The organism is Pseudoalteromonas sp. BSi20495 (genome assembly GCF_000241185.1).
Classification (GTDB): Bacteria; Pseudomonadota; Gammaproteobacteria; order Enterobacterales; family Alteromonadaceae; genus Pseudoalteromonas; species Pseudoalteromonas fuliginea.
The window spans coordinates 1-42,407 of the sequence record NZ_BADY01000176.1; the positions used below are offsets into that span (position 1 = coordinate 1).

The window sequence follows — 42,407 nt, forward strand, 5'->3', positions numbered from 1 at the left end:
TTATTATTTTTTATATTTATTACAAAACAAATGAATATAAAGTAACGTTCTTTAAAATATAGGTTGCAAGTATATTAATTTTAAAATACTCTCGAAATCACACCCATGGTTAATTGTTAACAATATATAATTTAGCACAACCCCTTACTTTATTCTCTACATAAGTAACACACAATAACAACAAAGTTGGATTGAAGTATGAATGGTAGTAAACGTAATGTGTTTTTCTTTGCATTTATTGTCGCCTTTGGTGGCTTTATATTTGGATTAGACGCTGCTCTTATTTCAGGTACGGTTCGTTTTGTATCGGCAGAATTCAATTTATCAGACATTCAAATTGGCACAGTCGTGAGTGCGCCTGGTTTTGGTGTGCTATTTGCTTTAGTCATTACCGGTTACATATGCAATATGTTTGGCCGAAAAAATACTTTAATAGGCATTGCGTTTATATACATACTGTCGGCAATTGCATCGGTTTTAGCGCCAAGTTACGAGCTATTAGTTGCTGCTCGTTTTATAGGTGGATTAGCATTCACATCTTTATCGGTCGCTGCTATGTATATAGGTGAAGTTGCACCGTCTAAGTACCGTGGTAAATTAGTGTCTATGATTCAAATAAATATTGTTGTTGGATTATCCGCAGCGTATTTTGCTAACTATTTACTTGTTGATTTAGCTCACAGTAATTTTGAGTGGGTAACACAGTGGAATGTGCAAGATAATTTATGGCGCTGGATGCTAGGCGTTGAGATTGTTCCTGCTGTTTTATGGTTTTTATTATTATTTACTATTCCTCAAAGCCCGCGTTGGTTAGTTATGAAAGGCAACGAAACACGCGCTATAACTATCTTGCATCGTTTAAATAAAAATACTGAATTGGCCCAAGAGCAACTTAAGAGTATTAAAGAGAGCTTGGTTGATTACAGCGAAACAGGTGGGTATTTTTCTTCATTTAAACAACTACTCGAAAGTCGTGTTCGCGCCGCTGTCATTATTGCTTTTACTATTGCTATTGTGCAGCAAGTGACGGGGATTAACGCCATAATGTTTTATGCTCCAACGGTGTTTGAACAACTGGGAGTCGGCACTGATGCGGCTTTTTTTAACGCTGTTTTAATTGGTTTAGTCAGTATTGTATTTACTGTGGTAGCTATTGCTTTGATAGATAAGTTAGGGCGCAGACCCCTTGTTATTTGGGGATTAGCAGCTGCAACACTTAGTTTGTTTTTTAGTATCGTCACTTGATATTGCTGCAACCTCAGTTGCACTAGCGGGTGCTGATAATAAGAAATTAGATGGTGTTAATTTACTGCCATTTTTACAAGGCACTAGACAAGGCAGCCCACATCAGGCGTTATTTTGGCGCTTAGAAGAGGCACCAAATATTTATGCTGTACGTACCGCTGATTATAAATATATGAACCAACCACTACCGAATGTAGGCCGTAGTTTTTTTGATATGAAAGCGGATCCGTATGAGCAACATAACTTGGTTGATACATTACCCGCTGAACAAGCGAAATTAGCCAAGCTGTGGAATGAGTGGAATAAGCACAATACAAATAATGTATTGCAGCAATCATGGGAATACAAAGCACAAATAGATAAGTTTTTTGAGCAGTTAAATAAGCAGAATATTGAACAGGCAAAACAAATCCCAAATTACATTATCAAGTAAATATAATAAGCCCCCTGTCGTTATTCGCTTAATTAAGGGGGCATGAGAGTTGCGGCTATAGATCAGTTATTTAAGTTACCAACACTTATCAATTGATCTGTAGGTTGTTTATTTAAATGCTCAGAGCTGCCATCTCGCCATGTAACAATAACTGATGAGATTGAATCTGCCTGTGCTAATCCAAAATGTACAATATTAAGTAAGCTTTGCGAGTGGGTAGCACTTTGTGAACCAATAACTTGATATTGGCTCGCAGTTGCTGTTTTAATTTGTACTTTTGCACCATATGGATCAACCCCACTTTTTGAGTACCCAACTCGAATAAGGGTGAAGTGGGCGTGACTTAACTCTGTGGTATTTTTATATAAATGCCATTGGCCGTTATCTTCATCTCCGCTTAGTAGGTCGAGTTTTCCGTCTAGGTTGAAGTCAAATGCGGCTCCCATATCGCCGTGTGAGTCTAAGCCACGTTCGGTATCGGCGTTATGAGTGATTGTTGCTTTAAAGTTGTAATCACCTTGGTTAATGAGTAAAACATCGGCAACTCGTTCTTTTAGTTTACCAAAGCGATAGACCATAAAGTCTATTTTTGTGTCGTTATTAAAATCGCCAGGTACAACTCCCCAGTTATTACTGTTTGTTAATGCTGGTAATTTAGATGAAATATCAACTAGCTTACCATTATCGTTACGTAGTAATACATCAGGAAGGGCGAGATTTTGTGGTTGCCAATCGCTTTGATAGCCTTTTACATTTTTGAATGATGCGCGTACATCCCATGCAAGGTTATCGGTAAGTACCCATTCTACTCGCCATCTATTATTCCCTAAATACCCAATGTACCAGCCAGTTTTATCAAGCTTAGTTGGAAACCCGCGCGCTCTTTTCTGGCTAATGGTTGTGTTTTTATTGGGTGTATTTATTAATTCTTTTTTCTCGCCTATGTATACATCCATATGGCTTAATAGCTTGGCACGCGGGAAGTGATAAAAGTCACTTAGTATAAGGCTTCCTGAGTTTGTGTTGTCGGTAATGAGTGTTATGCCATCGTGACTTTTATTACCTTCATCACGCAGGTCTAGTCGTTTGCTGCCTTTATTAAACGATAGACTGTTATTAGCGATAGTGTAGCTTAGCTTTCCGCGAGCAAGGTAGTAGTCCATATCGCCGTCGTTATCTATATCAGCTTGCGCAACTGCGAGCGTGCCTTTGTAGGCTTCACTATTTGCACCTAATAGATCTTGAGTCGTATTGGCGAAGGTAAAGTCGTTATTACCTTGATAAATAGCTAAATTGTTGTATCCATCAAAAGCAAAAATATCGAGTATGTCATCGTTATTGTAATCGGTTAATAATACACGCTCGGCTTTTATATTTTCAAAAGTAGCTGATGGGTGATAAGTAAATTTTCCATTGCCGATATTTTCAAAAATGATATTACGAGGGGAGTTTTCGTGAATTAATTTTTCGGCGTTTACTTGGATAAAATCAAGATCACCATCGCTATCTATATCAACCCAGCGCACAGAACGCCCGCGAGCCCCCATTTTAGATAAGCCAGCTTCAACGGTTTTATCTTCAAATTTACCATTATTGTTTTTAAGTAGTCGCTGGGGTTGAGGTGTAGTGCCATTTCCACCACCTAGTGCAATAAGTACATCGAGATCACCATCGTTGTCGTAATCACCGGCCGACATACCGTGTAGATCTGCTCGTGGAAAAATATCGTTTTGTAGTGTGTATGTGCCATCTCCATTTGCCATAAATAAACGAATAGGAGTGGTGTCGTGATTTGTTAGCAGCAGGTCATAATGACCATCACTGTTTATATCGGCAATGGTAGGGCCGCCATATTTCCAGTTTTTTTGTGTTATTAAGCCAGCTTGTTCAGACACATCAGAAAATACAACGTTGTTACTTGTTTGGCTACTGGGCGTTTGTGTGGTTTGACTGCATCCCGCTAAGTTCATAGCGCTAATTATCACTAAGCTAAAAATTGATTTTTTGTTTTTAATCACTATTGTGCCTCCTTACATTGTGTTAATTGTTGACAATATAGATTGAAAGTAAAACATACAAGTAAATTTTATTACCCAAGCCTTAATGTTTTTAACTGACTCGCTTTACTGCTCTGAAGTTATATTAAATATTAAGAGTGGCTTTACAAATTACATACCTAGGTGTAAATTGTTAACAATAAACCATATCAAAGATGTGATAGTTCACTTTGATATTCCTCGTATCGGCATTGTTTTAATGATGCATTACTTGGTCACTATTTAATTAAACATTCTTGAAGGTATAAAAATATGCAAGCTGCACAATATATAGGTAACAAGTCATTTAACATTGTTGAAGGCACATCTATTAAACCTAAAGCGGGTGAGATTAGATTGAGTGTTGGATACGTTGGGATTTGTGGTACTGATATGCTCATATACCATGGTGTGATGGATCAACGAGTGTCTATTCCGCAAACAATTGGCCATGAAATATCAGGTGTTGTTGCAGAAATAGGTGAAGGCGTTGAAGGCTTTGCTGTCGGCGAAAACGTGGTAGTACGTCCACTAGATTGGTGTGGCGATTGTCCTACATGTAATGCAGGGCATACGCATATTTGTCAGAACTTAAAGTTTATGGGAATAGATACGCCAGGTGCTTTTCAGTCAAGCTGGACAGTTAAAGCGCGTACTTTGCATAAATTACCAGCAGGCGTTGATTTAAAACAAGGCGCATTAATAGAGCCGTTATCGGTTGCGTGCCATGATGTACGACGCTCGCGCTTACAAGCGGGTGAGAAAGTTGTTGTGCTTGGTGGCGGGCCAATTGGGCAATTAGTTGCTGCGGTTGCTAAAAGTGTTGGCGCAGAAGTACTCGTGTCTGAGCCTAACGAAAGCCGCCGTGCTTTTGCCGATGAGCTAGGTGTTAAATCGGTTAATCCCATTGAAGAAGATTTAGCTGCCTATGTAGATAGCTGGACGCAAACAAAAGGTGCTGATGTTGTATTTGAAGTATCAGGCGTAAAACCCGCAATAGAGGCTATGACTGAAATAGCAGGGCGCCGGGGTCGTATAGTCATGGTGGCTATTCACAGTGTTAAACCTGAAATCGATTTATTTCAATTCTTTTGGAAAGAGTTGGAGTTATTAGGTGCACGTGTATACGAAGCGGCCGACTTTGATTGGGCTATCGAATTAATTTCATCGGGCCAAATAGATCTTAAACCTTTTATTAGTTCGGTTAGTTCGTTAACTGATATTGGTAGTGCATTTGCGAGTATGGATGGAAATCCAGAAGGCATGAAAGCGCTTGTTGAATGTAACCCACAATAATAAAAATTATAAAGGTATGAAAATGAATAATATGTTAGAAAAATTTAGTTTAGAGGGCAAAGTAGCCCTTGTTACAGGTTGTAAGCGCGGTATTGGTAAAGGTATTGCTCTAGGTTTAGCACAGGCTGGCGCTGATATTATTGGTGTATCTGCAAGCTTAGAGCTTGAAGGCTCTGAAGTAGAAAAAGAAGTTAAAGCCCTTGGCCGAAATTTTAAAGCCTACCAATGTGATTTTGGTGATCGTGATGCGCTTTATTCGTTTATTAATGATGTAAAAAGTGATTTTCCAAAAATTGATATTTTAGTCAATAATGCAGGTACAATCCTTCGTGCTCCTGCGGCTGAGCATGGCGATGATTTATGGGATAAAGTGATTGAAGTTAACTTAAATGCTCAATTTATTTTAAGCCGCGAAATAGGCAAACAAATGATAGAGCATGGCGAGGGTAAAGTTATTTTCACGGCTTCTTTGCTCACTTTTCAAGGTGGTATTACAGTACCAGGTTACGCAGCTAGTAAAGGTGCTATTGGGCAATTGGTTATGGCGCTTTCTAATGAATGGGCTGGCAAAGGCATTAATGTAAATGCGATTGCGCCAGGTTACATTGATACCGATAACACTGAGGCATTACGCAATGACAAAGAGCGTAATGCAGCCATCTTAGCGCGTATTCCACAAGGTCGATGGGGAAATCCTGAAGACTTTAAAGGGCCTGCTGTGTTCTTGGCTTCTGAGGCTGCTAGTTACGTAAACGGCGCTATTTTATTGGTTGATGGCGGATGGATGGGGAGATAGTTCAATGAACTTTCATAATAATGTGAATTTTATAAATGGCGAATATGTTGCTTCTAAAGCAAGTGGCACGATTGAAATATTAAGCCCATCTACAGGTAAAAAAATTGGTGAAATACCAAAAGGCTGTATAGAAGATGCGCAGTATGCACTTGAATCAGCGAATGTAGGGCAGAAAAAGTGGGCTAAATTGACAGCTCGCACACGTCAAAATATATTGCGTGTGTTTGCTAATAAAATTCGTGAAAATAAAGATATTCTTGCGCCAATGCTTGTTGCAGAGCAAGGTAAATTACTATCAGTTGCACAAATGGAAGTCGACGTAACAGCGACTTTTATTGACTATGCATGCGACCATGCACTTACTATTGAAGGCGATATTTTACCTTCAGATAACGATGATGAAAAAATATACATTCATAAAGTGCCACGAGGCGTAGTTGTTGGTATTACTGCGTGGAATTTTCCGTTGGCATTGGCTGGTCGTAAAATTGGACCTGCGTTAATCACAGGTAACTCTATTGTATTAAAACCTACTCAAGAAACACCTTTAGCAACCACCGAGCTAGGTCGTTTAGCAAACGAAGCGGGTATTCCTGCTGGCGTGCTAAACGTTATTAATGGATCAGGTTCTGTTGTTGGCCAAGCATTGTGTGAAAGCCCAATTACTAAAATGATCACCATGACAGGCTCTACTGCTGCAGGTAAGCAAATCTACAAAACTAGCGCAGAATACATGACGCCTGTAATGCTTGAACTTGGCGGTAAAGCGCCAATGGTTGTTATGGCCGATGCCGACCTTGATGAGGCTGTTGAAGGTGCGCTTTGGGGTCGTTTTGCTAACTGCGGGCAAGTATGCACCTGTGTTGAGCGTTTATATGTTCAAGAGTCTGTGTACGATGCGTTTATGGCTAAATTTATACCAGCTGTAAAAGCACTTCGTGTTGGAGATCCTATGAACCCAGATACGCAAATGGGTCCTAAATGTAATCAACGCGAAATAGACAACATTGATCACATAGTTCAACAAAGTATTCAACAAGGCGCTTCTGTCGCCACTGGTGGTAAAGTTGCTTCTGTTGAGGGTTTTGAAGGCGGTTGTTGGTACGAACCCACGTTACTTGTAGACGTTAAGCAAGATAACATTGCAGTGCACGAAGAAACTTTTGGCCCAGTACTCCCTATTGTTAAAGTTAAAGATATGGAGCAAGCGATTGAATACTGTAACGACAGTATTTATGGCTTAAGCGCTTATATATTTACGCAAAACTTTTTCGATATTAATAAAGCCATTAACGAATTAGAAGTGGGTGAAGTTTATATTAACCGTGGTATGGGTGAGCAGCACCAAGGTTTTCATAATGGCTGGAAACAGAGCGGCTTTGGCGGCGAAGATGGTAAATTTGGTCTAGAGCAATATCTAGAGAAGAAAACCGTTTATTTGAAAGAAAAATAATATTCCAAAATTTAGCCGTAATGCAGCTTAAGCAAAAAGCCAATAATGTTTTCATTATTGGCTTTTTATTTGTCAGCAGATTACTTTAAATTAATACTTATATCGCCATTGGGTTTACAGCAGCACAACAATATTTCGCCTTCTCGCACAAACGCAAGTGGCTCTTCGTTATACTCAACACTGCCAGACACTAAAGTAGCTCTGCAAGCTCCACAGTAGCCTTCACGGCATTGGAATGCGACGTCTATTTTCATGGATTCTAAGCAGTGTAAAAGAGAAGGGCAGCCAGTATTAAATTCTATACACTGGCTGTTTTCTGCAAGCGTTATGCTTGCAGTAGACTTGTCACTCATTATAAATCAAAATCACCAAATTCTGATGCATCAACTTGAGAGTCTATTTGACCAACAAGGTATGAGCTTATTTCTGCTTCTTGTGGTGCTACTTGTACATTATCAGACACGAGCCATGAGTTGATCCATGGAATAGGGTTACTGTTGTTTTCAAACTGTGCAGGTAAGCCAATCGCAGTCATACGGGCGTTGGTGATGTATTCAACGTACTGACATAAAATATGTTTATTTAAACCAATCATTGAGCCATCTTTAAACAGGTATTCTGCCCATTCTTTTTCTTGCTCTGCGGCTTCAACAAACATTTTAATTGCTTCGTCTCGGCACTGAGCGGCAACAATCGCCATTTCTGGGTCGTCTTTACCGTCTTGCATAATATTTAAAATATGCTGAGTACCCGAAAGATGCAGTGCTTCATCGCGCGCAATAAGCTTGATGATTTTAGCGTTACCTTCCATCAGTTCACGCTCAGCAAACGCAAACGAACATGCAAAGCTTACGTAAAAACGAATCGCCTCTAAAATATTTACCGACATCATTGCAAGGTAAAGTTTCTTTTTAAGCTCAAATAAATTCACGATAACGGTTTTACCGTTAATTTCGTGTTTTCCTTCACCGTATAAATTGTAAAGTGATACAGAGTTAATTAGGTCATCGTAATATTTTGTTACCGCATCAGCACGTTCGCTAATTTTATCGTTGCTAACAATGTCATCAAAAATAAGCTCAGGTGCTTGTGTTACGTTACGGATAATATGTGTGTATGAGCGGCTGTGAATTGTTTCACTAAACGCCCATGTTTCTATCCATGTTTCAAGTTCTGGTAGCGATACGATAGGCAGTAGGGCTACGTTTGGTGAACGCCCTTGCACACTATCAAGTAATGTTTGGTATTTTAAGTTACTTAAAAATATGTGCTTTTCGTGATCTGGTAATGCCTGAAAGTCTAAACGGTCTTTACTTACGTCCACTTCCTCAGGACGCCAAAAGAAAGACAATTGTTTTTCGATTAGCTTTTCAAAGATAGGGTACTTTTGTTGGTCGTAACGAGATACGTTAACTGTTTGGCCAAAAAACATTGGCTCTTGCATTTGGTTATTATGGTTTCGGCTAAAAGTAGTATAAGACATGTTTATCACTCAAAAAAACTATCAGAAAAAGCGGGCTAAATGCCCGCTTAAAATAAAAATTAGTAACTATATTTTACACGCGCCGCCTTCACAATCATCATCTTCCACTTCTGGAGTGTCTTCTTGTGAATCTGATGCGCCATCACGGGTGTTGTGATAGTACAACGTTTTAACGCCCAGTTTGTATGCACTAAGTAAGTCTTTTAATAAGACTTGCATAGGTACTTTACCGCCTTCGAACTTGTTTGGATCATAATTTGTGTTTGCTGAGATTGTTTGGTCAACAAATTTTTGCATTATGCCTACAAGCTGTAAGTAACCATCGTTTGATGGGATATCCCATAATAACTCATAGTTATTTTTTAAGCGTTCATACTCAGGAACTACTTGTTTTAAAATACCATCTTTGCTTGCTTTAACACTAATATGACCACGTGGAGGCTCAATACCGTTTGTAGCGTTAGAGATTTGCGACGATGTTTCTGATGGCATTAACGCACTTAATGTTGAGTTACGCATGCCGTGCTCTTTAATGTTTGCACGTAATGTATCCCAATCAAGATGAAGTGGTTCATCACAAATCTTATCTAAATCACGTTTGTACGTATCAGTTGGCATAATGCCTTGAGAGTACGTTGTTTCGTTAAACTTAGGACATGCACCACGCTCTTTAGCAAGCTCGTTAGATGCTTTCATCAAGTAGTATTGAATCGCTTCAAATGTTTTGTGAGTCAGGGCGTTCGCGCTGCCATCTGAATAACGTTTACCGTTTTTAGCTAGGTAGTATGCGTAGTTAATTACACCTATTCCTAACGTACGGCGTCCCATAGTTGCATTTTTAGCAGCCGGTACAGGGTAGTCTTGGAAATCAAGTAAGTTATCAAGTGCACGTACAGCAAGCTCAGCTAATTCTTCAAGCTCATCAAGTGATTCTATTGCACCTAAGTTAAATGCAGAAAGTGTACAAAGGGCAATTTCGCCTTCTTCGTCATTTACGTTATTAAGTGGCTTAGTTGGCAATGCAATTTCTAAACATAAGTTAGATTGGCGAATAGGCGCAACTTTAGCAATGAACGGGCTGTGTGTATTACAGTGATCCACATTTTGTAAGTAAATACGACCAGTACTTGCACGTTCTTGGGCAAACATAGAGAAAAGCTCAATGGCTTTGATACGCTTTTTACGGATAGACTCGTCTTGTTCGTATTTGACGTAAAGCGCATCAAATTCTGCTTGGTCTTCAAAAAATGCATCATAAAGGCCAGGCACATCTGATGGGCTAAATAACGTAATGTAATCGTCTTTAATTAAACGAGAATACATTAATTTATTAAATTGTACGCCGTAATCTAGGTGACGAACACGGTTGTCCTCTACACCACGATTATTTTTAAGTACCAGTAGGTTTTCTACTTCTAGGTGCCAAAGCGGGTAGAACAATGTCGCAGCGCCGCCACGTACACCACCTTGCGAACAACTTTTAACCGCTGTTTGAAAGTGCTTATAAAAAGGAATACAACCAGTGTGATACGCTTCGCCATTACGAATATGGCTACCTAGCGCACGAATTCGACCTGCGTTAATACCAATACCCGCACGTTGTGAAACGTACTTAACAATAGCTGATGATGTTGCATTGATTGAATCGAGGCTGTCGCCACATTCAATTAATACACATGAGCTAAATTGACGAGTAGGGGTACGAACACCAGCCATTATTGGTGTAGGCAATGAAATCTTAAATAACGATACCGCATCATAAAAACGTTTAATGTAATTAGTACGCGTTTCACGTGGGTAGTCAGCAAATAAACTTGCCGCTACTAAAATATATAAAAACTGTGCGCTTTCGTAAATTTCACCTGTTACACGGTTTTGAACGAGGTACTTACCTTCAAGCTGTTTTACAGCAGCGTAGCTGAAGTTAAGATCGCGAGAATGATCAAGGTACGCATCAAGCTCATCTAATTCTTGCTCTGTATAATCTACTAATAAGTGAGCATCATAGCGTTTGTCTTCAACCATTTTAGTTACATGATCAAATAAACGTGGTGGCTCAAATTGGCCATAGGCTTTTTTACGTAGGTGGAATACAGCTAAACGCGCTGATAAATACTGGTAATCTGGCGATTCTTTTGAAATCTGATCTGCAGCTGCTTTAATAATGGTTTCGTGAATATCTTTGGTACGAATACCATCGTAAAATTGAATGTGTGATTTTAATTCAACTTGCGAAACCGAAACGTTATTTAAACCTTCGGCGGCCCATTCAATAACGCGATGGATCTTATCAAGATCAAGCGGCTCTTTACGCCCGTCACGTTTGCTTACAGATAACTGTTGGTTCATAGCTTTGCCTGTATTCCTTGGGGATTATGTATTTTGACCAATGTTTACACCTCAAATTAGCAAGGTGTAGTGCTCATTTATTATAGGTTTCACCAAATTAGTGAATTTAATTGAATAACATTTGGCCACAATATCTGGTGTTGTTCAATTTAGAGATCACAAGATAGTGTGGTCTGCATTGTTTTGCAAGGGACATAATTGCCCCTGTTTGTGGATAACTTTGGGATAACGCATTTGTGTTAGTAGACACTCACCTTCGAACAATCATTTAAGTTGAAATATGCAAAAATCAACTAATGATCTGCTAAATTTACGCATTTTAAAAATAAATTTTGACTGCTTTTTTTATCAGCAAGCTTTGCATAAAAACTAACACAATCACAATATATAGTGTTTATTAATTAACATAGCACTATATATGGTTAAAACCATCAATTGGACTTAGCCAGTTTAAATTGGCTTTCCAGCTTAATGCCTCATCTTCACTGGGAATGTAACCCCAAAGTGCAGTCGCGGTATGCATACCTGCTGCTTTGCCTGCTTGTATGTCACGCTGTGCATCACCAATGTATAAACAACGCTTTGGCTGTACTTGCATAAGCTTTGCACAATGTAGCAGTGGTAAAGGTGATGGCTTGGCCTCTGCTAAAGTGTCACCACTTATTACTACACTGGCATTTTTTAAAGCAGGAATAGCTGCAACTAAAGGATCGGTTAAAAACCCTGGTTTGTTAGTCATGATCCCCCATTTGATCTTTTTCTGATCTAGGGCGATAAGTAACGATTCAACTCCGCTGAAGCAGCGTGTGTGATTTGCTATGTTTGCAGCGTACTCGTCAACTAATTGCTTTATAAGCTCGCTTTGGGGTTGTTTGTCCCATAACGCTTTAAAACCAGCCTCTAATAATGCGCCAGCGCCGTTAGATGCCGCAGGACGGTATATATCACTACTAACAGGCTCTATTTTATTGCTAATAAGCACTGCATTTAAAGCGGCACCTAAATCATCCGCAGTGTCGAGTAGGGTGCCGTCTAAATCAAATAAAAATGCATCGTACTCAATAAGGGGATGGGGGGCTTGAGAGTTAGCCATTAAGCTAACTTCTCAAAATAAAGTATGTAATTTACGCTAACGTCGTTATTAAGCGTATATTGCTTTGATAGTGGGTTATAAGAAAGGCCTGTACTTGCACGAACTTTTAAACCCGCTTGCTCTGCCCATGCAATGAGCTGTGCAGGTTTTATAAACTTTTTATGGTCGTGTGTACCTTCAGGCACCATTTTTAAAAGCTTTTCAGCACCAACAATAGCGTATAAGTATGCTTTAGGTGTTTTGTTCAGGGTTGAAAAAAACACGTCTGCGCCTGGTTTGGCTAATGCGGCTACGGCATGAATGATAGATGCTGGGTCGGGAACGTGCTCAAGCATTTCCATACAGGTTATTACATCAAAGCGCTCTGGATTTTGTGAAGCAAACTCTTCTGCAGGCACTTTTATATAATCTACATTTACGCCAGTTTCTAAACTGTGCAACTTAGCAACAGTTAAAGGCTCTTGCCCCATGTCGATGCCAGTTACTTTTGCGCCCATGCGCGCCATGCTTTGGCTTAAAATACCGCCACCACAGCCAACGTCGAGTGTTTCTTTATCGAATAAGCCTTGCGTTTTGTTTGCTATAAAGTCTAAACGTAACGGGTTAATTTCGTGAAGAGGTTTGAATTCTCCGTCTAGGTCCCACCAACGCTCGGCGATGGCTTCAAATTTTGCTATTTCTGCGTGATCTACATTTTGATGTTCGGTCATAAAATACTTCCTCGTCAATCTGAGGCCATTATATAGGGCTAAATTGATAAATCGCAAAGTTTTGCGCCTGTAAATTAAAATTAATTGTGATAGCATGACTGTTAGAAATAATAACAATACTCTTAATCCCCAATACCGGGTCGTTGAGAGCTGATACTGAAGGAATGTGATATCAAATGACTGATCTCGCCAATGAAATTCTGCCAGTCAATATTGAAGACGAGTTAAAAAACTCCTACTTAGATTACGCGATGAGCGTAATTGTAGGACGTGCATTACCAGACGTACGTGACGGCTTAAAACCTGTTCATCGCCGCGTTTTGTTTGCAATGAACGAGCTTAGTAATGACTGGAACAAGCCTTACAAAAAATCGGCCCGTGTGGTCGGTGACGTAATCGGTAAATACCACCCACACGGCGACAGTGCAGTTTATGACACGATAGTTCGTATGGCTCAGCCATTCTCACTACGTTATATGCTTGTAGATGGCCAAGGTAACTTCGGTTCGGTTGATGGCGATTCAGCTGCGGCAATGCGTTATACTGAAGTACGTATGGCAAAAATGTCGCATGAGCTATTAGCTGATCTTGAAAAAGAAACGGTTGATTTCGTTCCTAACTACGACGGCACAGAACAAATCCCTGACGTTTTACCAACAAAGGTCCCTAACTTATTAGTTAACGGATCATCAGGTATTGCGGTAGGTATGGCTACAAATATCCCACCACATAACTTAACAGAAGTTATTAATGGTTGTTTAGCGCTTATAATCAATCCTGAATTAACTATAACTGAGTTAATGGATTATATTCCGGGCCCAGATTTTCCAACCGCTGCAATTATCAACGGTAAGAAAGGTATTGAACAAGCATACCAAACTGGCCGTGGTAAAGTGTACATGCGTGCACGTGCTGAGATTGAAACGGATGAAAAAACAGGCCGTGAAACAATTATCGTTCACGAAATTCCTTATCAAGTTAACAAAGCACGCTTAATTGAAAAAATTGCTGAGCTTGTTAAAGATAAAAAAATTGAAGGCATTAGTGCACTACGTGATGAATCAGACAAAGACGGTATGCGTATCGTTATTGAGATCAAACGTGGTGACGTAGGCGAGGTTATTTTAAACAACTTGTATGCGCAGACTCAGTTACAAACTGTGTTTGGTATGAATATGGTTGCGTTAATTAACAACCAGCCTAAGTGTTTCAACTTAAAAGAAATGCTAGAAGAGTTTATTATTCACCGTCGTGAAGTAGTAACTCGTCGTACAGTATTTGATTTACGCAAAGCCCGCGATCGTGCACATATGCTAGAGGGTTTAGCTATTGCGCTTGCAAACATTGACCCTATTATCGAACTTATTCGTAAATCCCCTACACCTGCTGAAGCTAAAGTTGCTTTAACGGCACGTTCGTGGGAATTAGGTAATGTAAAATCAATGCTTGAAAAAGCAGGCGAAGATAATGTTGCACGTCCAGATTGGCTAGCTGCTGATTTAGGTATTCGCGACGGTCAGTATTTTATTTCAGAGCAACAAGCCCAAGCAATCCTAGATTTACGCTTACACAAGCTAACAGGTCTTGAGCATGAAAAAATCCTGAGTGAATATCAAACACTATTAGATTTAATTGCTGAGCTTTTACATATTTTGGCAACGCCAGAGCGTTTAATGGAAGTTATTCGTGATGAGTTAGTTGAAATTAAAGCACAATACGGCGATGAACGTCGTACTGAAATTAATGCAGCGGCTCACGATATTAGCTTAGAAGATTTAATTACCGAAGAAGACGTTGTAGTAACGCTTTCTCACGAAGGTTATGTGAAATATCAGGCATTGTCTGATTACGAAGCACAACGCCGTGGTGGTAAAGGTAAATCAGCAACGAAGATGAAAGATGAAGATTTCATTGAACGTCTACTCGTTGCAAATACGCACGATACTATTTTATGTTTCTCTACGGCCGGGCGTTTATATTGGCTTAAAGTATATCAGTTACCACTGGCAAGTCGTGCAGCGCGCGGTAAGCCAATTGTTAACTTGTTACCACTTGAAGCTGATGAACGAATTACTGCTATATTGCCAGTACGCGAGTACGCAGAAGATAAATACATCTTTATGGCAACAGCATTTGGTACAGTTAAGAAAACACCATTAACGGCTTACAGTCGTCAACGTGCAAGCGGTATTATTGCTGTTAACTTAAATGAAGGCGATAGCCTGATTGGGGTTGATATTACCGATGGTAGCAACGAAATTATGTTGTTCACTGATGCAGGTAAAGTTGTACGTTTTAAAGAAGCTGAAGAAACAACGGTTGTTGATGAAAACGGTAATCCAGTATTAGACGAAGAAGGTAACCCTGAGATTCGCTTCAAAGGTGTTCGCCCTATGGGTCGTACTGCTACAGGTGTTCGTGGTATTAAAATGCCAGATGAGCAACGCGTAGTATCGTTAATTGTACCAAAAACTGACGGTGCTATTCTGACGGTAACTGAAAACGGTTACGGTAAGCGTACGCAACTTGAAGATTACCCATCGAAGAGTCGTGCAACACAGGGTGTTGTATCAATTAAGGTGAGTGAACGTAACGGTGCTGTTGTTGGTGCTGTGCAAGTTGACGACAACGATGAAATAATGATTATTTCAAATCGTGGTACCTTAGTACGAACTCGTGTTAATGAAGTTTCTACGGTTGGACGTAACACTCAAGGTGTTATTTTGATCAGAACTATTGACGAAGAGCAAGTAGTTGGTTTACAACGTATAGAAGAGATTGAAGTTACTCAAAGTGACTTGATTGATATTGAAGACGTTGAAACTGTAGATACGGTTATTGATGAAGTAGCGGATGATAATCCTCCTTCAGAATAATTGATATTGAAAAAGCGGCCTTGGCCGCTTTTTTTAATGTTGTTGAAAAAAATTAATAGAGTGTGAAATTATATTCATTCATTAAAATCGTAAGGTTGAGTGGATGGGGATTATACGTTCATGCTTAGTAGTTAAATTACTGGAATGAGGCAAAGGTAATGAGTAAATATAATTTTTGTGCGGGACCGGCTATGCTTCCGCAAGCGGTTATGAAAAAAGCGCAAAAAGAGTTTCTAGATTGGCAAGACTTGGGTGTTTCTGTAATGGAAATGAGCCATCGCAGCAAAGAGTTTTTAGCATTAACTGCAAAGTGTGAAGCGAGTCTTCGCCGCTTAATGAATATCAGTGATGAATTTGAAGTGTTGTTTATGCACGGTGGCGGTCGTGGCCAATTTAGTGCTGTTCCTTTAAATTTGCACCAAGAAGGCAAAACAGCGTTTTATTGCGAGAATGGCGTATGGTCGAAAAGCGCCAGAGATGAAGCGAATAAGTTCACTCAAACGTCTTTTACGGATGTACGTAATGATGCTGATGGTGAATTTTCAATTAAAGACGTTGCTGACTGGGAATTACCAGAAGATGCGGCGTACATTCATTATTGCCCTAACGAAACGGTAGATGGACTCGAGATTTTTGATGTACCGAGTCACCCAACTGCGCCGATTGTTGCTGATATGTCATCGACTATTTTGTCTCGCGAAATAGACGTGAACAAATTTGATTTAATTTACGCTGGTGCGCAAAAAAATATCGGTCCATCGGGTATTTCAATCGTTATTGTTCGTAAAACACTACTTGAGCGTGAAGGGCTAGCAAAGCCTGGTATTTTAGATTACGCCCTTGAAGCAAAACAGGGCAGCATGTTTAACACGCCACCTACTTTTGCATGGTATTTAGCTGCTGAAGTCTTCGAATGGTTAGAGAGAAATGGCGGCGTAAAAGCCATGGAAACACAAAATATTGCAAAAGCTGAGCTACTGTATAATTTTATTGATAATTCTGACTTTTACTCAAATATAGTCGCTAAGCATTGTCGTTCACGTATGAATGTTCCTTTTTGGCTAAACGATGAAAGCTTAAATGAGCAGTTTGTAACTCAATCCAATGATGCGGGTTTACTTGCACTTGAAGGGCACCGAATTGTAGGAGGCATGCGCGCAAGTATTTACAACGCTATGCCACTTGAAGGTGTTCAAGCCCTCGTAGACTTTATGGCTGCCTTTGCTAAGGAGCACAGTTAATGGAACAGCTTCGTTTAGAACCAATTACAAAAGTAAATGGCACGGTAACCCTACCAGGCTCAAAGAGCTTATCGAATAGGATTTTGCTCTTAGCAGCACTGGCAAGCGGTACTACCGTTGTTGAAAATTTGCTTGATAGCGATGATATACGCCATATGTTAGGTGCTTTAAAATTATTAGGTGTGCATGTAACTTTAAATGATGAGCGAACAGTCGCGACAGTAAACGGCGTTGGTGGCGTATTTAAAACGCCTAGCGAGCCATTGTTTTTAGGGAATGCCGGCACTGCTTACAGACCTTTAACGGCTGTACTTGCTGCTGTTACTGGTGAATATGAGTTAGTAGGCGAGCCGCGCATGGAAGAGCGTCCAATAGGGCATTTAGTTGATGCTCTTCAAGCATTGGGTGGTGATGTTACTTATACTAAACACAAAGACTATCCACCACTTAAGATTATGGGTGGGCAAATTAAGGGCGGCTCAGTTGAAATTGACGGTAGTATTTCAAGTCAATTTTTAACTGCATTACTAATGGCTGCACCTTTGTTTAGTGGTGATACAAATATAACCATTAAAGGTACCTTGGTTTCTAAACCATATATTGATATTACGCTTGATGTAATGGCACGTTTTGGTGTTAATGTTGAACACAGTAATTATGCAACTTTTAAAGTTAAAGGTGGTCAACAGTATCAATCTCTCGATCGAATTATGGTTGAAGGGGATGCGTCTTCTGCTTCTTACTTTGTTGCTGCAGCTGCGATAGCGGGTGGTGAAATTGAGATTAAAGGTGTAGGTGCTAAATCGGTTCAAGGTGATATAGGCTTTGCCAAAGTAATGGAGCAAGTAGGCGCGAAAATCGATTGGTATGATGAGCGTTTAGTTGTTCGCAAAGGCGAATTAAAAGGCGTAGATATTGACGCTAATGCAATTCCTGATGCAGCTATGACACTCGCAACAGTTGCTCTTTTTGCTAAAGGTCCAACTGCCATTCGTAACATTTATAACTGGCGAGTAAAAGAAACAGACCGTTTATATGCAATGGCAACTGAGCTTAGAAAAGTAGGTGCAGAAGTTGTAGAAGGGCATGATTTTATAGAAATTACACCACCTGAACATTTCAATGATGTAGCAATAGATACCTACGACGATCACCGTATAGCCATGTGCTTTGCCATGGTTGCTGTTGGCGGGAAACCTATAACGATTAATGATCCAAAGTGTACTTATAAGACATTTCCTACATTTTTCAATGTTTTAGCGTCAGTCAGTGAATAGGGCTTTTATAACTAATTATAAAAAGTTACACACTAATAGCAGATATATTTTTATAACTGGCGTATAATGTGGCGGTTTATTTAGGTGTGCATTGCAGGAGGTTTAAATGCAGGCGTTATTAATGCCCGTGATCACCGTTGATGGCCCAAGTGGTTCAGGTAAAGGAACTGTTTGTCGCTTGTTAGCCGACAAGTTAGGGTGGGATGTATTAGATAGCGGTGCGATTTATCGCGTTTTATCTTTAGCTGCACTTCATCACCAAATTGCATTAGACAATGAAGAAGGGCTTGTCCCTCTTGCTGCAAATTTAGATGTGCAGTTTTTGGTAGATAGCCAAACTAATGCAGGAAAAGTTATTTTAGAAGGCGAAGATGTAACGACTACTATTCGTAATGAAGAAGTAGGCGCTGCGGCATCAAAGGTTGCAGCATTACCTCGCGTTCGTGAAGCATTATTACGTCGCCAGCGAGCGTTTCGTACTGAAAGTGGCTTAATTGCCGATGGTCGCGATATGGGGACTGTGGTTTTTCAAGATGCGCCGTTAAAAATTTATTTAACAGCAAGTGCAGAAGAGCGTGCTCGTAGGCGTTTTGTTGAGTTGAATACGCGCGGCCTTGATGTTACACTGAGTGGTCTATTACAGGACATTCAAGCTCGTGACGAGCGCGATATGAATCGTGCCGTTGCTCCGCTTGTGCCGGCAGACGATGCTATTGAACTCGATACTAGCGAACTCAATGCTCAGCAAGTGTTTGATAAAGTTATGACTTTATTAGATGTTGCAATATCTGAAGGTAAGCTTCCTAAACGAAGCTAAACACATTTTATGCACCAGCAGGATGCCCGTGCTATTTTAACAACCCCATGCAGCATGGTTGCTTATTGGTATTAATATATGAGACGTATATTCGTATGTCAGAAAATTTTGCGCAGTTATTTGAAGAAAGCTTAAAGGGTTTTGAAGCAGAGCAAGGCTCTATTGTTAAAGGTACAGTAATCTCTATCGAGAATAACATTGTACTTGTAGATGCTGGTCTTAAATCAGAAAGTGCTATCCCTGCAGAGCAGTTCAAAAATGCTGCTGGTGAACTTGAAGTTGCTGTTGGCGACGAAGTAGATGTTGCACTAGATGCAATTGAAGACGGTTTCGGTGAAACTATCCTTTCTCGTGAGAAAGCGAAGCGTCACGAAGCGTGGATCCGTCTTGAGAAAGCATGTGAAGAGCAAGAAACTGTTACCGGTGTTATCAACGGTAAAGTTAAAGGCGGTTTCACAGTTGAAGTTGATTCAATCCGTGCTTTCCTACCTGGTTCACTTGTTGATGTTCGTCCAGTACGTGACACAACTCACCTTGAAGGCAAAGAGCTTGAATTTAAAGTAATCAAGCTTGATCAAAAACGTAACAACGTTGTTGTTTCACGTCGTGCAGTTATCGAATCTGAAAACTCACAAGAACGTGAAGAGCTTCTTGCTAACCTTGTTGAAGGTCAAGAAGTTAAAGGTATCGTTAAGAACCTTACAGACTACGGTGCATTCGTTGACCTTGGTGGTGTTGATGGTCTACTACACATTACTGATATGGCTTGGAAGCGTGTTAAACACCCTTCAGAAATCGTTAATGTTGGCGACGAAATCGCAGTTAAAGTTCTAAAATTCGACAAAGATAAAACTCGTGTATCTCTAGGCCTTAAACAGCTTGGTGAAGATCCATGGGCAGCTATCGCTGGTCGTTACCCAGAAGGTTCTAAACTGTCTGGTCGTGTTACTAACCTTACAGATTACGGCTGTTTCGTGGAAATCGAAGAAGGCGTTGAAGGCTTAGTACACGTTTCTGAAATGGATTGGACTAACAAGAACATCCATCCTTCAAAAGTTGTAAGCCTTGGCGACACTGTTGAAGTTATGGTTTTAGAAATTGACGAAGAACGTCGTCGTATTTCTCTTGGTCTTAAGCAATGTATTGCTAATCCTTGGCAGGAATTTGCTCGTCTACAGAACAAAGGCGATCAAGTTACTGGTAAGATCAAATCAATCACTGACTTCGGTATCTTTATCGGCCTTGACGGTGGTATTGACGGTCTTGTACACCTTTCAGATATTTCTTGGAATACACCTGGCGAAGAAGCTGTACGTGAATTCAAGAAAGGCGACGAAATCACTGCTATCGTATTGCAAGTTGACCCAGAGCGTGAACGTATCTCTCTAGGTGTTAAGCAAATCGAAGCTGACCCATTCAATAACTACCTTGATGCAAACAAAAAAGGTGCTATTGTTAAAGGTAAAGTGACTGAAGTTGATGCGAAAGGCGCAACTGTTGAACTTATCGAAGGCGTTGAAGGTTACATCCGTGTAGCTGATATCGCTCAAGAACGCGTTGAAGATGCAACTACTGTTGTTTCTGTAGGCGACGAAATTGAAGTTAAATACGTTGGTGTTGATCGTAAGAACCGCACTTTAAGCTTATCTGTAAAAGCTCTTTTCGAAGCAGAAGAGAAAGAAGTACTAGAGAAGCTTAAGAAAGAAGAGCCAGTGTTTGAAAACGCAATGGCAGCTGCTTTCGCAAATGCACAAAAAGACTAATATATAATTAGTTTTAGTTGGAAGGGCATTTTTTGCCCTTCCTATATTTCTTTTTAAGGAAACGATATGACTAAGTCAGAATTGATAGAAACACTTGCGGAACAACACGCACACGTTCCAGTGAAAGATGTTGAGAATGCTGTAAAAGAAATTCTTGAACAAATGGCCGGCTCATTATCTACTTCAGATCGTATTGAGATCAGAGGTTTTGGTAGTTTCTCTTTGCATTTCCGTGCTCCTCGCACAGGTCGTAACCCTAAGACTGGCGATACAGTTGAGCTTGACGGAAAGCATGTACCTCATTTTAAACCGGGTAAAGAATTACGCGACCGCGTGAATGAAAGTATTGCCTAGTTAACTTAGTGGAGTAGTTACTTGTTTAAGGTCTTAAAAATTATTCTGGTTGCGCTATGCCTAATTAGCGCATTTGTATTGGGTTCTCAAAATCCACAATTAGTACAAATTAATTATATTATTGCCAGTAATACATTACCTTTAGCTGTAATAATAAGTATTTGCTTTTTACTGGGTGTTTTGATCGGTTTTTTTATTAGCTTTAAATTATTTTCACAATTGAAGTGGCAAAACTATCGGTTGAAAAAGTTATTAGTACCTGAAGAAGATAAAAAAAAGCTTGCTGCTAATAAAGACATTTAATTATGATTGAGCTTTTGTTTTTATTACTCCCTGTTGCAGCCGGTTACGGTTGGATTATGGGGAAAAACAGTGCTAAAAACCAAGCTCACTTACTTAATCGTCAGATTACCTCTGAATACAGTAAAGGCTTAAAGTTTTTACTCGATAGAGAAGAAGATCAGGGCTTAGAGCATTTAATTAACTTGCTTGAAGTTTCGGCTGATTCAGTCGAGCACTATTCTACACTTGCAACTATGTTTCGCCGTCGAGGTGAACTAGACCGCGCAATAAAAATCCATGAACTACTTTTAAAACACCCAAGCTTAAATGAACAACAAGCTGCAACAAGCCGTTTAGAACTTGCTGAAGACTATATTATGGCTGGTTTACTTGATGGTGCTGAAGAACATTTAGTCTGGCTAGTTAAAGCAGGGCATGTTGAAGCGCTCGAACCTATTATAACTTTGTATTCGCAAACTCGCGAATGGGAAAAAGGTATTAATATGTTTGAAGCCCATAGCGAGTTATTTTCTAAAGAACAGCAATTCAAAGCTATTGCTAATTTTTATTGCGAATCTGCTCTGAGTGATGATAATCCACAATTAATGAGAAAAGCAATTAGCTTAAATTATAAAGCAGTGCGTCCTCTGTACGAATTAGGTTTATTGGCTTATATAAAAGAAGACTACGTTAAAGCAATTTATTACTGGCGTGAACTTGTTACTCAATTTACTTTGTTTGCTCCGCTATTTATTGATCAGCTCGCACATAGTTATAAACAATTAAATTTAACGCATCAATTTCATGAGCTAGTAGGTGACTTGTTAGAAAAGGGCGGTGTATTAATAAAAATAAAACACTGCCAAGCTTTGCTAGAACAAGGGCATACAAAACAAGCTTTTGATTTTTTAACTGATAGTTTAAAACGTCAACCTACTATTCGTGGTTTTAGTTTTTTACTGCAATTGATGGGTGATCAAAACAAAAACACAAAAGAAGTACTGAATCAAATTGATAAATTGGTTACTTCTTACATAGCGACTAAACCTGACTTTCAATGTCAGCACTGTGGCTTTACTAGCTACACGATTTATTGGAATTGCCCTTCTTGTAAACATTGGGAAACTATTGTTCCAAGCAGAGGATTAGACGGATTTTAATAACCCCTTTAATAATACTGGATTTAAAGATGATCATTTTAGCAAATTAAACTGAGTGTTTACTTAGTTGAAATTTTTGTAAAACACAGTCTATATAAATTTCATTTATCAACACTTAAAATCACCTGCTGAAGATATCGCATTAGATCTATTTATAGTTACTTTATAGCCATACATTAGGATAGTTATGTCTTTTGAACACTCAAAAAAAATTCTTATAGCATTAGATTACGACGATCAACAAATAGCTCTAGACTTTGTTAAGCAACTTTCACCAGAGACATGTCGCCTTAAAGTTGGCAAAGAGATGTTTACTTATTTTGGTCCTACTTTTGTTAAAGAACTAATTGATTTAGGCTTTGATGTTTTCCTAGACTTAAAGTTTCATGACATTCCTAATACAGTTGCAAAGGCTGTGACTGCAGCTGCAAAAATGGGAGTATGGATGGTTAATGTACATGCATCTGGTGGCTTTGAAATGATGAATAAAGCTAAAATGGCCCTAGAAAAATTTGGTGATAAAGCACCTTTGCTAATTGCTGTGACTGTTTTAACAAGCATGGATGAAAAAGAGCTTGAGCGTTTAGGTATTGATAAGCCGGCGAAAGAGCAAGTTATCTATTTAGCTAAACTTGCTCAAGAGGCTGGACTTGACGGTGTTGTATGTTCAGCGCAAGAAGCTGAGGTACTTAAATCCGAGCTGGGGGAAAGCTTTAAACTTATCACTCCAGGTATTCGTCCAGAAGGGAGTGCAGCAGGCGATCAAAAGCGTATCATGACACCTAAGCAAGCCATTGATGCTGGTAGTGATTATTTAGTGATTGGACGGCCTATAACGCAATCTGAAAACCCTTTGAGAGTATTAACTGATATTAACAAGTCCATTGCTTAATTCAATAAAAAGTAGTTGTTAAGTGCTATGCCCTTACTTAATTGGTATATTATGCTACATTAATAGTATCAAAATTCAGTAGGGGATCTATTTTGAAGTCGTTTTTTGGTTTGTTTTTCATTATTATTGCGGGTTTTTTAGTTAACAAGTATGTTCTTTCAAGTAAAGCTTATGATGGCGTGACAAAGGTTACAGATATTATTTCTAGCTACCCTATTAACGTATATGATTTTAAAAAGACGATGGCTGATTACGCTTATCATTTATGTTATAAAAATGAAGGCGTCTTAAGTAACCATAATATTAGTATAAGTGAATGTGTTGATAATCACGATGAGCGAAAACAAGACTGTGACAAAAAGGTATTTCGTTTAGCACCACTTAATCTAGAAACTAAAGAAGATGCGCTTGATTATTCCAGGCAATATACGCAATGTACTTTACCTTATAAGTATATTTTAGGTTGATACACTTTCATTAATATTTTAGGTTTAATAAACGATAAAAACCTTATTTTCAAATCAACTAATCTAAAAAATTAAAGCGTTTAGTAAGTATACTAAACGCATTTTTGTTACTTCAAACGGATTGATTTTGCTTCAATATCTATTAACTCTTGTTTAAATAAGCCACCAATTGCTTTTTTATAATTAGCCTTACTGGTAGAAAACATCTTTTTTATTGCTTCAGGATCAGACTTATCACCAAGTGGAATAACACCGCCTTCGTTTTTAAGTTTTTGCATAATAGTTTCACCAAGGTCACTTACTTTTCCCATACCTGGCTTTTCTAGTACAACATCAATTTTTCCGTCGTCACGTACTTTTTGAATATAGCCTTTAAGCTTTTGACCCACAAATAAGCTTTTAAATACCATATTGTAAAAAACAACACCGAAGTGCGACTCTTCAATTAATACTTTGTAGCCAATATCTGTTTTTCCAGCAACAATTAAATCCACTTCTTGTAAGTGAGTATATTGCGGCTCATCTTTTGACAGGAAACGATTAAAGTTGTTTGAGGCACAAATACGTTGGCTTGCATTATCAAGGTACAGACGTACTAAATAAGAATGGCCTTCTTGCATGCGTGGTTTTTGTTCATTAAAAGGTGCAAGCACATCTTTCTCAAGCCCCCAATCTAAAAACGCCCCAATACTATTTATTTCTTTAACGCGCAGTAGGGCATACTCGCCAACTTGAGCATGTGGTTTCTTTATTGTTGCTGTGGCCAAATTAGCATTGTCTAAAAAGATAAATACACTAATACTATCGCCCGCTTCAAGCTCATGTTTTATTTCTTGTTTTGGTAAAAATACTTCACCTAAATCATGGCCGTCTAAGTAAGCACCTTCGTTACTCACTTCTTTTACAAATAATGTTTGTGTGGTTCCTAGGTAACTCATAATTATTCCTGCTCAGGCTTTTTTTTACGGCGCATTGGTGTATCGCCATCAATGTTCATCGGTGCTTTAATTGGTGCTGTAGGCTTTTTAGGTTTAGCTTTGCGCTTAAATGCAGGCTTTTTAACAGCGGCGGCTTTTTCTTTAGATTTGTCCCACGCTGCCTCAGGTTTTTTCTCTTTTAAACCTTTAAACTTAGCTTTTAAGCTCTCTACGCTCGCAAATTTTAATTCGTCATTTAAAAATGCTTTAATAGCTAAATAACTTGCCCAATCTTTTGGGCCAACTAATGAGATTGCGTTACCTTTAAAGCCTGCTCGTCCTGTGCGACCTATGCGGTGTACATATTCTTCAGCGTGTTTTGGTAAATCAAAGTTAATAACATGCGTTACGCTTAGTAAATCTAAACCACGAGATGCAACGTCGGTGGTGATCAATATTTTAAAGTTTTCGCGGCTAAACGAATCCATGATATCTAAACGTTTACTTTGCGTTAAATCACCAGCAAGCGCTACAGATTTGAAGCCTTTAGCATTAAGCGCTTCACTCAAACGGCTCGTGTCAGAACGCGTTGCTGTGAAGATAATACATTGGCCAACATCATCTTGGTTTAAAAAGTGCTCTAATAGCGCTTCTTTATGATCAAGGTGATCGGCAAGGTATAACGTTTGTTTAATATCGCTATGTTGCTCATTTGCTGCACTTAGCGTAATTTGCTTTGGTTTTTTTAATAGGTTACGTGATAGAGCATCTACTTGTGCATGGTCAAGTGTTGCAGAAAACAATAACGTTTGACGTAAACGGTGATTAGCTTGCTCGTTAATCATTTTTAACTGCTCAGTAAAACCTAAATCTAAAATACGATCGGCTTCATCAAAAATAAGCAGTTCTAGTCCGCTCAATTGTAATGAGCGTTTTGTAATGTGATCAGCTAAACGCCCAGGTGTAGCAACTACGAATTGTGGGTCGTTTCTAAGTGCTTTTATTTGGTCATTAAAGTTTTCGCCACCAAGTATTTTTACGGCCTTAATGGCTGTGCCTGCAATTAATAAACGTAGCTGAGTAAATACTTGCGTAGCAAGCTCACGCGTAGGAGCAACAATAAGTACACGAGGATCGCGTTTACTGAGTGCTTTTTGTTTCATAACCCTTTGTACAGCAGGTAATAAAAACGCCAAGGTTTTGCCCGACCCAGTTTTAGACTGAGCGAAAATGTCATGCCCTGCAAGTGCGGTAGGCACTGCATGCGCTTGAATATCGGTGGGCTGGGTGATCCCTTGATGTGCTAGTTGTGTTTCAAGGCGTGTATCAATCCCAAGATCAGTAAACTGCAATGTGTGTTTCTCCAAAATGAGCAAATTAACTCTATAAATTTATCAGCGCATTATAGCTTACACAGCTAGGTCGCTAACAGTAAAAACCAATCTATAGCGCTATTTTTTGCAATTAAACTAAAAAAGCGTAAAATACGCGCCCCATATGCGCCGGATTTACGATTCGGTAAACGCCAATATTGGCTAACAAGGCAAAATAGGAAATATAATGACTGTTGTTCATAAAGATAATGTAACGGGCGATCACTTTGTAGTATGTGCGCTGTATAAGTTTGTAGGTTTACCTGAATTTGAAGCTATCCGTAAGCCATTACTAGAAGTGATGGAAGCAAATGAAGTACGCGGTACTTTATTGCTCGCTGCCGAAGGTATAAACGGCACTGTTTCTGCAAAACGTGAAGGGATAGACAACTTATTAGCATGGTTAGATGAGCAACCAAATTTAAAAAACATCGTTACAAAAGAATCTTACGACGATGAATGTCCGTTTTACCGCACTAAAGTAAAACTAAAAAAAGAAATTGTAACGATGGGCGTTGAAGGCGTAGATCCGCTTAAAGTTGTGGGTAGCTATGTAAAGCCAAATGAGTGGAACGCACTTATATCTGACCCTGAAGTAATTTTAATTGATACACGTAATGATTACGAAATTGAAATTGGTACATTTCAAAATGCGGTTGATCCAAATACTAAAACCTTTCGCGAATTTCCACAGTGGGCTAAAGAAAACTTAGACCCTGAAAAACACAAAAAAGTGGCGATGTTTTGTACCGGCGGTATCCGCTGCGAAAAATCGACAGCCTACATGAAAGAGCAAGGTTTTGATGAAGTTTATCACCTTGAAGGCGGTATTTTAAAATACCTAGAAGAAGTGCCAAAAGAAGAAACCATGTGGGAAGGCGAGTGTTTTGTATTTGATAATCGTGTTGCGGTTGATCACGACCTACAAAAAGGCTCTTATGATCAATGCCACGCGTGTCGTATGCCAATTACAGAAGACGAAAAGTTAAAGCCTGAATACATGGAAGGCGTTTCTTGTCATCACTGCATTGAAGAAGTAACGGACGAACAACGCGCACGTTTTGCAGAGCGCCAAAAGCAAATAGAACTAGCGCAAGCGCGCGGTGAGGGCCATATCGGTAATGAGGCACAAGCTGTTTTACAGCAACGTAAAGAAGCTAAAAAAGCCCAAAAAGACGCTCAGCGCGGTAAATAAATTTATACAATAAGTGTTACATTTAAAGAGTCTATTTAGGCTCTTTTTTTGTGCCCAAAATTGTGCAGTAATTGTTTTCACACCCCGATGATAGTGTTAGTCTGCAAAATAGATTTAGTCATTTTAATGCGCATACAGGAAGGGATTTATGCAAGCCGAACAAGTTGAAATCGCACAATTTTTAGCACAACATCCTCCTTTTGATGACTTACCTCAAAAAGCGCTTAATGAGCTAGCTCAACAAGTAGAAGTGGCTTATTTCAGAGCTCAAACAGATATTTTGAGTTTTGGACAAGACATTTCTGATTTGTATGTAATTAGAAGTGGCTCTGTAGAAATGTATCGCCGAAATGGCGAGCTGTACAATCGTTTGGCTACCGCAGGTATATTTGGTCAAATGGGTTTATTGATGAACCGTAAGGTGCGTTTTCCCGCAACTGCTCTGGAAGATACGTTAGTGTATTGCATAAATGTTGAGCTATTTAATCGTTACTGTGATGAGTTTGATGCGTTTGCTGATTACTTCGAAACAGACGGTAACGTGCGTTTGCATCAAGCTATTGTCGAGCAAGCCGATGGTAATGACCTGACAACCGCGAAGGTAAAATCATTAATTCACAGAGACGTAGTCACCGTAGATGCAACTTCTACGATACAAGATATCGCTAAATTAATGACCGAAGAGGCGGTATCGTCAGTGTTGGTAACAGATGTAAATAAACCCATAAATGATGACCCAGAAGAAGATGATGGACAAGTAGTTGGTATAATAACTGATAGGGATTTACGCACTAAAGTAGTGGCTAAAGGGCTTGCCTTTAACACGCAAGCAAAAGATATTATGTCCACTAACTTAGTGCTTTTAGATGCTAATGACTATATTTTCGAAGCAGTACTTGCCATGCTTAGAGATAACTTACATCATTTGCCAGTAGTACAAAAAAGACGCCCAATAGGAGTTATCTCTCTCTCTGATATTTTGCGTTATGAATCTCAAAGCAGCTTATTACTTGTACGTGGCATACTGGCTCAACAAACAATAGAAGATTTGGCGCATTATGCGCGCCAATTGCCCAATGTGTTTGTTCGTATGGTGAATGAAGATGCAAACTCACACATGGTTGGTACAGCCATGGCTGTTATAGGGCGTACATTTAAACAAAGACTACTTGTATTAGCAGAAGAAAAGTTTGGACCACCCCCTGTGCCTTATTGTTTTATTGCTCTGGGCTCAATGGCTCGAGACGAGCAACTTATTGTAACCGATCAAGACAACGCGCTTATTTTAGATGACAGTTACGACGACGAAAAACATAACGCGTATTTTCAAAATATTGCCGATTTTGTGTGTGATGGCTTAGCGCAGTGTGGTTACACCTACTGTGATGGAGAAATTATGGCGTCGTTTAAAAAATGGCGTAAAACTCGCTCACAGTGGTTCGATCAATTTGCAGATTGGATAGCGCAGCCAAAACCACAAGCGCTGCTTAATAGCGCTATATTTTTTGATTTAGACGGTGTGTGGGGTAAAACTAAGTGGGCCGACGAGCTTAAAATATTTATAGCAAAACAAAGTAAAGTAAATCGCGTGTTTTTAGCTAATATGGCAGCAAATGCACGCAACAGAACACCTCCACTTGGCTTCTTTAAAGGCTTTGTTATGGAGCATAATGGCCAACATAAGCGTTCAATGAACTTAAAGCGAAGAGGGACTGCACCTCTTTCTGATGTTATTCGGGTGCACGCATTAGCCATTGGTTCACGCAAACAAAACTCGTTTGAGCGATTAGAAGATATTATTGACGCAAAACTTTTACCACAGGGCAAAGCGCAAGATTTACGTGATGCACTTGAGTACATTGCCATGATGCGAATTCGCCATCAAGCGTGGCAAATAGAGAAGGGCGAAGAGCCCGATAACGACTTAGACCCACATTTACTTTCTCCGTTCGAGCAACGAAACTTAAAAGAGGCATTCGCTATTTTAGAAAAAGCACAAAGCTATTTAAAATTTAGCTACACAGCAAACTCTGGTATGAAGTAGCCTATGAATCCACGTAATCATAAAGCAATTAATTGGCAAGCTAGGTATAACGAGCTTGCAAATAGCACCAAAAATAAACTCTTAAAACACTTTTATGCGGGTGCTTATAATCAAGACAAAGCTGCAATAAAAGACGTACCTTTTGTAGCAATGGATTTTGAAACAACAGGCTTAAATAGCCAAAACGACGATATAGTGAGTGTTGGTTTAGTGCCGTTCAATTTAGAGCGCATTTATTGTAAGCACAGTCGGCATTGGGTTGTGCAGCCTAGGCGTAATCTTCATGAAGAGTCTATTTTAATACATGGAATAACGCACTCTGAGGTAAATGAGGCCCCTGACTTTAATCAAATTATAGAGCCTTTACTTGAAGCGCTCAGTGGTAAAGTTGTCGTGGTGCATTACGCTGCAATAGAGCGCCACTTTTTAAACAATGCTTTATTACTAAGACTTAAAGAAGGTATTGAGTTTGCACTGGTAGATACAATGGAAATAGAAAAAAGAGCACTAAAAGCAAGGCAAGGGTTATTAGGGCGGCTGTTTAACACAAAATTAGGTTCTCTTAGACTAACAGATTGCCGTGCGCGTCATTCTCTACCTGCATATCAAAATCACAATGCGCTAACGGATGCACTTGCTACAGCTGAGCTTTTACAAGCGCAACTGAGTCACCATTATCGTGTAGACACGCCCATTTCAGAGTTATGGCTATAAGCGCATACAATTTAAAGTTATTAAACAAAAAAACGCCGCAAAATTGCGGCGCTTTCGTTACTAGCTAAAAGTGTTACTTACTAAAAGTATTACTTAACTGGGCGAGGCTCAGTTCGTAAACCTAAAACTAAGCTTAAACACATAAACAACAATACAATAGTAAATGGCAACCCTGTAGAAACAGCGCCTGCTTGTAGTGCTTCAATTGCTTGTGTGCCACCAATCCAAAGTAAAGCAGCTGCAATTGCGCCCTCAACCGATGCCCAAAATATACGTTGTGGTACCGGTGCATCAATTTTACCGCCAGCTGTAATTGAATCAATTACTAATGAACCAGAGTCAGATGACGTAATGAAAAATACCAACACTAATAAAATTGCAATAAACGATAAAATATTAGATAAAGGTAACTCATCAAGCATTTGGAACATAGCTAAAGGTACTTCAGTTAAACCATTAGTGCCTAACGCACCAACACCATTAACTACTTGATCAATCGCAATACCGCCGTAAATAGACATCCATAAAACAGTAACTAGAGTAGGGATAAGTAAAACCGCAATTAAGAATTCACGAATTGTACGACCCCGTGATACACGCGCGATAAACATACCTACAAACGGTGACCAGGAAATCCACCAAGCCCAGTAAAACACAGTCCAACCATGCATCCACGTTTCGTCTTCACGGCCGTGAGGATTACTCAATGGAATAATATTTTCTACATAGCCCATTACGGTAGTTGGTACATTACCCATTGCTACAGCAAAGCCTACTAAACAAACAAACAATAATAATGAAAACGCAATTAGCATATTTACATTACTTAGCAGTTTCACACCACCGTCAATACCACGAACCACAGAGACAATGGCTAAAAGTGTTACACCTGCAATAACTAAAATTTGAGAGCCAATGCCACCTTCTGTGCCAAATACATGGTTAATACCTGCAGAAGCTTGCTGCGCACCTAAACCTAAAGACGTTGCAAGGCCAAATAACGTAGCAAGTACAGCTAAAATATCAATGATATGACCAGGCCAACCCCACGCTCTATCACCTAATATAGGGTAAAAAATAGAACGAATCGAAAGCGGTAAACCTTTGTTATAGGTAAAAAACGCAAGAGATAAACCAACAACAGCGTAAATAGCCCAAGGGTGAAGACCCCAATGAAACATAGTTGCGCCCATTGCTAATTTTGCAGCTTCTGGTGTGTTAGCGGCTACATTAAGCGGTGTTTCGTACCAACCAGTAAAGTAAGCAACTGGTTCAGCAACGCCCCAAAACATAAGGCCGATACCCATACCCGCAGCAAATAACATAGCAAGCCATGAAACGCGAGAGTGAGAAGGTTTAGCGTCATCACCACCAAGGCGAATATTACCGTAAGGAGAAACAATAAGTGCTAAACAAAAGAGTACAAAGAAGTTAGCAGCCCACATAAATAGGGCATCAAAATTATTAATAATATCGGTCTTGATACTATCAAGCGCTGTTTTTGCAGTTTGTGGGTCGGTAACAAGTATGGCGATTAAAAAGATGACAATCAGGCCCGCACTAGTTCCAAAAACAGGGTTGTGTATATCAAAACCCCACTTTTGTACGTTGTCCTGACCTACGGTGTAATCCGTGTTGTCAATACTATATTTGTCATGATTTTCCTTCATGCAATACCTCTTTAGTTGTCCTAACAAGCCAAAATAAATTCGGCGTCATATCGAATTACATTAGTCTTTAAATATTAAGTAAAAAGTAATACCGTAATTATTTGAAGACTAACTAATTTGAAGCGTGTTCATACAGCTAGTAGTGTATGAGTTAAATATTAAATGTAAATGAATTTGTATTTAAAACGCTGTTTATATGGCCAAATTCATGATTCTTTCATTTAAAAGCCCTAAATTTAAAAATTCAGTGAACGTTAAAATTTAGTTTGCTATTAAAAGTATTAATTTACTTGATTAAGTAAAAAAAGATCATTTTTAAGTAGCTTAATTAATGCTTAAATATTAGGGCTTGTTAGTCTTTAAGGATTGAAATTTATTAAATCTAGGCGCAATTTAATCGCTCCTAGTTTTATAGCTTAGCGGTTCGGTAACAGCTTATGCGTTATTTTTCATGCTTGCATGCACGTAAGAATAATCAAAAACCGGCTAGCAAAGAGCAAATTTCTCTTCAAGGCTATTATAATTTTATAAGCCGATAAGCATCTTTAATCAAGTTGTAATATGAATATGATTTAACACAACATTAGGGTATGTTGAATTTTGGCGATTGAATTTGCAGTAGTGTGTTTGGTTTTTAGGCAAGGCAGAGGCTATGTAGTGTGGTCATTCCCCATAAATAGGCGATAACGCTGCATAAATACCAAACATACACTGCCCTTTGGGTTCTTTCTAGGGACGATTAACTCTTTGTTACTCGGTTTTTACTTAGCCCACTAGGTTACAAACCTCGTGCCGCGATTTAATCGCCCCTAGATTGAACAAATTTCAATCCAAAAAGCTCAGCATGCCCTAAGCTATATTTTATAAATAGATAGGCAAAGGATTAATACTATTATGCGTGAAAGCGTTACAAACGATACCAATCAAAACGAACTTGTTAAACGCTTTTGCAGCGTTAGAGACGAAAGCCTAGCTATTATTGAACCACTCACTGTAGAAGATTGCCAATTACAAGCTATGGCTGATGCCAGTCCTACTAAATGGCATTTAGCGCATACCACGTGGTTTTTTGAAACGTTTTTACTTAGTGTTCATTGTAAACAGTACGCAGTGTTTAATCCTCACTATAAAATGCTTTTTAATTCTTACTACAATGGGATTGGAGAGCAATTTAAACGGGCAAACAGAGGAAGCTTATCTAGGCCAGGTTTAGACGAAGTGCTAGCTTACAGAGAACATGTAGATAGCCGCTTGATTGAATTACTTAAGACTGACGTTAACCCGCACATTAAAGATATTATTGAACTTGGGTTACACCACGAGCAACAGCATCAAGAACTAATGTTTATGGACATCAAATATAACTTTTCAGTAAATCCATTATTTCCTCAATATAAAACATCGCTTTTAAATAGCCAAAAAAAATCAGCTGATATTAAACCCCTTAATTTTATCAATTTTGAACAAGCCATTATTAATATTGGGACAAATGGCGAAGATGAATTTGCATATGATAACGAGTGCCCCAAACACCAAGTACTAATTCATCCATTCAGTTTTGCTAATAGATTGGTCACTAATGGTGAATATTTAGACTTTATAAATGCCGGTGGATATAGCAATCCACAATATTGGTTAAGCGACGGTTGGGCGCATATTCAAAACACTCGTTTAACGCATCCATTATATTGGCATTACATAAATAACGAATGGTTTGAGTTTACACACTATGGATTGCAGCCTTTAAATTTAAGTGCTCCCATCAGCCATGTTAGTTATTTTGAGGCCAGCGCCTATGCTAATTTTATAAAGGCTCGCTTGCCTACAGAGTTCGAGTGGGAATATGCAGCTAAAAATACACCTTTAACAGACACTAATAATAACTACCTAACACCACAACAAACAAAAGATGATACTGAAATAAACCAGTTAACGGATTCATGTTGGCAATGGACAAACAGTGCATATTTGCCATACCCCGGTTTTAAGCCTATTGAAGGAGTAGCAGGGGAATACAATGGTAAATTTATGAATAACCAAATGGTGTTACGTGGCGGGTGTGTGTTTACCCCTCAAAACCATTTACGACAAACATACCGAAATTTTTATTACCCACATCAAGCGTGGATGTGCAGCGGGATAAGACTAGCTAAGGATATAGTATGAGCCAAGTAACAGCGATTAAACAAAGTAACATAACCGACACTGAATTTTTAAACGACGTGATAAGCGGATTAACTCAACAACAAAAAACGCTTCCGTGTAAGTATTTTTACGATGATAAAGGTGCTGCATTATTCGAGCAAATAACATCCTTACAAGAGTATTATGTTACACGTACGGAGTTGTCTATTTTAGAGCAATACTCGCAGTCGATTGCTCAAATGCTACCTGAAAATCTCTCTATTATTGAGCCTGGGTGTGGTTCGGGTAAAAAGGTCGCGTATTTATTAGCGCACATGGCAAACGTAAAAACCTTCGTACCGTTTGAAATTTCTGAGGAGATGCTCAGTTATTCACTTGCACATTTGTCACCGTTATTCCCAGATTTGGCAATTTCGCCATTACTAGGAGACTTTACACATAATCAAATGGTTAAACAGCTAACCAAAGACACCGCTTTAGATAGTCAAACCAATTTGGTGTACTTTCCGGGCTCGACTCTTGGCAATTTTTCTCCAGTTAAAGCCATCGAGGTTATGAATAATTTCCATCGCTTATGCGGTGTAAACGGTTATGTATTAATTGGGGTTGATTTAGTTAAAGAGCGCCAAGTGTTACTTGATGCATATAACGATAAAGCGGGAGTTACCGCCGCATTTAATAAAAATTTACTACAACGTATTAATAACGAGCTAAACGGCACATTTAATATAGATAACTTTAGCCATGAGTCACGCTTTAACGAGCAACATAGCCGTATTGAAATGCATTTAGTAAGTAATTGCACTCAAAGCGTGATTATAAATGATCAGCAAATAGACTTTATAGAAGGTGAAAGTATCCATACAGAAAACTCTCACAAGTACACGCTCGAGTCGTTTAAGCAGCTAGCAGCGCAAGCTAATTTAAAGTTAGAGCAAACATGGCAAGACGATAGTAACTATTTTGCATTGTGCTTGTTAAGACCGCTATAAACGTTTACTTAATATGTTTAGGGCGTGTTGATCTTTGATAGTTGAATTTGCAGCAATATGTTTGGTTTTTAGGCAAGGCAGAGCCTATGAAGTGTGGTTATTCCACATAAATAGGCGATAACGCAGCATAAATGCCAAACATGTGCTGCCCTTCGGGTTCTGCCTAGGGGCGATAAACTCTTTGTTGCTCGATTTTTACTTAGCCCACTAGGTTACAAACCTCGCGCCGCGATTTAATCGCCCCTAGATTGAACAAATTTCAATTCGCAAAGGTCAACACGCCCTAGTAAATGACAACTTTAGCATTGTTAAACTCATAATTTAGCAATGCGCCATTATTTGATTGCTGTATAAGCTTAACTTTATTTAAACCATGTAGTCTAAATAGTAGAGGGGCAATAACAGTTATTGCTGAGCCCGTTGCACTGTCCTCATTTACTCCAAACTGGGGTGCAAAGTATCTAAAATGCGCTATGGCATTTTTCTTGTCTTTATTTTTTATACTAAGGGCAATTACTGCATTTTTGTGGAGTTTACTCAAGGCTTTAAAATCAACGTGTAAGCTTTTTAAATCGTCTTTTTCAACGTCTTCATTAAATTCTTTATTAAATAATACAACCGTATAACCGTTTTTATCGCCGGTACTGTAGGCTGCTTTTATTGCTGATGAAAACACACTTTTTAACTCACCTGCAGCTAATTCGCTTTTTTTAGGCTCTATGCTTTTTAGTAATAACTGGGCGCGTTGTTTTTTTACTCTTATAGTAAAACGCTCATGACTCATTGATGTAAGTACTTCTGGGCAATAACCAAAATGCTTTATTAAAAAATTAGCGGCCGCTAAAGTGCCATGTCCACAGCGTTTAATTTCACTTGTTTGGTTAAACCAGCGAATATTACAATGGCGTTTAGTTATCTCATTTTGATTTAAAAATACGGTAGCAGGGTGGTTTGATTGTGATGCAATATATTGCATTGTTTTTGATGTTAACCCATTTTTATAAATAACAATTAAAGCACTTGAGCCTTTTAAGTTATTCACAGGGCTATAAAAAACAGATTCGGTGGAAGTGAGTTTTATAAAGCGAAGCGCAAGCCATTTGGGCTTACGCTTCGTTAAACAAAGAGTGTTAACCTTTGCTTGCATACGCGTCGTTATGAACGCCCGCAGCACGACCTGATGGATCTGCATTGTTTTGGAACGATGCGTCCCATGCAAGTGCTTCAGGAGTCGAACATGCTACCGATTTACCATGCGGTACACATTTAGCTGATGCATCACCAGGGAAATGCGATTCAAAAATAGTACGGTAGTAGTAAGCTTCTTTTGAATCTGGTGTATTAATAGGGTATTTAAATTTTGCATTTGCAAGCTCTTGATCGCTTACTTGCTCGTTTACAAACTCTTTTAACGTATCAATCCAGCTGTAACCAACACCGTCTGAAAATTGCTCTTTTTGGCGCCATAGCACTTCATCAGGTAAGTAACCTTCAAAGCCTTCACGTAAAATGTGTTTTTCAATTTTGCCATCTTTACACATTTTAGCTTCAGGGTTGATACGCATAGCAACATCAACAAATTCTTTATCAAGAAACGGTACACGTGCTTCTACGCCCCATGCTGCCATTGATTTATTAGCACGTAAACAGTCAAACATATGCAGTTTTGATACTTTACGGTTTAGCTCTTCATGAAACTCTTGTGCGTTAGGGGCTTTATGGAAGTATAAGTAACCACCAAATAGCTCATCAGCACCTTCGCCGGATAACACCATTTTAATGCCCATTGCTTTAATTTGGCGAGCCATTAGGTACATAGGTGTAGAGGCACGAATTGTTGTTACGTCGTAGGTTTCTATGTGGTAAATCACTTCACGTAATGCATCAATACCTTCTTGAATGGTAAAAATGATAGGGTGGTGAATAGTACCAATCATGTCAGCTACTTTTTGTGCAGCCGCTAAATCAGGCGAGCCTTCAAGGCCTACTGAAAAAGAATGCAACTTAGGCCACCATGCATCGCTTTCGTCGTTATCTTCAATACGTTTTGCAGCAAAACGCTGGGTAATAGCAGAGATAACCGATGAGTCTAAACCACCAGAAAGTAATACACCGTAAGGCACGTCACACATTAGCTGGCGTTTAACGGCCGCTTCTAATGCATCTTTAACGTCTAGGGCTTGTGCGCTGTTATCTTTAACTGCATCAAACGTTTCCCAATCACGCTTGTAATAAGGCGTAATTTTACCATCTTTGCTGTACAGGTAATGCCCTGGTGGAAATTCTTCAATATGCTTACAAATTGGAGAAAGTGCTTTTAGCTCAGAAGCAACGTAAAAGTTACCGTGCTCGTCGTGACCAGTGTAAAGCGGGATAATACCAATATGGTCACGGCCAATTAAGTAGGCGTCATTTTCTTCGTCGTATAAACAAAATGCAAAAATGCCATTTAGGTCATCTAAAAAGTCAGGCCCTTTTTGTTTGTACAGCGCTAAAATAACTTCACAGTCTGATTGAGTTTGAAAAGTAAAATCAACATCTAGCTCTGCTGCAAGTTCTTTATGATTATAAATCTCGCCGTTAACCGCTAAAATATTTGTTTTTTCAGGATTGTATAAAGGCTGTGCACCGCTTGATACACCAACAATAGCTAAACGCTCATGCACTAAAATAGCTTTTTCAGATGCGTATACACCAGACCAATCTGGACCTCGGTGTCTAAGCAGCTTTGACATTTCAATTGCTTGGGTACGCAATTGAGTGGGATCAGATTTTATATCTAATACCCCAAAAATTGAACACATAGTAACTCCTCATTCCTATTATGTGTGCAGCAAAGCCAATTTGCTGTGCTGCGAAACCTTGTTTTATCAGAAAAAATTACTCAAGTCACATAGCTTTTACAATTAATTAAGAATAATTTATGCACCAAGTTATATTTAACTGCACCAAAGTGGTTAATGTGTGGTGCCTGCTGTTATTTTTACGTCACTATTATTGTTTAAAGCTTGCGCAACCATCACTTTTAGCGCGTTAATAACGGTTTCCTCACTCATGCTTGGTGCGCCATTGTGGTGCACAGCTTGGCTTGGTAAATAAGGAATATGCACAAAGCCACCTTTCATTACAGCGCAGTGATCATTTATGTAATGCATAAGACCATACATAACGTGATTACACACATACGTGCCTGCAGTATTCGAAATGGCAGCTGGTATATTACTGTTGTGCAATGCTTGTAACATGCGCTTTATTGGTAAGTTTGTGAAATAGGCATCAGGGCCATTTTTTTCTATTGGTGTATCGACAGGTTGATTACCTGCATTGTCTTTAATACGTGCATCATCAACGTTTATTGCTATTCGCTCTATTGATATTTCACTGCGCCCACCTGCTTGGCCTATACACAAAACAACCGCCGGATTGTGCGACTCAATGGCGCTTATAAGCTGACTGATAGACGTATTAAATTCACAGGCAAGTTCTAGTGTGCATATTTTGTGTTTCATGATGATAGTTTCATCAAGTTTTTGCACTGCTTGCCAAGAAGGATTTATAGCTTCGCCACCAAAAGGCGCAAAGCCGGTTATTAATACACACGCCATTGAAGAAGTTGATTTAGTCATTAAACACCAAGCTATACATTAAAATAATATTAACGGCGAGTAAGGTAACTGCCGTCGGAATTTGAACCTTTATTACATGGTACTTATCTTTTAAGTCTAAAAGAGCGGCAGGAATAATATTAAAATTTGCTGCCATCGGCGTCATTAACGTACCGCAATAGCCGCTATACATACCTAGCGCCACTAAAGGTGCAGGGCTTGCGCCATGTCCTTCAATTAAAAATGGCATCGCTATACCAGCAGTCATCACCGGAAATGCAGCAAACGCGTTACCCATAATCATGGTAAAAAATGCCATACCTACACAATACAAAACAACCAGCATAAAACGGTTATCAGGGGCTATAAATAAAGTAACTAGTTCTTTAATTGAGTCGCCTGTTTGCGCCACAATAAATACCCCACCAAGCATGGCTAGCATTTGCGGTAAAATGGCTGCCCAACCAATAGAATCTACTAAACGGCGTGATTCGCTTATGGCTTGAACAGGGCTACCACCGGTTATTTTCCAGCCAACAAGTAATGCAAAAATACATGCAATGGTTAAGGAGGCGAGCGTTAAATGGCGTTGATCAAGTAAGTAAACATTGTTTATAGCTACATTATCAAATAGTACAGTAAAGACTACGGTAACAATTGGGATCATTAAAGCGGGAATAAATAACTTATTACCTAGAGTCTTAGCGCTTTGGTTTTGAACCTGCTCGCTGGGAATAGAGTAACTTCCCATAGAAACTAAATTTAAGCCGGCTAATAAAGCAATGAGTAATACGCTAATGCCCACCATTAAATACGTTATTTGTGCACCAAAAGTTGCAATAGCAAAATCACCAAATAAAAAACTACTGCCAAATAAAAACCAAAATAGGGCGGTTGTAAGCCTTTTGGGATGATTTTTGTCTTGCAGGGTACGTACTACTAAAAACATTACCATGATGCCAATAAGCAGGTATATGTTTTCAATAGTCACGAGTGCAGTGCTTGTATGCGATACATCGGCGTCAATTACTTTACTCATAGTATTGGCTCCGGTGCATTGTACTTTTGAACCGCTTTTGCAATTTTACTTTCGAGTCGAGCTAGTCTAAATAAATGTATAACTAAAGCGCATATTGCAGTAGGGATTGCCCATAGACCAATATGCAGTGGTTCAATACCGGTTATACCGTTTTCTTTTAAAAATGCATCCATAAGTAAAACAGCACCAAAGGCTATAAATATGTCTTCACCAAAAAATACTGCAATGTTATCAACTGCCGCCGCATGGGCGCTGATCATGTCTTTTACGGGTTTAGGCAATTCGCCATATTTATTTGTAGCAGCTCCTAATGCCATAGGAGCAAGCAAAGGGCGAACCGTTTGTGCTTGTCCACCGAGTGACAGTAAACCAAGTGCAGCCGAGCATTCTCTAACAATAAAATAAAGAGCGAGTATACGCGCACTGGTGGCTGTTTTAATTTGTGAAATCCAATCGCGGGCACGTTGTTGTAATCCATAACGTTCAAGCAGTGCAATAACAGGTAAAATTAAAATGAAGCTCGCTAATTGGCGCGAGTTCATAAACTTTTCGCCAAATGTTTGCAGCAAGCTGATAAAATCAAGATTGACTGCCCAGCCGGTCGCAAGTCCTGCAAAGGTAACCACTAGTAAAGGATTAAAGCGCAGTGCAAAACCGATAACTACAACAGGAATGCCAATAAGCGGCCAATAATTTAAATCGAACATAGTTTTCCTATTTATTTTTAGAATGTTTTTATAGGTTGTTTTTAAGTGCAAGGCTCAATTGATGCAGGTGTCCGTCAAGTTTCAGCTTCGCCTTTGCTGCTTCTTCAAACGTTACATATTTAAACTCAACAGTATCTAAAGGTCTAAATTGTGCAAATTGATGTAAGTCGGCTTCAATAACAGTGCCTAAAAGCGGATAGCCCCCTGTGGTTTGGCCATCATTTAGTAACACAATAGGCTCTCCATTTGGTGGTAGTTGAATACTCCCAGGACTCACCCCTAATGATGGCAAAGAGTGCGAATGTGCCAAATTATTTTTATGCTCAAGCCTTACGCCCATTCGGTTGCTGTTACTACTAACTTTAAATGCGGTAGATACAAAGTTGCTAAGTAAAGGCTGGCCTAATAAATTAGCATGAGGACTTTGGTGCAGCCGTATAAGCTTGCGCTGGGCGGGGGCCATTGCGCCTACTTTTATAAACTCTCCATAATAAGGAGTAATAGGTATTTCATCACCAGTGGTGAGAACTCTACCTTCAATACCAGCAAAACACGCGTTTAAATCTGTAGATTTAGAGCCCATAACCTCAGTATTTTGTATACCGCCTTTCACTGCTAAATAAGCTCTTAAGCCTGCTCTACCAGTAGCAAAGCTCAGTACTTGTTTGTTTTTTACTGCATATGTCCAGCCAGAATAAATTGCATGTCCATCGAGGGTTGCTTGCAAATCGGCACCATGCAGTGCAATTACTGTGTCGCAGGTAAATTCAAGCTCGCACAAACCAACGGTTATTTCTAAAACGGCATCATTGTCGTTATTGTTAAGTAATCTATTAGCAATTATTTGTGCAATAGGGTCCAAGCTACCCGCTTTGCTTACACCTAAATGGCGGTAGCCTTCACGGCCAAAATCTTGAATTGTAAGCAATACACCACTTTTAAGTACTTTAATCATGATTTGCTCCTTTATTAACGAGCGGAACAAATTCAAGCGTATCGCCTGGTTGAATTAAACAAGGTTGCTCAGAGGTCGAATCAAACAAAGCAGTGTCTGTATGACCTATTATGTGCCAACCACCAGGGGTATCTGCGGGGTAAATTCCGGTTTGTGCAGCACCTATCGCAACAGAACCTTTAGGAACTTTAATGCGAGGCTCGTCACGCCTTGGTGTGTATAATTGCTCATTTAAGCCATGTAGGTAAGCAAAACCGGGCTGAAAGCCTAAAAATAAAACGTGGTACTTGGTGTTACTATGAATATTAATAACCTCATCGGCACTTAAATTATGATAGCGAGCCACGTAATTAATGTCCTCACCCTTGTAGGTTGTTTCGATTAAGTGATGCTGCCCCTTAAATGTACTCGTTTTAATATCATTCCACAGCGAAGGTAGCACTTGTAACCACTGTTTTAAGTGTTTATCTGATTTTAAATAAAGAGTGAGCGAGTTCATGGCGGGCACCAAATCGCTAAATTCATCAGTGCTTTTACAGTGGCTAGTTAAAGCCCAAATTTTCTTTTGAATAGAGAGTCTATCTGTAGCGTCTAAATGCGATGCATCAAACAGTAAGCTACTGTTTGTTAATGCATAAATATGAGGAGCTGGCTTCATTAAATAAACCTATTTGTACAACATAATTTAAACGTAACACAGTTTTATTAATTTATTTACACCATTGCGACTAAGTGGTTATTTTTATTTGCTCAGCTTAGTTTAAGAGTATTTTTATATTCAATTAATCGTATTTCATAGGTTGGATCTTAAGAAAGCTTGAAGTTGAACTCTGTTAATGATCAAATAGTTACGCCAATAAAAACATGGCTAAAAACAGAGTTCACATGCAGATTAACCAAGTTTCAAACCAATTAAAAGCCCTTATCTCAGAAAAACACCTCATTGAGCTTGCAAAAACCTCTGGATTTCAAGTTCGACACCGTTGCCTGTCGATCGTTTCTCTGCTCAAAGCCGTATTTAAAAGCCT

At 39.2% G+C, this 42,407-nt stretch carries 36 protein-coding genes; 20 read left to right on the forward strand and 16 right to left on the reverse strand.

Features of this window, described 5'->3' with window-relative positions; all coding sequences use genetic code 11:
- Positions 1–198 precede the first annotated feature (198 nt).
- Both P20495_RS01190 and P20495_RS22825 read left to right on the forward strand, forming a co-directional pair.
- The gene (locus P20495_RS01190) at positions 199–1,245 is read left to right on the forward strand and encodes an MFS transporter (RefSeq protein WP_008139199.1); all 1,047 of its coding nucleotides are present in this window, start codon (positions 199–201) and stop codon (positions 1,243–1,245) included.
- Between the two features lies 1 nt (position 1,246).
- Entirely contained in the window at positions 1,247–1,678 is a 432-nt protein-coding gene (locus tag P20495_RS22825; RefSeq protein WP_374700029.1) for a hypothetical protein, read from the forward strand.
- Between the two features lie 62 nt (positions 1,679–1,740).
- Here P20495_RS22825 and P20495_RS01185 read toward each other — a convergent pair whose 3' ends face one another.
- Positions 1,741–3,696 (reverse strand): CRTAC1 family protein, encoded by a 1,956-nt coding sequence (locus P20495_RS01185; RefSeq protein WP_008139201.1) that lies wholly within the window; start codon positions 3,694–3,696, stop codon positions 1,741–1,743.
- Positions 3,697–3,987: 291 nt separating this feature from the next.
- Between P20495_RS01185 and P20495_RS01180 the strand changes: the two genes are divergently transcribed.
- The 3 genes from P20495_RS01180 to aldA are packed head-to-tail and all read left to right on the forward strand — an operon-like array spanning position 3,988 to position 7,259.
- Positions 3,988–5,010: a zinc-binding dehydrogenase gene (locus P20495_RS01180; RefSeq protein ID WP_008139202.1), complete on the forward strand. Its 1,023-nt coding sequence runs from the start codon at positions 3,988–3,990 to the stop codon at positions 5,008–5,010.
- A 31-nt stretch (positions 5,011–5,041) separates the two neighbouring features.
- Positions 5,042–5,806, forward strand: coding sequence for a 2,5-didehydro-3-deoxy-L-galactonate 5-reductase (locus P20495_RS01175; protein ID WP_033016439.1), 765 nt, complete (start codon positions 5,042–5,044; stop codon positions 5,804–5,806).
- 4 nt (positions 5,807–5,810) lie between these two features.
- Positions 5,811–7,259 (forward strand): aldehyde dehydrogenase, encoded by a 1,449-nt coding sequence (gene aldA, locus P20495_RS01170; RefSeq protein ID WP_007376607.1) that lies wholly within the window; start codon positions 5,811–5,813, stop codon positions 7,257–7,259.
- A gap of 80 nt (positions 7,260–7,339) precedes the next feature.
- Here aldA and yfaE read toward each other — a convergent pair whose 3' ends face one another.
- The 5 genes from yfaE to ubiG form a co-directional block, all read right to left on the reverse strand.
- Positions 7,340–7,612: a class I ribonucleotide reductase maintenance protein YfaE gene (gene yfaE, locus P20495_RS21775; RefSeq protein WP_008139206.1), complete on the reverse strand. Its 273-nt coding sequence runs from the start codon at positions 7,610–7,612 to the stop codon at positions 7,340–7,342.
- Positions 7,612–8,742, reverse strand: coding sequence for a class Ia ribonucleoside-diphosphate reductase subunit beta (gene nrdB, locus P20495_RS01165; protein WP_007376605.1), 1,131 nt, complete (start codon positions 8,740–8,742; stop codon positions 7,612–7,614). Before nrdB ends, yfaE begins: the two co-directional genes overlap by 1 nt.
- A 66-nt stretch (positions 8,743–8,808) precedes the next feature.
- A complete protein-coding gene (nrdA, locus tag P20495_RS01160) occupies positions 8,809–11,091 on the reverse strand; it encodes a class 1a ribonucleoside-diphosphate reductase subunit alpha (protein WP_008139207.1) in 2,283 nt (760 codons plus the stop codon).
- Between the two features lie 412 nt (positions 11,092–11,503).
- The gene (locus tag P20495_RS01155; RefSeq protein ID WP_007376603.1) at positions 11,504–12,184 is read right to left on the reverse strand and encodes an HAD family hydrolase; all 681 of its coding nucleotides are present in this window, start codon (positions 12,182–12,184) and stop codon (positions 11,504–11,506) included.
- Positions 12,184–12,894: a bifunctional 2-polyprenyl-6-hydroxyphenol methylase/3-demethylubiquinol 3-O-methyltransferase UbiG gene (gene ubiG, locus P20495_RS01150; RefSeq protein ID WP_007376602.1), complete on the reverse strand. Its 711-nt coding sequence runs from the start codon at positions 12,892–12,894 to the stop codon at positions 12,184–12,186. Before ubiG ends, P20495_RS01155 begins: the two co-directional genes overlap by 1 nt.
- Before the next feature lie 176 nt (positions 12,895–13,070).
- On the opposite strand from ubiG, the gene gyrA reads away from it, so the two are divergent.
- From gyrA to P20495_RS01100, 10 genes are all read left to right on the forward strand, one after another.
- Positions 13,071–15,770 (forward strand): DNA gyrase subunit A, encoded by a 2,700-nt coding sequence (gyrA, locus tag P20495_RS01145; RefSeq protein ID WP_007376601.1) that lies wholly within the window; start codon positions 13,071–13,073, stop codon positions 15,768–15,770.
- A gap of 158 nt (positions 15,771–15,928) precedes the next feature.
- Positions 15,929–17,011 carry a 3-phosphoserine/phosphohydroxythreonine transaminase gene (serC, locus tag P20495_RS01140; protein WP_033016435.1) on the forward strand — a complete coding sequence of 361 codons (1,083 nt, stop codon included), beginning with the start codon at positions 15,929–15,931 and terminating at the stop codon, positions 17,009–17,011.
- The gene (gene aroA, locus P20495_RS01135; protein WP_008139215.1) at positions 17,011–18,288 is read left to right on the forward strand and encodes a 3-phosphoshikimate 1-carboxyvinyltransferase; all 1,278 of its coding nucleotides are present in this window, start codon (positions 17,011–17,013) and stop codon (positions 18,286–18,288) included. The genes serC and aroA overlap by 1 nt, the downstream gene beginning before the upstream one ends.
- 106 nt (positions 18,289–18,394) lie before the next feature.
- Positions 18,395–19,105, forward strand: coding sequence for a (d)CMP kinase (gene cmk, locus P20495_RS01130; protein WP_007376598.1), 711 nt, complete (start codon positions 18,395–18,397; stop codon positions 19,103–19,105).
- Between the two features lie 95 nt (positions 19,106–19,200).
- Positions 19,201–20,868 (forward strand): 30S ribosomal protein S1, encoded by a 1,668-nt coding sequence (gene rpsA, locus P20495_RS01125; protein ID WP_002961176.1) that lies wholly within the window; start codon positions 19,201–19,203, stop codon positions 20,866–20,868.
- A gap of 66 nt (positions 20,869–20,934) precedes the next feature.
- Positions 20,935–21,222, forward strand: coding sequence for an integration host factor subunit beta (gene ihfB / locus P20495_RS01120; protein WP_007376597.1), 288 nt, complete (start codon positions 20,935–20,937; stop codon positions 21,220–21,222).
- Positions 21,223–21,243: 21 nt separating this feature from the next.
- Positions 21,244–21,525 (forward strand): lipopolysaccharide assembly protein LapA domain-containing protein, encoded by a 282-nt coding sequence (locus P20495_RS01115; protein ID WP_007376596.1) that lies wholly within the window; start codon positions 21,244–21,246, stop codon positions 21,523–21,525.
- A gap of 2 nt (positions 21,526–21,527) precedes the next feature.
- A complete protein-coding gene (gene lapB / locus P20495_RS01110; RefSeq protein ID WP_007376595.1) occupies positions 21,528–22,664 on the forward strand; it encodes a lipopolysaccharide assembly protein LapB in 1,137 nt (378 codons plus the stop codon).
- A gap of 187 nt (positions 22,665–22,851) precedes the next feature.
- Complete coding sequence (pyrF, locus tag P20495_RS01105) at positions 22,852–23,556, forward strand: orotidine-5'-phosphate decarboxylase (protein ID WP_008139217.1); 705 nt, start codon at positions 22,852–22,854, stop codon at positions 23,554–23,556.
- Positions 23,557–23,648: 92 nt separating this feature from the next.
- Positions 23,649–24,023, forward strand: a complete 375-nt coding sequence (locus tag P20495_RS01100) for a hypothetical protein (protein WP_008139224.1) — start codon at positions 23,649–23,651, stop codon at positions 24,021–24,023.
- Positions 24,024–24,130: 107 nt separating this feature from the next.
- On the opposite strand, the gene P20495_RS01095 is transcribed toward P20495_RS01100, so the two are convergent.
- Together P20495_RS01095 and P20495_RS01090 are read right to left on the reverse strand one after the other, a co-directional pair.
- Entirely contained in the window at positions 24,131–24,961 is an 831-nt protein-coding gene (locus P20495_RS01095) for a S1 RNA-binding domain-containing protein (RefSeq protein ID WP_007376592.1), read from the reverse strand.
- 2 nt (positions 24,962–24,963) lie between these two features.
- Complete coding sequence (locus tag P20495_RS01090; protein ID WP_008139225.1) at positions 24,964–26,292, reverse strand: DEAD/DEAH box helicase; 1,329 nt, start codon at positions 26,290–26,292, stop codon at positions 24,964–24,966.
- A gap of 208 nt (positions 26,293–26,500) precedes the next feature.
- Here P20495_RS01090 and P20495_RS01085 point away from each other — a divergent pair, with 208 nt between their 5' ends.
- The 3 genes from P20495_RS01085 (at position 26,501) to P20495_RS01075 (ending at position 30,266) form a co-directional block, all read left to right on the forward strand.
- Positions 26,501–27,508 carry a rhodanese-related sulfurtransferase gene (locus P20495_RS01085; protein WP_002961191.1) on the forward strand — a complete coding sequence of 336 codons (1,008 nt, stop codon included), beginning with the start codon at positions 26,501–26,503 and terminating at the stop codon, positions 27,506–27,508.
- A 148-nt stretch (positions 27,509–27,656) separates the two neighbouring features.
- Positions 27,657–29,552, forward strand: coding sequence for a DUF294 nucleotidyltransferase-like domain-containing protein (locus tag P20495_RS01080; RefSeq protein ID WP_008139226.1), 1,896 nt, complete (start codon positions 27,657–27,659; stop codon positions 29,550–29,552).
- A 3-nt stretch (positions 29,553–29,555) separates the two neighbouring features.
- Positions 29,556–30,266, forward strand: a complete 711-nt coding sequence (locus tag P20495_RS01075; RefSeq protein WP_008139231.1) for a 3'-5' exonuclease — start codon at positions 29,556–29,558, stop codon at positions 30,264–30,266.
- A gap of 89 nt (positions 30,267–30,355) precedes the next feature.
- Here P20495_RS01075 and P20495_RS01070 read toward each other — a convergent pair whose 3' ends face one another.
- Positions 30,356–31,936, reverse strand: coding sequence for a BCCT family transporter (locus P20495_RS01070; RefSeq protein ID WP_007376589.1), 1,581 nt, complete (start codon positions 31,934–31,936; stop codon positions 30,356–30,358).
- 894 nt (positions 31,937–32,830) lie between these two features.
- Between P20495_RS01070 and egtB the strand changes: the two genes are divergently transcribed.
- Together egtB and egtD are read left to right on the forward strand one after the other, a co-directional pair.
- Positions 32,831–34,102, forward strand: coding sequence for an ergothioneine biosynthesis protein EgtB (egtB, locus tag P20495_RS01065; RefSeq protein ID WP_008139232.1), 1,272 nt, complete (start codon positions 32,831–32,833; stop codon positions 34,100–34,102).
- Positions 34,099–35,073 (forward strand): L-histidine N(alpha)-methyltransferase, encoded by a 975-nt coding sequence (egtD, locus tag P20495_RS01060; RefSeq protein WP_008139233.1) that lies wholly within the window; start codon positions 34,099–34,101, stop codon positions 35,071–35,073. The genes egtB and egtD overlap by 4 nt, the downstream gene beginning before the upstream one ends.
- A gap of 283 nt (positions 35,074–35,356) precedes the next feature.
- Here egtD and P20495_RS01055 read toward each other — a convergent pair whose 3' ends face one another.
- The 7 genes from P20495_RS01055 to pxpB form a co-directional block, all read right to left on the reverse strand.
- Positions 35,357–36,220: a PhzF family phenazine biosynthesis protein gene (locus P20495_RS01055; RefSeq protein WP_008139234.1), complete on the reverse strand. Its 864-nt coding sequence runs from the start codon at positions 36,218–36,220 to the stop codon at positions 35,357–35,359.
- Complete coding sequence (gene asnB / locus P20495_RS01050; RefSeq protein WP_008139235.1) at positions 36,204–37,877, reverse strand: asparagine synthase B; 1,674 nt, start codon at positions 37,875–37,877, stop codon at positions 36,204–36,206. The genes P20495_RS01055 and asnB overlap by 17 nt, the downstream gene beginning before the upstream one ends.
- 153 nt (positions 37,878–38,030) lie before the next feature.
- Positions 38,031–38,699 carry a pyroglutamyl-peptidase I gene (gene pcp, locus P20495_RS01045; protein ID WP_008139236.1) on the reverse strand — a complete coding sequence of 223 codons (669 nt, stop codon included), beginning with the start codon at positions 38,697–38,699 and terminating at the stop codon, positions 38,031–38,033.
- The gene (locus P20495_RS01040; protein ID WP_008139237.1) at positions 38,692–39,717 is read right to left on the reverse strand and encodes a DUF979 domain-containing protein; all 1,026 of its coding nucleotides are present in this window, start codon (positions 39,715–39,717) and stop codon (positions 38,692–38,694) included. The genes pcp and P20495_RS01040 overlap by 8 nt, the downstream gene beginning before the upstream one ends.
- Entirely contained in the window at positions 39,714–40,424 is a 711-nt protein-coding gene (locus tag P20495_RS01035; protein WP_008139239.1) for a DUF969 domain-containing protein, read from the reverse strand. Before P20495_RS01035 ends, P20495_RS01040 begins: the two co-directional genes overlap by 4 nt.
- Positions 40,425–40,452: 28 nt before the next feature.
- Positions 40,453–41,379 (reverse strand): biotin-dependent carboxyltransferase family protein, encoded by a 927-nt coding sequence (locus P20495_RS01030; RefSeq protein ID WP_008139241.1) that lies wholly within the window; start codon positions 41,377–41,379, stop codon positions 40,453–40,455.
- On the reverse strand, positions 41,372–42,037 hold the full coding sequence (pxpB, locus tag P20495_RS01025) for a 5-oxoprolinase subunit PxpB (protein ID WP_008139245.1): 666 nt from the start codon (positions 42,035–42,037) through the stop codon (positions 41,372–41,374). The genes P20495_RS01030 and pxpB overlap by 8 nt, the downstream gene beginning before the upstream one ends.
- Positions 42,038–42,407: the final 370 nt, after the last annotated feature.

What these genes read in the sequence shown, in the direction of transcription:
- P20495_RS01190 (WP_008139199.1), top strand. Translation starts at nt 199, where the DNA reads ATGAATGGTAGTAAACGTAATGTGTTTTTCTTTGCATTTATTGTCGCC.
- P20495_RS01180 (WP_008139202.1), top strand. Translation starts at nt 3,988, where the DNA reads ATGCAAGCTGCACAATATATAGGTAACAAGTCATTTAACATTGTTGAA.
- P20495_RS01175 (WP_033016439.1), top strand. Translation starts at nt 5,042, where the DNA reads ATGTTAGAAAAATTTAGTTTAGAGGGCAAAGTAGCCCTTGTTACAGGT.
- aldA (WP_007376607.1), top strand. Translation starts at nt 5,811, where the DNA reads ATGAACTTTCATAATAATGTGAATTTTATAAATGGCGAATATGTTGCT.
- yfaE (WP_008139206.1), bottom strand. Translation starts at nt 7,612, where the DNA reads ATGAGTGACAAGTCTACTGCAAGCATAACGCTTGCAGAAAACAGCCAG.
- nrdB (WP_007376605.1), bottom strand. Translation starts at nt 8,742, where the DNA reads ATGTCTTATACTACTTTTAGCCGAAACCATAATAACCAAATGCAAGAG.
- nrdA (WP_008139207.1), bottom strand. Translation starts at nt 11,091, where the DNA reads ATGAACCAACAGTTATCTGTAAGCAAACGTGACGGGCGTAAAGAGCCG.
- P20495_RS01155 (WP_007376603.1), bottom strand. Translation starts at nt 12,184, where the DNA reads ATGGCTAACTCTCAAGCCCCCCATCCCCTTATTGAGTACGATGCATTT.
- ubiG (WP_007376602.1), bottom strand. Translation starts at nt 12,894, where the DNA reads ATGACCGAACATCAAAATGTAGATCACGCAGAAATAGCAAAATTTGAA.
- gyrA (WP_007376601.1), top strand. Translation starts at nt 13,071, where the DNA reads ATGACTGATCTCGCCAATGAAATTCTGCCAGTCAATATTGAAGACGAG.
- serC (WP_033016435.1), top strand. Translation starts at nt 15,929, where the DNA reads ATGAGTAAATATAATTTTTGTGCGGGACCGGCTATGCTTCCGCAAGCG.
- aroA (WP_008139215.1), top strand. Translation starts at nt 17,011, where the DNA reads ATGGAACAGCTTCGTTTAGAACCAATTACAAAAGTAAATGGCACGGTA.
- cmk (WP_007376598.1), top strand. Translation starts at nt 18,395, where the DNA reads ATGCAGGCGTTATTAATGCCCGTGATCACCGTTGATGGCCCAAGTGGT.
- rpsA (WP_002961176.1), top strand. Translation starts at nt 19,201, where the DNA reads ATGTCAGAAAATTTTGCGCAGTTATTTGAAGAAAGCTTAAAGGGTTTT.
- ihfB (WP_007376597.1), top strand. Translation starts at nt 20,935, where the DNA reads ATGACTAAGTCAGAATTGATAGAAACACTTGCGGAACAACACGCACAC.
- lapB (WP_007376595.1), top strand. Translation starts at nt 21,528, where the DNA reads ATGATTGAGCTTTTGTTTTTATTACTCCCTGTTGCAGCCGGTTACGGT.
- pyrF (WP_008139217.1), top strand. Translation starts at nt 22,852, where the DNA reads ATGTCTTTTGAACACTCAAAAAAAATTCTTATAGCATTAGATTACGAC.
- P20495_RS01095 (WP_007376592.1), bottom strand. Translation starts at nt 24,961, where the DNA reads ATGAGTTACCTAGGAACCACACAAACATTATTTGTAAAAGAAGTGAGT.
- P20495_RS01085 (WP_002961191.1), top strand. Translation starts at nt 26,501, where the DNA reads ATGACTGTTGTTCATAAAGATAATGTAACGGGCGATCACTTTGTAGTA.
- P20495_RS01080 (WP_008139226.1), top strand. Translation starts at nt 27,657, where the DNA reads ATGCAAGCCGAACAAGTTGAAATCGCACAATTTTTAGCACAACATCCT.
- P20495_RS01075 (WP_008139231.1), top strand. Translation starts at nt 29,556, where the DNA reads ATGAATCCACGTAATCATAAAGCAATTAATTGGCAAGCTAGGTATAAC.
- P20495_RS01070 (WP_007376589.1), bottom strand. Translation starts at nt 31,936, where the DNA reads ATGAAGGAAAATCATGACAAATATAGTATTGACAACACGGATTACACC.
- egtB (WP_008139232.1), top strand. Translation starts at nt 32,831, where the DNA reads ATGCGTGAAAGCGTTACAAACGATACCAATCAAAACGAACTTGTTAAA.
- egtD (WP_008139233.1), top strand. Translation starts at nt 34,099, where the DNA reads ATGAGCCAAGTAACAGCGATTAAACAAAGTAACATAACCGACACTGAA.
- P20495_RS01055 (WP_008139234.1), bottom strand. Translation starts at nt 36,220, where the DNA reads ATGCAAGCAAAGGTTAACACTCTTTGTTTAACGAAGCGTAAGCCCAAA.
- asnB (WP_008139235.1), bottom strand. Translation starts at nt 37,877, where the DNA reads ATGTGTTCAATTTTTGGGGTATTAGATATAAAATCTGATCCCACTCAA.
- pcp (WP_008139236.1), bottom strand. Translation starts at nt 38,699, where the DNA reads ATGACTAAATCAACTTCTTCAATGGCGTGTGTATTAATAACCGGCTTT.
- P20495_RS01040 (WP_008139237.1), bottom strand. Translation starts at nt 39,717, where the DNA reads ATGAGTAAAGTAATTGACGCCGATGTATCGCATACAAGCACTGCACTC.
- P20495_RS01035 (WP_008139239.1), bottom strand. Translation starts at nt 40,424, where the DNA reads ATGTTCGATTTAAATTATTGGCCGCTTATTGGCATTCCTGTTGTAGTT.
- P20495_RS01030 (WP_008139241.1), bottom strand. Translation starts at nt 41,379, where the DNA reads ATGATTAAAGTACTTAAAAGTGGTGTATTGCTTACAATTCAAGATTTT.
- pxpB (WP_008139245.1), bottom strand. Translation starts at nt 42,037, where the DNA reads ATGAAGCCAGCTCCTCATATTTATGCATTAACAAACAGTAGCTTACTG.